A 55,384-nucleotide genomic window follows, 5' to 3' on the forward strand; every position below is an offset into this window, starting at 1 on the left:
TCAACTCTCCGGACATCCCGGGGCGGTTCAGGACGCCGAACAAGCCTGCGCCTCCAAGCAGCATGTGTTTTAAGTGGTTGCCACCCATCGTGCTCATCTCCTCAAATCACCAGCGCCCGTCTGTCCGGGGCTGTTATGACCAGCGTGAGCTTTGAAAATGGAGGTCGGGTGTTGCGAATGGTGAAGGTTCCCTGAAGCGTGCGGCGCCGCCCAGGTGGCAGATGCTGCGTGACGTGATCCGGGGATCCCGCACGACTCTTGCCAATGGGTCCGACGAGACGGCAGGGCAACCGCTGAGGGCGGGGTTCGCCGGAAAGGATGTGTAGTGGCGCCGTGGCCCAGAGAGCTGGGCGACCAATCACGGCAACGCATCGTCTGTGGCTTGGGAAAGCCCCACTACGCTGCCTAGTAACGGTCCAATCCGTCCTACCTGCAAGCCCTGAGAGAAGCAATCATGAGCGAGGATCAGCAGGGGCACCCCAGCTCCGTCTCGTCCGTCAATGAACTGCCGGCCTACACCGGCATGCCGGGCTGGGTGAAGTGGTTCGTTGTGGGCGCCGTCGTACTGGTGATCGTGCTGCTGGCCGGGCTGCTTCTCGGTAGCGGTGAACACGGGCCCGGAAGACACATGTCGCACGGTCTCTCGCCCGACGTGCACGTGTTGGCCGTTTCCCAACCATGAGCGCGACCCCCCTCGCGCGCAAGGCGGGTCTGACCGTGCACGTGGTGTCCTCAGTCGGTTGGCTCGGAGCCGTTCTCATGTACCTCGGTCTCGGCCTGACAGCGGTGACAAGCGATGACGTCGCCCTGCTCAGCGCCGTCTACCTCGCGATGGACGCGGCTTCCTGGACCGTGCTTGTTCCTCTTGCTCTGGCCTCTCTGGTCACTGGCATCACTCAGTCACTGGTCTCCTCGTGGGGCCTGTGGCGTCACTACTGGGTGATCGTGAAGCTCGCCCTCACTGGTATCGCGACTGCGGTGTTGCTTTTGTATACGCAGACCTTGGCTGTCTTCGCTGACGTCGCGGGACGCGACGCGCTTGGAGCTGCAGAGCTCTCCCTCCTGCGAGGGTCGTCCGTAGTTCTGCACTCGGGCGGTGCCCTGCTGTTGTTGCTCATCACGACGGCGTTGGCGATGTACAAACCAGCGGGCCTGACGCGGCGCGGGCAACGATACCGGCACGAGGCCGGCCTGGCGCGTCTGGCACAGAGCGCCGGGTCAACGACATGAACATGTTCCGAAGCGCCCCACTGCGACGTACTGCGGCTTGCTTGGCAGCACTCTCGGCGGTGGCCCTTGTGTCCGCCTGCAGTGACCCGGTTGAGGAGACTCCAACGATCGGGCGCCGAGACGTTCCTCAAGATGCCGGCCTGGCGCTCGGGCACATTCACGGACTCGGCGTCGACCCTGGCGACGGAACTCTTTATGTGGCTTCGCATGTCGGTGTCTTCCGGGTGAGCGACGACGGGACCAGCGAGCGTGTGGCTGACCGGTGGCAAGACACGATGGGCTTCGCCGTTGTCGGACCCAGCCACTTCCTCGGCTCCGGCCATCCAGACTTGGAAGAGGAGGACCTCCCGACCAGCCTCGGCCTCATCGAGTCCACCGACGCAGCCCAGACGTGGGAGCCAGTGTCCCTCCTCGGCGATGCCGACCTGCACGCCATCGAAGCAGTGGGGGACCGGATCTACGCCTACGACTCGACAGCAGGCGCCTTGGTCATGACGGACAACCGAACGGACTGGAGAACGATCACGCAGCAACCGTTGTACGACCTCGCCGCGGAGCCCAAGACCCCCGACGTCGTGTACGCCACTACCGACCGCGGGCTCTTGATTACCTCCACCAACGGTTCAGCCCCTCAACCAGTGACGGCAGCACCGGTTCTCACAGCGATCGACTGGCAGCCGGACGGACCACTCGTCGGAATCGCACCTGACGGCGCAGTCATGGCGAGCACCGATGGCGTCGACTGGACGAAAGTCGGTGAGGTCGACGGCCCGGCCGAAGCGCTCGATGTTGTCGATGGTCGTTGGCACGCGGCCACCAGCACCGGCGTGTACGAGTCAACCGACGATGGAAAGACCTGGAAAATCGTCGTTCGCCACAGGATGTGACTGACAGGCATTGGGGCCCATGATGACAGTCGCAGTACGCCAGCGGCGCCTGTGCTTTTAGGGTTGGGCCCCGCGTTGGACCAAGGCCGTGTAGGGGTCGACGGGGTCTCCGCCCTCGGGACGCACTTCGAGGTGAAGGTGTGGGCCGGTCACGTTCCCGGTGCTTCCGACGAGTCCGACGACCTGACCTCGGCTCACCGCGGAGCCAACTGTGACAGAAATGCTCGACTGGTGGCAGTACCAGATCTCGGTGCCGTCCGCGAGAGTCACGATCGTCCTGTAACCGTACGACCCGGCGTACCCAGCTTCGGTCACCGTGCCCGCACCGACGGAGTAGATGGGAGTGCCTTCCGGGGCTGCAAAGTCCAGACCGGTGTGGACGGTGCTCCACAGGTAGCTGCTCTGACCGAAGAGGCCCGTGAGTCGGTACGAGGACACTGGCAGCGTCCACTGTCGCGCTAGCTGCTCACGTCGTCGCTGCTCGGCGGCTGCCTGCAGTTGCTGGATCTGCTGCTCTCGTCGATCGGCTGCTACTTCAAGTTGCTGCATGGTCGCTTCGCGGCGTTTGACGGCGATCAGGGCTCTGGAAGTCAGCGGCGACGCTGTGCGTGGCGCGGAGCGGCTCACCACGGGTTGGCGTCGGTCATCGGACCACGCATCGCTAACGGACCCGCCGGTGGTGGCGAACTCCGCGCGCACGGGGACGGGATCTGTATCCAGGTCGCCAGACAGTGCTCCACCGGCCGCACCGATGAGCGCAAGGGCGCCTAGCAACGCGTTGGCGGGGGGCAGCCTCCGCGGATGCTTGGACAAAGAATCCTTGTCATGGCGGCCCGGCTTTACAGCGCGTCGCTTCCCCGCACCCTCGTAGTTGGGCTGTGCAGGCGCTGCCCTGCTGCTGTGTCGACTCATGCATTGGCCTTGTGTGCTCTGTGGGCACGACTGCCGCGTACGTCTTGAAGCGGCGGGTGCCCGGATAGGGGAAGCCGGGCACCCGCCCGGCAACTACTATGCACCATAGTTCACTGGCTGTCTGAGTGCCAACGGGGCGGGTCGCGGCGGTTCTGCTTGCCTTGGCCGGCGCGCGTCGCTGGAAAAACCACGGAACTACTATGCAACGTAGTAGTGTCGACGCATGTCATCCGCCGCCTCACCCAGCCCCAGGTCGCCCGGAGTACAAGCAGCCGCGACGCTCCGTCCCATGGTGAAGGCGGACATCCCCTTCGTCACTGAGGAGCACCTCAAGTGCTTCCCGGAGAACGTCATGGGCCGTCTCGGCCGCCCTTTCTTGCGCCGCTACTACGCAACGTTTCTTGACACGCCATACGGCGTTGCCACCCTCGCAGAGAGCGAAGGACGGCCGTGCGGCTTCCTCGTTGGCATCCTCGACACACGGGCGCACCGGAAACTACTCCTACAGCGACACGTCGTGCCGCTAGCCGGCACCGTCCTGCTTGGGACGCTGCGCCACCCCCGGTTGGCCTATCGGCTCTTCGCGCGTCGCCTCAGTCTCTGGTTCCAGCGACGATGTCGAGGCCACCATCAGACGGAGTCGCAGGCAGGGCCCAAGAAGGTCGCGGTGCTTTCGCATGTTGCGACGGTTGAGAACAGGCGAGGGGCCGGGGTCGGACGCGCGTTGGTGACTGACTTCGTACAAGCAGCGAAGGCGACCGGAGCTGATCGGGTCAGTCTGGCTACGCTCGACGGAGCGAACGGCGCAGGACCGTTCTATGACCGTCAAGGATGGCTGCTGAAAGCCCGCCGCCAGACGTTCGACGGTCGGTGGATCCGCCTTTACGACCTGGAGCTGCACGACGATGCTTGAGACTAGGGTCAAAAGGAGTCTCGCAAGGTGCTCCCACATCGTGGTTCATGCGGTGCCAGTCACCCTGCTGGCGCTGTTGTTCGCCTCGTGCAGCATCCCAGCTGACGACAGTCGCCCATCACGAACCGAGGTTGCGAGCATCGAAACCCCGACCGGCGCACCCACGCCGCGTCAGCCCCAGGACGCGGTCATCCGCCGAGTTCCGCAGCGTCAATGGGACGCGATGGTCCAGGCTGGCATGGTGCGAGAGGGCTGCCCGGTGACCGAACGTTCCCAGCTCCGACGGGTCGAGGTGGACCACGTCGACTTCGAGGGCGTCCTTCGCCGGGGTCACCTGGTGGTCAACGCGGACACGGCCGAGACGGCTGCGCGCATCTTCACGCGGCTCTACGAAGAAGGCTTTCCGATACGGCGAATGCGAGGGGTGGAGAAGTACGGCGGCGACACCCTGCGCAGCCTCCAAGCCGACAACACCTCTGCATACAACTGCCGCCGCCCGGACCAGATCAACGCCCCCGTGCTCGAGTCCCCGCACGCCAACGGGCGCGCGATCGACATCAACCCACGCGAGAACCCATGGATGGACCTACGCTGCAAATGCTGGTCACCAGGACCTGAGAACGCACCGCGCACACCCGGCCCGGGCAAGATCCTTCGCCGTGACGTGGTTTGGCAGACCTTCATCGACGAGGGTTGGATCTGGCAGAACATCCCTGTCCCGGATTACATGCACTTCGACACCGGTTATCCCTCGACGCCGTACACTCAGCCTGGTTCCTGACCCCTGTGCACCGGTGCGGCTACGTGTTCCCTCGGGCACGTCATCGCGACGGCTCACTCGTGACGGACTGCGTCCCAGCTAGCCGTGTCTGGCCGCGGCATGCAGGCGGCGTACGACGAACGTGCCGACCTGGGTGATTTCGGCTACCCGGAGCAGCCAGGCGAGGCCGAGAAAAACGATCCCGTCTGCGGTCGCTACTGCGGCCACCCATAGAGCCGCAGTCAGTTGAGTGGGCTCTTCCACGGTGGCGTGAAGGACGTGCGCGAGCAGGTAGGCCATACCGGTCGCGCCGACTGTTGGCACCAGCATCCTGGCCAAGAATGCGAGGAGTCGGCGGGTGTCCAGCCCGCCGAGAGCGCGTCGCAATATCAAGTAGGACAGTGCGGAACCCACGGCGTAGGAGGCGCCGTACGCCGCCGCCAGCGAGGGGGCCGTCAGTCGAGCCTCTGTGACGCCAACCAGAGCCATGGCGGCCGCGACGTTCACGCCGGCGATGATGCACTGCACCCAGAAGACCGTCTGGGTGCGCTCGAGGGCGAAGAAGCCCCGCAGCATCAAGTAGTGAACGGTGAAGAACAGGATTCCCGGTCCGAAGAGGGCGATCGTCGGCCCGTAGTTTTCGGAGGTCGATCGGGCGGCCCCGAACGAGATAGCGTTAGCGACGTCGGCGGCGATGACGGGAATCAGGAAGGCGAAAGGCACGATCAGCGTCAAGGACGCCCGTAAGGTCCCGGCCACGGAGATGGCCAGATCAGGAAGGTTCCGGTCGGCCGCGAGCCTAGACAACCGGGGCAGAACCGCTGTCGCGATAGACACTGTCACGATCGAGTGCGGCACCATCACGATCAGGAACGCCGTGGAGTAGACGGTGTAGCCCGTGCCCTCCGCCGTCATGCCGACGCCGCATCCGTCGGTGGCTGACTGAGCGGTACCGCCGGAGGCGAGACGAACCACGACTGTGTAGGCAATCTGGTTGACGGCCACCACCAGGATCGTCCACGTCCCGAGTCGAAGAGTATGACCCAACCCTGAGTCGCGGAAGTCGAACTGGGGCCGATAGCGGATTCCAGCGCGCCTCAAATAGGGGAGCAGGATGAGGCACTGGACCACGATGCCCAGAGTGGACCCAAGCCCCAGCAACAGTTCCTGCCCTGGCTCGAAGCCCTGGCACCGTTCATCGCCGCGCGCAGGTCCGTACACGAGCAGGTACGCCGCAAGCACCAACACCGAGACGGCATTGTTGGCAATCGGCGCCCACATCATCGGCCCGAAACGACCGTGGGCGTTGAGGATCTGCCCGACCAACACGAACATGCCGTAGAAGAACACCTGTGGCAGACAGTATCGAGCGAAGTCGACGACCGAGGCACGCTGGGTCGCGAGCTGCGGGTCGTCGAAGACGGGATCTAGGAACACGCCCATCACCCAAGGTGCGGCGACCACCAATAAGAGAGTGATGGTGCCGAGGAACAGCGCCGCCAGGGTGATCACCCGGTTGGTGAAGGCCTCGCCACCGTCGGCATCCGTCTTTGTCGCTCGTACCAGTTGGGGGACGAGAACTGCGTTGAAGATGCCCCCGGCCAGCAGGATGTACAACATGTTGGGGATGGTGTTCGCGATGGAGAACAGGTCGCCGCTCAACAGGTTCCCGAGCGCTGCCGCCAGCAGGAACGCCCTGACGAAACCGCTGATGCGCGAGAACAGGGTGCCGGCCGCCATGAGGGCACTCGAGGCAACGAAACGGTCCTGCTCGACGGCCGGGACCGGGGGCGTCCGACGGCCACTAGGCATGCCGCGCAGCCTCACGCAATGGGCCACGGAACACAAACCAACTGCCCAACCCCACCGCGCGCCATCCGTCGGTGTGTGGCCGCGCAACGCACACGGAGATGCTCTGACCGTGGAGACCTGCGCCCGCGATCTCTGGTGAGGCAAGTTCGTTTGTGGTCCTGCGGGTTAGAAGAAGAACGGACAAGCATCCACGAAAATGGCGGAGAGGCCCGGTGTCAGCGCGATGATCCCGGGCGCCAGGACCATCGTCAACAGGGACAGCAGGATGCCTCCGCGGGCAACTTGTGAGATCGGTTTGACCGGTGCAGTGAGGCGGCGCACGCGAGACAACGCTGACCCGCCCGCGCCGAGGGCGCCGGTGGGGTGAGCTCCGCCGGCAAGCGCGATCACTGCCTCGGCGAGGTCTCTCCTGTTGTGCCGGCCGGCGGCATCATCGGCGTGCATTTCTACAAGTTCCGCAATACGGATCCGTGCCTGGGCTGAGCCGAGACGCCCCCGCAGGACCACCGCAAACGCGTCCGCCCACCGCAAGATCAAGTGATGGCGCGAGGCGAGGTGCGCCCGCTCATGGGCGAGAACCTGCTGCAGCTGAGACTCCGAGAGGCAATCCAAAGCCCCTCGACTGACGACAACGCTGGCTCCTCGGCCCCCGGGAAGACAAAACACGGAAGGCACGTGGTGCTCCAGCACCATCACGTCCGGCTCCGAGTGAGGTGCGCACACGACCTCCAAGAGGTCTCTCTTGCGCCGCAACTGAGATCGCTCGCGACGGCGAGCAATCTGTACGGCGCCAAAGAGTGCGCCCACGGCACCAAAAGACAGGGCGGCACCCAAGGCTGGAATCACCGGGCTCTGCTTCCAGACCCCTTCTTCCGACAACAGCACCGAGCACGCGTGAACCGCACTGCCGAGCCACCCGCCATCGGGCATCGCATGAGCGGCAACTGTCACGCCCGCCCACACGAAGGACACGAAAACCGTCAACGACAGCGTCAGCCAAGCAAGGATGCCCAGCAGAGGCGACCGCGTGAGCCAGCTCGACCGTTCCAGGCGACGGGGCCCCAGCACGCCGAGCCCCACCCCGAAGAGCAACAGTCCCAGCGTTGTCGTCATAGTTGCCGAGCCGTCTCCGACGCAGGCGACTTACTGGTGACACTGGGGTCCGGGCCGGTGGGGTCCAGGAGCTGACGCAGTTGCATCAGTTCGTCAGCCGGTAGCTTCTCGACGAAGTGCAACAACGCCGCGCCCCGATCTGGATTGCCGGCCAACGCCTCCTCCATCAACTCGGCGGTGTAGCTGGAGCGAGAGCCCACCGGGATGTACACCCATGCGCGACCAGCCTTGCTTCGGGCGACCATTCCCTTGCGGTGCAGGTTGTCCAACACCGTCATGACCGTGGTGTACGCAAGTTCGCGACTACCGTTGAGCTCAGTGAGCACCTCGCGCACCGGCATGGCCTCATCGTGCGCCCACAGGCACTCCATGACCGCCGCTTCTAGTTGACCCAAGTGGCTCACGATGGCGGCCCCCTTCTCTACGAACATGTCATCCGGATTCGACCGGGCAAGCCAGCCGAAATGCTGACGTATGCAGCGAAGCCTACGGTCACCAGCCCTGCCGCACTTGTACTGCTGGCAACGAGTTCATGCCCGCGGCGCCAGACTCACCGACCCGGGATCTACTATCCTACATAGTCGCTTCGGATAGCATGCCAGTGTGACTGGTGTTAAAGATGTGACTGAGAAGCCAACCGGGCGTCGCGCGCTGTTGAAGATCGCCGCCGGCAGCGCGGGTCTCACCGCGGTGGCGGCTGTGACGAGACGGAGCCTCGCGCCAGCAGGCGACGATGGGTCGGCCGGCGCCTTGATGCTGTCCACGCACGCCGGGTCGGACGTGCAGTCGTTGCACCTGCCATTGGATGAGAGGCACCTCCTTCCACTTGGTCCACAGCGCTGGGAGACGCAGCGACTCCCCACATCCACCCACTCGATGGTCGCGTTCCTCTGGGACGCCGGACAGACGGCCCCACGTCTGCATATCCGATCCCGCACCGCTGCGGGCTGGGGGTCCTGGCTATCGGTTACGACGCTCCACGATGTGGCCGACGCAGGTTCAGTCGAAAAGTCGGGCCTCGCGGGCACCGACGTGACCTGGATCGGGCGGGCGGACGGGGTACAGATACGCGTGCAGGGCCGCCGCCCAGCGGGCCTCACCCTCGTACTTCTGTACCCCGAGCGCAGGCCGGGAGATACGTCAGTGGGCTCATCTGGAACCGGCTTGCTGGAGCCGCGCGCTCGCCAATCTGCCGCGTTGGGCGCGGCACGCCCTCGACTGATCGGCCGACGCGCCTGGGGTGCCGACGAGTCGCTTCGAGACACCGATCCGGCCTACATCCACACGATCAAGCAGGTACACGTCCATCACACCGTGAACTCCAACAGCTATGCGCGAGAAGATGTCCCAGCACTGCTGCGGGGCATGTACGCCTATCACACGAAAAGCCTCGGCTGGTCTGACATCGGCTACAACTTCCTCGTCGACCGCTTCGGCCGCTGCTGGGTCGGTCGCGCGGGTGGGGCCGGACGTCTTGTGCGCGGTAGCCATACCCTCGGCTTCAATGCCGAGTCCACTGGCATCTCAGCGATTGGCAATTACGACACCCAGCGGCCCAGCAGCGCCATGCTGGGGGCCATCGCGGCCATCGCCGCGTGGAAGGTCGCCCCTTTCGAGCGTGATCCTGTCGGGTCGATTCGCGTCGAGTCCGAAGGCAGCGACAAGTTCGCTCGTGGCCAGGACGTTGCCCTGCCAGTCATTGACGGTCACCGAGACACCAACGACACGGCCTGTCCTGGACGCTACCTATATGAAGCGCTACCGGAGGTGAGGCGCCGTACGCAGGAGCTCGTAGCGGCAGGTACGCCGGCGCCAATCATCGTCGTCGAGGAAGCGGCCTCCGTCACTGGTGAGCCCCGTGTGGGCAACACGCTGTCCGCGAGCCCAGGACGCTTCACTCCTAGCGACGTCTCAGTCACCTACCAGTGGTTGAGGGCAGGACAACCCATTGTTGGAGCCAGCGTCCAGAGCTATCCCGTCACGCCGCAGGATGTTGGCGCCGTGCTGTCATGCCTGGTCACGTTGAACCGCGCGGGGCTGAGCCCGGTCGTACAGACGCCGTCCGCAACGGGACCGACGATCGCGGCACCGACGCTCCGCGTGATCGCCAGCAACAACCAGAAGGGCATCGCCAAGATTCGCGTTAAACTTGCGGGTCCGCCAGGCGCGCCAGTGGTGCCGACCGGCGTCGTGGCGGTGACCCTTGGCAAGCGCACCACGAAGTTCGCGCTGCTTGATGGCGTAGTGGTGGCCAAGTTCGGTGGGCGCCGGCGCCTGCGCGCCGGCACCTATGCGGTAGGGGTCGTGTACGCCGGCGACGACATTTTCACGGAAGCCACACGCAACACCACGCTCAGAATCGCATGAGTGGAGCATCACCCGGCGCGCGCTGGGTTGGTCGACTGTGCCCGTGTTCGGCGCTTGGGAGCTTCGAGACCGGGTCGGCTTGTTGTACGGAAGTGCGCACGAGCAGGACGCCTGCGGTACGCCAGGGCGATCGGCAAGCTTCACCCGTCTGTACTATGCGACTTAGTATTTCCGAGTGCAAGGAACCGTCTTGCCATCTAGTTCACCAGCCGTAGGCATTCGGACGGCCCGACATGAAGACTTGCCATTCGTCGTAGCTCAGCACCAGTCGTTCTTCCCCGACGGCTTCTTCGTTCGCCTTGGCGGCAGTTTCCTCTCGGAGTACTACAGGTCCTTCATGACCGATCAGGCCAGCTGCGTGCTGGTTGCAGAGGAGTCGGGGCGCCCCGTCGGGTACTTGGTGGGAACTCCAAACCCGGGTCTACACCGGCATCATGTGATGAGCCAGCACGGAAGGCGGCTGTGCCTGCTGGGACTGGGTGCTCTCCTTCGGCAACCGAGCCTGATCCTCATGTTCCTTCGGACTCGCGGTTGGAGGTACCTGCGGGCGGTCATCCGAGACAGGCGTGGAGCCCGAGTCCGAGGCGTCGCGACACGCACGGACACCACGGGAGTCCTCAACCACGTCGCGGTGCTCCCTGAACATCAAGGAGAGGGGGTCGGTTCACTCCTGATCCAAGCTCTGGAGGATGCGGCTCGGACTGCAGGGTGCGACCGCTTGGTGCTTGTCACGCGGTCGGACGGACTCGCCCCCGCGTATTGCCGTCTAACAGGATGGAGCTACGTAGGCGAGCGCTGCACGCCCGAGGGCTACTGGCTCACCACCTTCAGCCGAGGTCTTGACGGTCCGCGCCGACTGTCGGGGGAGAGAGCACCTGACTACATGCATTTCGACACCGGCTACCCCTCGCGCAGATACCGCCCCGTCAGCGGATGACGGTCACCAGCGGTCCCCCCACCAGCCTGCGGATCGCGCTCGAGCCGCAGGACGCAGAACACACTGCGCGAGGTTCCGCCCCCTGGCGTAGCCAGCTCCTTGCTGCAGTCGGCGGAGCCGGGTTGGCGTTTTCCTTTGACCCGATTGGCCTGGCCTGGCTGGCTCCCTTCGCCCTGACCGCCTTTGTCACTGCGACCGGCCCGCGGCGCCAGTCCTGGCGGAGAGCCGGCATGGCCGGGTTCTCGTTCGGAGCCGTCTTCTTCGCTGTTCACATCTGGTGGCTTGCCACGTCCATCAGTCCCGCGGCCTGGATTGCGGTGAGCCTGACTCAAGGATTGTGGTTCGCCGGGTTGGGCGCGCTAGTACGGCTTCTGTGGCGCCAGCGGATGCGAGTCCTCAGCATCCCCGCGTGCTGGACGGCGATTGAGCTGGCGCGATCCCAGTGGCCCTTCGGTGGGTTCCCTTGGGGGCAACTCGGATTCACCAGCATTGGAGGGCCGTGGGCTGGGACTCTGCCGTACGTCGGGGTCGAGGGGACGAGCTTCCTGATCGCGCTGGCAGGAACCGCAGGAGCCGCCGCCTGGGCCGCGAGGACGACTCCGAAGTGGCCGCGCATGGGTCGCATTGCTGCCCTGGCCTCGATCGTCTGCGCGGCGCCTGTCGGCGCGGTGCTGTTCCCCTATTCGGTGAGTGCGGACGGCACCCTGCGCATCGCGGCAGTCCAGGGCGGTATACCGGGCGGAAGCACAGACGTCATGGCCAGGCACCGACAAATCACCCGCGCCCACGCCGCAGCAACCGTGAAGATGTCCGATCGCATTCGCGCGGGCGATCAGGAGGCCGTTGATCTGCTGGTGTGGCCGGAGAGTTCGGTGATCGTCGATCCGACAACCGACGAAGTTGCACGCAGGCAGGTGGAACGGGCCGTCGCCGCGAGTGATGCTCCCATCCTGCTTGGCGCCATCGTCGACGGACCCTCCGAAGGGACCGCTCTCAACCAAGGACTCGTGTGGAGCATCGACGGTCCTTCCGATGAGCGCTACACGAAACGACACCCTGTTCCCTTTGGCGAGTACATCCCGTTCCGACCCTGGCTTTCGGGCTTCTCGCCGCGCTTCGACGAGATCCCGCGCGACATGCTCCCAGGTGAGCCAACCCCTCCCTTGAATGTGACAACGGACCAGGGTCGCCTCCTCGTCGCGAGTGCCATCTGTTTCGACGTCGCATTCACCGATGTCCTCGTCGACCAGGTGCGTGCGGGTGCGCATCTGGCGGTAATACAAAGCAGCAACGCCGCCTTCACCGGGAGCAGTCAGCCGGAGCAGCAGTTCACCATCTCCCGGGCTCGAGCGCTGGAGACGGGCCGGGCGGTCGTCGTTGCGTCCCTCAACGGAGTCAGCGGCATCGTGTTCCCTGACGGAACGGTAAGAACGCGAAGTCAGAGTCCGGATACGCAAGCCCTGACGTCAACAGTCCCTCTTGTCACAGCACTCACGCCGGCCGTCCGTTTCGCCGGTGCCCGCAACTCGATGATTGCCGTGATTGCGGTAGCTGCCAGTTCCGCGGCCTTCGGACGGTCAGTCCGGAGGAGAACTCGGCGCTTCCTGATGGTGACTTCACCCGGTTGGGGTTCTTGCGGCGCAGACAGCGCGGAGCGCAACTCCTCCCAGGGCGCGCTGAACTCCGCATCCCGGACGGATACCATCTACTAGGCTGCATAAGAGATGGCCGGGTGTTGCGAGCTGGCACTGCCGTTCAAGAGGGACGCGAGGCTGCACATGAAAGTTCGAATCGTGGGGCTGGCATGTGCCATCCTCCTCATCGCTGCGGGCGCGCTCTTGACCTTCTACGGTCTTGGTGGGGCCGACAGTAGGCAGACTTCCCGCTCGTGGGCGACCCTGGGCCCGGTTCTAGGGGGCTTCGGCGTTGCGCTCGTCATTGTGACGGTCGGCAAGTCCAGATAGCGCCGGTTGCCAGCGGCCCCTAGATTCGCCACCTTCGTATGGAGACGTCTCGCAGCGGACAGTCCGAGGGCGGGCAGAGCGAACTTCGCGCGGTGATCAGTCGCCGTACACCACCTGCGCGGCACTGATGCCGTCGCGACCGCACACTGCCGATAGAGCTCTCTGGGGAACATCATCCTGCCGTCCCGCGAGCCCGCCAGCCTCGACAGGCTGCCACGCCTCGAGTCTGGCGACCAAGGTGAACGCATCGACACTAGGCAGTTGCGGGAAAGTTGCACGCGTGTAGTTCGCGTGGGTCAAGCGCGACACGCCGTAACGCACGAGATTTTTGGGCATTTTGGTTGCTTCTGTGGCTTGTGTGACCCAAGGTGCTCCTCATGGCTACTAAGAAAGGTCGTACATGGCGGCGCACCCTGACGCTCGCTTTCGTACTGACGCTTCTCACCTCAGTGACGTCGATGGCACCCGCTCCGCAGGCGTCCGCGGCGAGTTCCTACCTCTGCAAGGGCTACGCGGCGTGCGAGCTCGCCGGCTACTCGTCGGCGGGTTACGCAACGGCTGGACGGACGATGTACTGGGGGATGTATGCAGGGCACAACTGCACCAACTACGTCGCCTATCGACTGGTGCAGAACGGGATGGCCAACACGCGCCCGTGGTCAGGAAGCGGCACCGCCTACAAGTGGGGACTCGTCAACGCCAGCATCACCGACCAGGTCCCCGAGGTCGGAGCCATAGCTTGGTGGAACAGCGGCGCAGCAGGGGTCAGTTCGAGTGGCCATCTCGCGTACGTCGAGCAAGTCGTGTCACCCACCGAGATCGTGGTGTCGGAGGACAGCTGGGGCGGAGACTTCTCTTGGCGAAGCATCACCACCGACGGGCGGGGTTGGCCCACAGGTTTCATCCACTTCATCGCCGCGCCCGCCACCACCCCTCTCCCTCCGGCTGCCCCGAGCCTTGCCAGCGTCACGCCGCCATCTGTCGTCGGAGAGGCGCGCGTGGGACAACCGCTGGTAGGGGACGTCGGACAGTGGACGGGCAACCCGACGGAGTTCGCTTTCCAGTGGTACGCGAACGGTGTTGCACTACCGGCGGCGACGTCAAGCACCTACATCCCCTCGGTGCGCAAGCTCGACGCCACCATCTCCTTGACGGTCACCGCCATCAGCCCGGGGCTGGCGTCGGCAAGCGCCTCGTCTGCGCCCGTAGGTCCCACTGCCAAGGGCACCTTCACGGTGGTGACACCAACCACCGTGAAGGGCCAGCCCATCCTCGGCAAGACGCTCACTGCGGCACCCGCGACCTTCGCCCCCGCACCACGAAGGCTGAGATTCCAGTGGCGTGCGAACGGGAAGATCCTGCATGGCGCCCGAGGGGCGACGATCACCGTTGGACGGTCTCTAGTCGGGAAGTCGCTCGCCGTCTCCACCATCGCGCTGTCCGGAGGACGCCTCGAGACCAAGTCCACCTCTTTCCGGCTCGCCCCCGTACGGAGGGCGCGCTGAACCGCTCACCTCGCCGCCAAGTGCGCTCCCGGTAGCCACGCGACGGGATCTGCCTGGCGCTCTGAACCGGTCCACGCGACGGCACGCTCGTCCACCACAGCCCCTCGGATGCATTCTAGCAAGGAGTTCACCCCTCAACTCCTATGTCCTATAGTAGGCGCTCGCAGGCAGGACGCAGTGTTCGCGTCGCGCTCGGGCGACTCGAGGGTCCTGCCGTGTGATGGACGAGTCCGAACGTTGCCCCGACCTGAACCGGTTGCTGGCTTGCGATCGACCAGCATGGCCTTGGGGTCGTGCGCGAACCGCAAAGGATTGACGCCGTGGCCGAATCTCGCCACCGGCGGGAAACCCCCGCCCGCCCACGACTACGCGGCGCCTTTGCAGCCGTGTCCCTGGCCGGAGTGGTCACCGGCTCGGCCGTCGTACTCGGAATCGCCGGCGCAGACCCCCGCGCTGTGCCGGCCGCGAGTGAAGTCCAAGCGACGGTCACCGGTTCACAACTTGGGAGACGACCGGTACCTACGATCGCGCGTAAGCGAGTTGTCTCACGGTCGGAATCCCGCGTGAAGGCGCTACCCGCACGAAGGAACCGGCTGCTTACCGCAGCCGTAACCGCTCAAGCCGTACGCGAGGCCAACACCAAGCGCTGGACCTCCGAGCTACTCAACGTGTGGAGCCAACCGGGGGAAACTGGGCGCAAGGTCGGGCTGCTGGACCCGCTGACCAGGGTCTTGGTGACCGGACGTTCGGCCTTCGGTCGTGACGAAATTGTTCTGGATGGACGCTCCCGCTGGGTCACCAGTGGTTTCCTGGCGCGGCACAAACCTCGTGAGGAAGAAGTCGAGCCTCTAAACGAAGCAGCAGATGCGGAAGCCTCACCCACCTGCTCGAACGGCAGCTCGGTGCCCGCCGGTGTGAGCCCGAACATCGTCGCGGTTCACGAAGCTGTGTGCGCTGCGTTTCCCGAGATCACGTCCTACGGGACGTTGCGTAGCGACGGGGAACATGCCCAAGGCATTGCGATCGACATCATGGTGAGCGGAGCCCGCGGGTGGGAGGTCGCCGATTTCGTGCGGGCCAACTATGCGGAGCTCGGAGTGTCGTATGCGATCCACGCTCAGAACATCTGGTCGGTCGAGCGGGCGGGAGAGGGCTGGCGCGGCATGGAGGATCGAGGCTCTGTGACGGCCAACCATTTCGACCACGTTCACGTGACCACCTACTAACGGCCCGGGTCCGTCTCCTCGTCGTACGCCGCTCGCTCGCAGGTCGGCACGCGGGTCGGCTGGCGCGCAACAGCCCGACGCACTCTGGCCGCGGCAGGACGCGAACCACGCCGTAGCTACCACGACGAGCAAGAGCAGGCTCAGAACTACTTACGGCATCAGCTCTCCGAGCTCAGCTTGCGGTGTAACTCGAGAGACGTCACTGGCGGGTGAAGCACTCGGCGTCGTGCTGCGCCAAACAGGGCTTCCCGCCGGCCGCATCGCGTGGCCTCGGCGGATCGATGAAGTACGCCGGATCGCTCGGCGCCCAGGTCTCGACCTCGTCGTTTCCCGCACTGGCCTTCGTGACCACGAAGCCGCCGCCGCGGTTTGCCTCACGCTAGCCCGTCGGAGATTCAACACGTCATCAGAAGATCATCAGAAACGATGGGCAATCATTCCGAGACGTTCCGATACAGTTGGAGAAGTCCTAAGGGGAATCTCCTCAAAAAACCGAGGTTTTCCAAGGGGACCCGAGAGTTGCAGTAGTCCGGGACAGGCCCTCCGATCTTGCCCAGAGGTCGCAGGTTCAAATCCTGCCCCCGCTACAAAGTTTCAGGCCCGGGATCTTCGGATCCCGGGCCTGAAAGCATTTCTGGAGATGCGCCCAACTCACCGGTGCCGCGTGGGCACGACGGCGGGGGCGCCGTCGACCGTGATCACCTCGGCCCGCAGCCCGAAGACCTCGGCGAGCAGCGCGCTGGTGACCACCTCGTCGGGGCTGCCGGTCGCCACGATCTGCCCGGCCGAGAGGACGACCATGTGGTCGGCGAAGCGCGCCGCCAGGGTGAGGTCGTGGAGCACGCCGACGACCGTGCGAGAGGACTCGTGGGCGATGTCGCGCGCGAGCGACATCACCTCGACCGCGTGGGCCAGGTCGAGGTAGGTCGTCGGCTCGTCGAGCAGCAGGTGGTCGGTGTCCTGGGCGAGCACCATGGCCAACCAGGCGCGCTGTCGCTGGCCGCCGGAGAGCTCCGAGACCTGGTCCGCGGAGCGGTCGAGGAGGTCCACGCGCGTGAGTGCGCGGCGTACGGCGTCATCGTCGGCGTCGCTCCATCGCTGGTACCAGGCACGGTGCGGGAACCGCCCCCGGGCCACGAGGTCGCCGACGGTCAGCCCCTGGGGAGTCACCGGTGCCTGGGGGAGCAAGGCCAGGCGGCGGGCCAGGTCGGTGCTGCTGACGTCGGCGATGTCGACGCCGTCGAGGTGGACCGTGCCCGCGCGCGGACGCAGCAGGCGGGACATGCCGCGCAGGAGTGTCGACTTGCCGGACCCGTTGGGGCCGACGATGACGGTCAGGCTTCCCTGCCGGATCTCCAGGTCGACGGAATCGACGATGAGACGTTCGCCGTAGCCCAGGCTGAGGCCGGTGATCTTCATGGCCGCCTTCCTTCGAGAGAGGTCGATCGGGTCCGCGAGACCACGAACAGCAGGTAGGGAGCGCCGAGGACGGCGGTGAAGACACCGACGGGGAGCTCGACGGGGCCGAAGCCGACCCAGGACAACAACATGCGCGCCGCCAGGTCGGCCCAGGTGAGTAGCGCTGCCCCGACGACTGCACTCGCCAGCAGTGGCGGTCGCGAGGTGCGGGAGAGGGCACGAGCCAGCTGCGGCGCGCAGAGGGCGAGGAACACGACAGCGCCGGCGGCCGAGGTCGCGACGCCGGCCAGGGCGGTCGCGAGCAGCAGGAGCAGCACCCGGGTGCGGTGCACGTCGATGCCCAGGCCACCGGCGGCATCGTCACCCAGGACGAGCACGTCGAGCCGCCGGGTCCACGCCAGGAGGAACGGCAGGACGACCGCGATGGTGAGCCCCACGCCGGCGACCGCGGGCCACGTGACGGCGTGCAGCGAGCCGGACAGCCACGCCAGGGCCGGTCCTACCACCATCACGTCGCCCAGGGTGAGCAGCCAGCTGACCAGCGACGTGCCGGCGGCGGCGATGCCGACGCCGACCACCACCATGCGGATCGGGTCGAGCTGCCGGTTGCGGATCGCCAGCAGGTACAGCGCCAGCCCGGAGACCATCGCACCGAGGAGGGCGGCGATCGGCAGGCCGACGGAGGCTGCGAGGCCGGAGACGCCGCCGTTGCCGCCGGCGAGGATGACGACGGCGACCGCTGCGACCGAGGCGCCGGCGTTGATGCCGAGCAGGTCGGGGCTGGCCAACGGGTTGCGGGCGACGGACTGAAGGATCGTGCCGGAGCAGGCAAGACTGGCGCCGACCAGGACCGCCGCAGCCACGCGCGGCCCGCGGAAGTCGCGCACCACGAGCTCGGTGAACGGGTCGCCCTGTCCGGCCAGGGTCCTCAGCACCTCGACAGGGGACAGGCCGATCTCTCCCGTGCCGAGGGAGAGCAGGATGCCGACAGCCAGGAGGAGGGTGGCGACGACCGTCGTGATGACGAGCGGCAGCGTCGAGGACCGGGTGGGCACGAGCGAGGTCACAAGATCAGCTCCCGTCGCCGGATCACCCAGATCAACAGAGGCGCGCCCAGCACGCCGGAGACGACCCCGACCTGGAGCTCGCCGGGGCCGGCGACTAGCCGGCCGATGACGTCCGAACCGACCAGCAGCACCGCCCCGGCGAGCGCTCCGACCAGGACGCCGCGGATCCAGCTCGCGCCGACGAGGGCGCGTGCCAGGGTGCCGGCGAGGAGTCCGATGAAGGCGATCGGTCCACAGGCGGCGACGCTCGCTGCGGTGAGCAGGGTGACGGCCGCGAGGCCGACCAGTCGGGCGCGGGTCACCTTGAGGCCCATGGAGGCAGCTACGTCGTTTCCGAGCGCCAGGAGGTCGAGCGACCGGGCGTTCATGGCGGCGAGCAGTAGGCCGACGATGACGAAGGGTGCGATGACGGCGGGTGTGTCCTGTCCGCGCTCGGCGAGCGAGCCGACCGCCCAGAAGCGGTAGGAGTCAAGGGTCTTGGCGTCGAGCAGGACGACTGCTGAGGTGAGGGCGCCGAGGAAGGCGGTCAGCGCGGCGCCGGCCACGACCAGGGCCGGGCCGCCCTCGTGGACGCTGTGGCGGGCCAGCGCGTAGACGGCTGTGGCGGCCAGTGCCGCTCCGATGCCGGCCGCGGCGACCATGCCGAGCATGGTGTCGACCGCGGCGAAGCGCAGGCTGAGGACGACCGCGAAGGCCGCCCCCGCGCTCACCCCGAGCAGACCCGGCTCGGCCAGGGCATTGCGGGTGTGGCCCTGCATGAGCACACCGGCGGCGCCGAGGGCGGCACCCACCAGCAGGCCCAGCATCGTCCGCGGGAAACGGAGGGACCACACGATGACGTCGCCCTCCTGGCCGTCGGGCCGCAGGACCGCGTGGGTGAGCTCGCCGGGTGAGAGTGCATTCGCACCGAGTGCGAGGGAGGCGATGGTCGCCACCGGGACCAGCAGGGCGAGCAGGGTGACTCCCCGGGGAAGGAGCCGGCCCGACCCGTTCCGGGACGCTCGGGGCATGACGTGGTCCAACTCGATCAGGAGGGGGGATGGCAACTGCGAATGAGGTTAGCCTAACCTCATCTCAACAACCGGCCGTCCGGGCCGGACCCTGACTGAGGAGAACCGTGATTCGCACGATCATCCCCGGCGTGGTGGCCAGCCTGGCTCTCGCGCTCAGCGCCTGTGGCGCATCGGAGGCCGAGTCGACGGAGAAGGGCGCGGACGAGCGTACCGTCACCATCGAGCACGCCATGGGCAGCACGACCATCGTGGGCGAGCCCCAGCGGATCGTCGCCCTCGACTCCAGCCTGGCCGACGCGACGCTCATGCTCGACAAGGAGCTCGTCGGCATCGCGACGTACCGCGGCTACTCCACCGACCTGCCCGACTACCTGGGCGACGACCGCGAGAACGGCGCGGAGGTCATCTCCGTGGGCGACATCGCCGCTCCCAGCCTCGAGAAGATCGCCGCGCTGAAGCCCGACCTGATCCTCAGCATCAAGGTGCGCCACGAGGCGCTCTACGACCAGCTCTCGAAGATCGCCCCGACGGTCATGCCTGAGACCAGCGCCCACCTGTTCAAGGACAACCTGCGCCTGCTGGGCGAGGCCGTCGGCATGGAGGACAAGGCCGAGGAGGAGATCAGCGAGTTCGAGGAGGCCGCCGAGCAGGTCGGTGGAGCCATCAACGAGAAGGCCGGCAACCCGACCATCTCCGTGACCCGCTTCCTCGACGGCCCGACCCGCCTGTACCAGAAGCTGACCTATGCCGGCGTCATCCTGGACGACGCGGGCTTGGCCCGCCCGAAGTCCCAGGACGTCGACGACTTCGCCCTGGAGATCTCCGAGGAGAACATCAAGGCGGCCGACGCGGACAAGGTCTTCGTCACCACCTACGAGGACGACGAGGGCCTCGCCGCCAAGACCAAGGCGGCGTTCGAGCGCAACCCGCTGTGGGGCGGGATCGCGCCCAAGGTCACCGAGGTCTCCGACACCACCTGGATGACCGCAGTCAGCCTGCAGGGTGCCTGGTACGTCCTGGCCGACCTTGCCGAGGCCTTCGGCGTGGATGCCCCCGAGGGCCACGACGAGCACTGACCGCCCGCTGCACACCTTCAGGCCCGGGATCCTCGGATCCCGGGCCTGAAAGCATTTCAGGGCGACCCGTCAACTGAGGTCAGCGCCGGGCGGGGTCAGTGCCTAGTGCCCGGTTTCCACGACCGCGGTCCAGGTGGCGCCCTGGTCCTCGGAGCCGTAGATGCCTGACTCGGTCGCGATGTGCCAGCCGTCCTTGGTCGCGTCCAGCGCGCTCGGCTGGCCCGGGACGGTGCCGCGCTGGCCCCATTCGCCGGTGGCGTCGTCTGCGGCGTACACCTCACCCTGGGGCCCGACCCCGACGACCGTGCCGTCGGGGGCGGCGTCGATCCAGACGAGCGTGGGCGCGCCTTCGACGGCGGTGGTCCGGCCGTCCAGGGTGATCTCGACGAGCTCGCCCTCACCCGTGGTGGCGAGGATGCGGTCGGTCCTGCTGGGCACTGGCGCGAGGTCGATGAACTGCCCCGCCGTGACGGTCTCCCAGGACGTGCGGTCGGTCGTGGTGAGGATCTGGCCGCTGGTGGAGTCGTAGCCGACGACCTGGTCGCCGACGACCTCGAGGGCATGGAAGTCCGCCTCGCCCTGGAGCGACAGCGGCTGCCAGGTCTTCGCCGCGTCGGTGGACTCGATCAGCCCGAGGTGGGGCGGCAGGTCCTCCTCCCGCAGGTCGGGATGCCCGCTGCCGAGGAAGGTGTGCGGGCCGGTGACCGTGAACGCCATCGTGTCCTGCCAGCGGTCCGCGATCCGGATGGCGACGCCGTCCTCGTCGATGCGGAAGACGCCGTAGTGCCCGGCCGCGTAGAGCGTGCCGTCGGCCGGGTCGACTCCGAGTCCGTGCACGTGGCCGATGAGGTGCTCGTCGTCGGCGCCGGTCGCGGGGGGCTTCGGCTGCTCGGAGGCGCAGCCGCTGACGAGCAGGACAGCCGCGATCGCCGGCCAGCAGGCTCGTGGTGGCGTGGTGCTCATGTCGGGGCTCCTCGGGTGACGACGACCTTGCCGTTGGCCCTGCCCTGCTCGACGTGGGCCATCGCCGCCATGGTGTCGGCGAACGGGAACGTGCGGTCGAGCACCGGCCGTAGGGTCCCGTCAGCGTAGAGCCCGGCCAACGTCGTCAGCTGGGCGCCGCTCGCCCGCATGAAGAGGAACGAGTAGCGCACGCCGAGCCGCTTCGCCCGGCGGCGGATCTTCCGACTCAGCAGGGCCATCACCGGCTTGAGGAGCGGCTTGCCGAGCTGGGTCGCGAACGCGGGGTCGGGCGGGCCGACCGCGCTGATCGCCAGTCCGCCGGGCCGCAGCACGGTGAGCGAACGCTCCAGGCTGTCCGCGCCCAGCGAGTCGAGGACGACGTCGTAGCCGGACAGGACCTCGGTGAAGTCCTGCGCGGTGTAGTCGACCACCACGTCGGCGCCGAGGGCGCGGACCTTCTCGACGTCCTTGCTGCTCGCGGTGGTCGCGACGTGTGCGCCGAGGTGCTTGGCGACCTGGATGACCGTGGAGCCGAGCCCGCCCGCGCCTGCGTGGACCAGGACCTTCTGGCCGGGCTTGACGTCGGCGACCTCGACCAGGGCCTGCCAGGCGGCCAGCGCCACGAGGGGTACGGCGCCGGCCTCTGCGAACGACAGCGAGCCCGGCTTCAGCGCCACGTCGTCGGCGTCGATGGCGATCTGCTCGGCGAAGGTGCCGATGCGCAGGTCCCGCGGGCGTGCGTAGATCTCGTCGCCCACCTCGAAGTCCCGGACGTCGGCACCGACCTGGGTGATGACCCCGGCCACGTCGTGGCCCAGCACGAAGGGCCGCTCGTACTTGAGGAGCTGCTTGAACTCACCGTTGCGGACCATCACGTCGAGCGGGTTGATGCTCGCCGCGCGCACCTCGACCAGGACGTCGTGCGGACCGATCGCAGGCACCGGGACGTCGGCTGCCTCCAGTCCGTCGGGGCCGTGGTGGGTGACGACGAAGGCCTTCATGACGATTCCTGACTCGACGAGGGACGCAGCGGTGCGGTGACGATCGTCATGGCGACGGTGTGGGCGGAGGCGAGCATGCGGTCGGACAGCCCGGGATCGCTCACGGCGCGCGCGCCCTGCAGGGAGCCGACCAGCAGGTTGACGAGTCCGGTCGCGCGCGCGTGGGCGACCTCGTCGCCGGTGTCCTCGGGTGCCAGGAGCCGTGCGACGGCATCGATGAGCCGGCACACGCCCTCGGTGTAGGCCTGGCGCGTCCCGTCGTCGCGGCGGCCGATCTCGTCCAGGAGCGCAGCTGACGGGCACCCGCCGGCCACGTCGTCGCGATGGGCGGGGGAGAGGTAGTCGCGGACGACGGCCTCGACCGACGCCAGTCCGGGCGGAAGGGCCTCGACGCGAGCCGCTTGGTCGGCGAGCTGTTGCGCGACCACGGACGCGATCAGGTCGTTCTTGGACGCGAAGTGCCCGTAGAACGCGCCGTTCGTCAGGCTGGCGTCGGCGACCAGCGTCGAGATGCCCGTACCGTCGAAGCCGTCGCTCTTGAAGCGCCTGCCCGCGGCGTCGATCATCCGCCGTCGGGTCGTCTCCTTGTGCTCGGGGGCGTACCTCGCCATGTCGCAGCTCCTCGTGTCGACGGTGGTGCGACCGTAGCATTACGGGCGTACTGCAATGACTGGAGAGGTAGCTACCCCGTCACCACGACGACGTGGTGATCCCCGGGAGCTCGCCGCGGTGGGCGAGCGTGCGCAGGTTGATCCGCGACAAGCCGACCTTGCCGACGTAGCCGCGGGGGCGCCCGTCGACCTGGTCGCGGTTGCGGACCCGCACGGGACTGGCGTCGCGAGGCAGTCGCCCCAGGGCGCGGACGGCGGCGGCGCGCGCCTCCGGGGTCGCCGCGGTGCGGACGGCCTCCTTGAGGGAGGCCCGCCGGTCGGCGTACTGCAGGACGATGCGCCGGCGTCGCTCGTTGGCGACGACCTTCGACTTCTTGGCCATCAGCGTTCCTCTCGGAAGTCGACGTGCTGGCGGACGCGCGGGTCGTACTTGCGCAGCACCATGCGGTCGGGGGTGTTGCGACGGTTCTTGCGGGTGACGTAGGTGTGACCGGTGCCGGCGGTGGAGCGGAGCTTCACGATCGGGCGCAGGTCGTTGCCGCGCTTGGCCATCAGACCCTCACCCCGCGGGCGAGGATCTCGGCGACGACCGCCTCGATGCCGCGCTGGTCGATGGTCTTGATGCCTCGGGCGCTGACGGTGATGCTGACGTGCCGGCTGAGGCTGGGCACCCAGTAGCGCTTGGACTGGACGTTGACGTCGAAGCGCCGCTTGGTGCGGCGGTGGGAGTGGGAGACGTGGTGGCCGAAGCCGGGCTGGGCTCCGGTGACCTGGCAGGTGCGTGACATGGGCGTCCTCTCTGGTCGGTCGGCTCAGCCCTGGCGGGTCTTGAGCCGGGGGTTGCGCTTGTTGATGACGTAGGTGCGGCCGCGGCGACGCACGACCTGGGATCCGGGCTGGTCCTTGACCGAGCGGATGGAGTTGCGGACCTTCACGATGCGTTCCTTCGGGGTCGGTGCCGCGTCAGCGGCTGGTGGAGGGGAGGAGGGCCACCTCGCGGGCGTTCTTGACGGCCCGGGCGACGACGCGCTGCTGCTGCGGGGTGAGGCCGGTGACCCGGCGGGCGCGGATCCGGCCCCGGTCGGAGACGAAGGTGCGCAGCAGCGTGACGTCCTGGAGGTCGACGTGCGTGACGCCGGGCGCGAGCAGGGGCTTCTTGCGAGCTCCGGGGTTTCGCGCCGGCGTCGGCCGGCGGGCCGTCACCGGTCACCTCGGGGCGCCGGGTCGACGTAGCCGCGCTCGATGGCGCGGACCAGGGAGCGCGGGACCCGGTGGGTCTCGCCCTCGACGGTGATCGGGACCAGGTCGGGCGGGGTCGCCTTCCACTGGGCGCGGCGGTGCCGGGTGTTGCTGCGCGAGGTCTTTCGCTTGGGTACGGCCATGGGGTGCTCCTGTCGGGAAGTGGGGGGAGAGGCGGGTCAGGCGACGTCGCGGATGTCGCCGAGCCAGGGCTCGAGGCCGTCCTCGAGGACGCTCCAGCTGTGGTGGTCGAGCTGGGCCTCCTGCGGCGTCAGCAAGATGTCCTCGAAGGCCGGGCCGAGGGTGCTGGGCGGCTGCCCGAGCCCGGTGAAGATCAATCGGGTCAGCGGCGTACGACGACCCCACGCGCTGTAGCTCCCGATGCTGAGCTGGCCGCCGGCGCCGGACCACTCCAGGAGCGCGCCGGGACGGGTGGGGAGCCAGAACGAGCCGCGCGAGCGGTGGGCGCCGGTGCCGAGGAGCTCGATCCGGTCCAGCAGCCGCTCCGGATGGAAGGGGCGCGAGGAGGAGAGGTCCAGGCGCCAGGCACGGCTGCTGCCGAGCGCAGGCGCGGAGACGTTGGTCTCGGCGGCGCACCACTGGTGGGCCAGGGTGCTCTGGTGGCGCTGCGCCGTGAGGGCTGCTCCGTCGAGCTGGTCCGCTCCGGTGACCAGAGGGGCGTCGGGCCGTGCCATGGCCCGGACCAGGTCGGTCGCCTCCGCACCCGGATCGGTGTCGAGCACGACGACGTCGGCGAACTCGATCTGGGCGCAGGCCACCTCGCCGACACCGCGGTCGTCGTCGGGGTTGGTGTGCACGCACCGCTCCTCGAGCGTGTCGTCGCTGAGCAGGTCGCGCACGACGCCGCCGCCGCCCACGGCCGCCACCACGCTGCTCAGCTTGAGGTGCCGTGCCAGCCGACTGTTGGTGCCGAGGGTGTGCGCGAGCTGGCCGGCCTCGGTGGCGGTCGGGAGCCCGGAGACGATGGCGCTCCACCTGTCGTCGCGGGCGAGGCGTTCGAGGGTGGGCAGGATGTCCTCGCGCAGGGCACAGCTCACGCAGGCGTGCTCGAGCTGGATGTGCTCCTTCTCCACGATGCCGTCCGCGTCGCTGACGACCCGGGTGAGGACCTGCGAGTGCGGGTCGATGTGGTGTCGCACCGACACTGCTCGCGGCAGGTCCCACGCGAGGCTCATCAGGGTGCTGTCCATCGCCATCGTGTCCACCCCGGTGACGACGACCAGCGGCGTCCTCATGAGGTCCTGCCGTAGCGGCGCTGGAACTTCTCCACCCGGCCCTCGCTGTCGAGGGTGCGGGCTGTGCCCGTCCAGAACGGGTGGCTGTCGCTGGAGATGTCGACGTCGACGACGGGAAGGGTGGTGCCGTCGATCTCGACGACCTGGTGGTGCTCCCTGCCCGCGAGCGTGGACCGGGTGACGGTCACCCAGCCGGTGGAGCGGTCCCGGAATGCCACCGGGCCGTACGGGGGATGGATGTCGTGCTTCATGGCGCCTCCTGAAAATGAGAATCGTTATCAGTATGGCACGACGACGATGCAGCCGTCACCCGAGCTCGGAACCGAGGGTCAGCTCGAGGTGGTGCGGCAGGGAGTGCAGGTGCCGGTCAGCTCCACGGTGTGCTCGACGTCGCTGAAGCCGTTCGCTCCGGCTGTCTTCTCGGCCCAGCGCTCGACGGCGAGTCCCTGGACCTCGACCGTCCGGCCGCAGGAGCGACACACGAGGTGGTGGTGGTGCACCTGACCGCACACGCGGTAGACCGCTTGACCCGCAGGGCTGCGCAGGGAGTCGGCCGCGCCCGAGTCCGCGAGGGTCTGCAGCGCCCGGTAGACCGTGGCCAGCCCGACCGCCGTACCGCGTGCGCCGAGCGAGGCGTGGATGTCCTGCGCGCTGCGGAAGTCGTCGCCCCGCGCCAGCTCGTCCCGCACGGCCTCGAACTGCCGGGTCGAGCGCTCGCGCGCCCGCGGAGCGGCCGGAGCGCCGGGATCGGGGTCGGTGGCCACGCAACCTCACTCACGTCGGGTCTGCTCACCGTACAGCTGCCCGGGTCCTCTTTCTGGCCCTGTGAGGCGTCGCTAGGGTCGGCGCATGGACACCGACATGACGTCGATCACAGCCGGCGAGACCACCCCAGCGCTGCTGGAGGAGACGATCGGCGCGAACTTCGAGCGGACGGTGGCGACGTACGGCGAGAGGGAGGCGCTCGTCGAGGTCGCGACGGGCAGGCGCTGGACCTATGCCGAGCTGGACCGTGACGTGGACGTGCTCGCGATCGCGCTGCTCCGCTCCGGGATCACCAAGGGCGACCGGGTGGCGATCTGGGCGCCCAACTGCGCGGAGTGGACGCTGACGCAGTTCGCGACGGCCAAGATCGGCGCGATCCTGGTCAACGTCAACCCGGCCTACCGCACCCACGAGCTGGCCTTCGTGCTCAACCAGTCGGGCGCCAAGCTGCTGGTATCCGCCACCGAGTTCAAGGGCAGCGACTACCGCGCGATGGTCGAGGAGGTCAGGACCGAGACGGCGTTGCAGCAGGTGCTGTTCATCGGCACGCCCGAGTGGACCGACTTCAACGTCTCGGACCCGGGCGTGACGCTGCTGGACCTGCTCGACTACTCACTCGAGCCCGACGACGCCATCAACATCCAGTACACGAGCGGGACGACCGGCTTTCCCAAGGGTGCGACGCTGAGCCACCGCAACATCCTCAACAACGGCTTCTTCGTCACCGAGCTGATCAACTTCAGCGAGCAGGACCGGCTCTGCATCCCGGTGCCGTTCTACCACTGCTTCGGGATGGTGATGGGAAACCTCGGCTGCACCACCCACGGCGCGACGATGGTCATCCCGGCGCCCGGCTTCGACCCGGTGACGACGCTGCAGGCGATCCAGGACGAGCGCTGCACCGGGGTCTACGGCGTGCCGACGATGTTCATCGCGATGCAGAACGCGCCCGGCTTCGCCGACGTCGACCTCTCCACGCTGCGGACCGGGATCATGGCCGGCTCGCCGTGCCCGGTGGAGGTCATGAAGCGCTGCATCTCCGAGATGAACATGGCGGAGGTCTCGATCGCCTACGGCATGACCGAGACGTCGCCGGTGTCCACTCAGACCCGCAGCGACGACGACCTCGATCGCCGGACAGCCACGATCGGGCGGGTGCACCCGCACGTCGAGGTCAAGGTCGTCGACCCGCTGACCGGCGAGACCCTGCCGCGCGGCGAGACCGGTGAGTTCTGCACCCGCGGCTACTCCGTGATGCTCGGCTACTGGGACGACGAGGAGAAGACGCGCGAGGCGATCGACGAGGACGGCTGGATGCACACCGGCGACCTCGCGGTGATGCGCGAGGACGGCTACTGCGCGATCGTCGGGCGGATCAAGGACATGGTGATCCGCGGAGGCGAGAACATCTATCCCCGCGAGATCGAGGAGTTCCTCTTCACCCACCCCGACATCGAGGACGTGCAGGTCATCGGGGTCCCGGACGAGAAGTACGGCGAGGAGCTGTGCGCGTGGCTGCGGATGCGCGCCGGCACCGAGCCCCTCGACGCGGCCGCGGTCAAGGCGTTCGCCACGGGCAAGCTGGCCCACTACAAGATCCCGCGCTACATCGTCATCGCCGACGAGTTCCCGATGACCGTGACCGGCAAGATCCGCAAGGTCGAGATGCGTGAGGAGAGCGCGCGGCGCCTCGGCCTCAGCTGATCGTCGGGCCGACGGCGTACTGCAGGGCGACGAGCTCGGAGTCGTCCAGCCGCCGCGCGTCGAGCAACGAGAGCCGCTGCGACACGGGCTGGTTGAAGGTCGGCAGGCCGGCACCGATCGCGCCGGGGCCGACCATGACGTGCAGCTCGTCGACCAGGCCCTGGGCGAGCAGGTCGTTCCAGGCGGTCAGGCTGCCGAAGCAGACGATGTCGCCGCCGTCGCCGGACCTGAGCTCGGTGAGCCGGTCTGCGGCGTGGGCCCGACCCACGACCTCGGTGGTCCCGCTCCACGGCTCGGTGTCGGCCGGTGCGGTGCTGTCGGAGACGACGATCTTGTCCAGCGTGTTGTGCAGCCGCGAGATCTCACGCTCGACCGCAGGGGCGCTCTCGTCGTCGGCGAGCGGTGGCCAGTAGCCGCGCGCACCGTGGAACGAGGTGGCGCCGAAGACCATGGTCTCGGCGGCCTGCATCCGCTCGAGGTTGTAGCGGTCGAAGCCGAGGTCGATCGGCATCACGAAGACGTTGCCGCCCTCGCCTGCTGCATATCCGTCGAGGGTCGACAGGACGGTGACGATGAGCTTCCTCATGACTCCCGATCATCCAGCGTCGCGGGCGGTCTGTCGATGGGGTCGCGGGCCGCGATACCCTCGTCGCGCCAGTCGTACTCCAGCACGTGGAGTCAGGGAACCCGGTGAGACTCCGGGACTGACGCGCAGCGGTGAGGGTGACGGGCGGAGCACGCAGCCTCTGACGAGGCGGCAGCCACTGGAGCACGATTCCGGGAAGGCGCCCCGACCCGAAAGATCCCGAGTCCGAAGACCTGCTGGCCCTAGCGGCAATCGCCGCCAGGTCACACGGCCCCGCGCACGGGCCCGGACCCAGATTGGCCCCCATGTCCAGCACACGCAGCAGAGGCGACCTCTGCCCGGGCGCGCTGCGCCCGTGGTCGGCATCCGACGGGATGCTCGTGCGCCTGCGCCTGATCGGCGGGTGGGTGTCCGCGGAGTCGCTGCGCGCGCTGGCCGGCGTCGCGGGGGAGTACGGCGACGGGCGGGTGCACCTCACCTCGCGCGCCAACCTCCAGGTCCGCGCCCTGCCCAGCTCGGGCTGCGGCCTCGACCCGGCGGTGCTGGCCGCGATCGAGGCGACCGGGCTGCTGCCCACCCGCAGCCACGAGCTGGTCCGCAACGTCATGGTCTCCCCGCAGTCCGGGCTCGCCGAAGGGCGTGCCGACCTGCGGGTCGTGGCCGCGGACCTCGACGCGCGGCTGTGCGCCGATCCCGAGCTCGCGGCCCTGCCCGGGCGCTTCCTGTTCGTGCTCGACGACGGCCGGGGCGACCTGCTGACGCGCGGCTGCGACCTCGGCCTGGTGACGCTCGACTCCTCGTCGGCGCAGCTCCGGGTCGGGGACGGGTTCGGTCCGGTCGTCCCGCTGGCCGAGGCGGCGGCGCGGATCGCGGAGCTGGCCCACGCGTTCGCCGTACGCCGCGGCAACGGACCGTCGGCGCCCTGGCACGTGACGGAGCTGGACACACCGCTGCTCGACCCCGGCCCGCCCGACCCACGACTGCCTGCGCCTGCGCCTGCTCTGCCCTTCGGCGACGTGCCGGGCGGACGCCACGTCGAGGTCACCCGCGACGGGCTCGACCGCGCGGCCGTCGACGACCTGACTTCCCACACCGCCGCCCTCGTGGTCACCCCGTGGCGCGGCGTCCTGATCCCCGAGGAGACCCGATGACCGACCTGACCCAGCTGCCCGGCCTGCGCCGGCCGCAGCGGCACTACGACTACGTCGACGTCGGCCCGGACATCTATGTCGACTCGTTCGCGACCATCCGCCGCGAGTCGGACCTCAGCGGCGTGCCCGCCGACGCGGAGAAGCTCGCCGTCCGGATGATCCACGGCAGCGGGCAGGTCGACCTCGCCGCCGACCTGGTCATCCACCCCGGGCTGATCTCGGCCGCGCGGACGGCGCTGGAGGCCGGGGCGCCGATGCTGTGCGACGCCACGATGGTCGCGACCGGCGTGACCCGGGCGCGGCTGCCGCGCGACAACGAGGTGCTCTGCTTCCTCAACGACGAGCGCACGCCCGACCTGGCGCGGGAGTGGCGCACGACCCGCACCGCCGCCGCCGTCTCGCTGTGGGAGCCGCACCTCGAGGGCGCGGTCGTCGCGATCGGCAACGCGCCGACGGCGCTGTTCCACCTGCTCGAGATGGTCCTCGACGGAGGTCCGCGACCGGCCGCGATCGTCGGCTGCCCGGTCGGCTTCATCGGCGCCGCCGAGTCCAAGCAGGCCCTGGTCGACCTCAGCGGGGAGCACGGGATCGACATCCCGTTCGTCACCGTCCTGGGCCGCCGCGGTGGATCCGCGATGACCTCGTCCGCCCTCAACGCACTGGCCCAGGAGCAGGAATGACAGGCAGGTTCACGGTCGTGGGGATCGGCCCGGGTGACCCGGAGCTGATGACGATCAAGGCGGCCCGGCTCATCGCCGCCGCCGACGTCGTGGCCTACCACGCAGGTGTCCGCAAGCAGTCGCACGCTCGCCGCATCGCTGCCGACGTCATCCCGGCCGGCGCTGTCGAGGAGGAGCTCCGCTACCCGGTCACGACCGGGACCACCAACCACCCCGGCGGCTACGTCGGGGCGATGGCCGACTTCTACGAGTCCTGCGCCGTCCGACTGGCGCGGCACCTCGACGCCGGCCGCGACGTGGTCCTGCTCGCCGAGGGCGACCCGCTCTTCTACGGCTCGTCCATGTACCTCCACGACCGCTTCGGCGAGGTCTACGACACCGAGGTGGTGCCGGGGGTCCCTGCCTTCGCAGCGGCCACCGCCACGATCTCGACGCCGCTGGTGCGCCAGTCCGACGTGCTCACGGTCCTGCCCGGGACGCTGCCCGAGCCCGAGCTCGCGCGTCGGCTGGCCGACACGGACGCGGCCATCATCATGAAGCTCGGCCGCACCTTCCCGGCGGTGCGCTCGGCGCTCGAGCAGGCTGGTCGTCTCGACGGTGCGTGGTACGTCGAGCGGGCGTCCCAGCCGGAGGAACGATGGCTGCCCGTCGCGGACGTCGATCCGGAGTCCGTCCCCTACTTCTCGCTCGTGGTCGTGCCCGGCGACACGGCTCACGCCACGAGCCGCGTTCGCCTCCGGCACGGTCTCGACGAGGCCGTCGAGGTGGCCCCCGAGCCCGCCGCCGAGCTCCTCGTCGTCGGCCTCGGGCCCGGCCCGGACGGCTGGCTGACGCCCGAGGTCTCCGCGGCGCTCGCGGAGGTCGACCACGTCGTCGGCTACGGGCCCTACGTCGAGCGGGTCCCTCAGCGTCTTGGCTTGACGCGTCATGCGTCGGGCAACACGGTCGAGGTCGACCGCGCCCGCATCGCGCTCGACCTCGCCCGCGCGGGGGAGCGGGTCGCGGTCGTGTCCGGCGGCGACGCCGGGGTCTTCGGGATGGCGGCTGCGGTCTTCGAGGCGGCCGACGACGCGGCGTACGCCGATGTGTCGATCCGCGTCCTGCCCGGACTCAGCGCCGTGCAGGCCGTGGCGGCGCGGGCCGGTGCCCCGATCGGCGGCGACTTCGCGGTCGTCTCGCTCTCCGACCGGCTCAAGCCGTGGGCGGTGGTCGAGCGCCGGTTGCGCGCGATCGCCGAGGCCGACCTGGTGCTGGCGATCTACAACCCCGCGTCGCGCTCGCGCACCTCCCAGGTCGCGACGGCCCAGGAGGTGCTGCTCGAGCACCGCAAGCCCGACACCGTCGTGGTCGTCGGTCGTGACGTCGGCCGGGCCGAGGAGTCGTTGACGGTGACCACGCTCGCCGAGCTCGACCCGGCGAGCATCGACATGAAGTGCCTGCTGATCATCGGGGCCTCGGGGACGCGGGTCAGTCCGGCCGGCGTCTGGACGCCGCGCTTCGTGGACGCCTGATGACCGTCCACTTCGTCGGGGCCGGCCCGGGGGTCGCCGACCTGCTGACCGTGCGCGCGACCCGGCTGCTGGGGGCCGCCGACGTCGTGCTGTTCCCGGGGTCCTACCTCGATCCCGAGGTGCTCGGCCACGTGAGCCCGGAGGCGACCCTGGTCGACACCCAGGACCTCGACCTCGACGAGATCGTCGAGCGCCTCGTCTCGGCCCACCACGAGGGCAAGGACGTCGTGCGGCTCGCCTCGGGCGACCTGTCGGTCTACTCAGCGCTCGCCGAGCAGACCCGCCGCCTCGACGCTGCCGGGGTGCCGTGGGACGTCACGCCCGGCGTGCCCGCCTACGCCGCGGCCGCCGCGCTCCTCGGCCGCGAGCTGACCGTGCCGCTCGTCGCGCAGTCGGTCGTGCTCACCCGGGTGCAGGCGCGCTCGACCGCGATGCCGTCGGGGGAGTCGCTCGCGGCCTTCGCCGCGACCGGCGCCACGCTGGTCCTGCACCTCGCGATCACCCGCACCCGTTCACTCATGGAGGAGCTCGAGGAGGAGTACGGCGCCGACTGCCCGGTCGCCGTCGTGCACCGCGCGAGCCAGCCGGACGAGCTGGTGCTGCGCGGCACGGTCGCCACCATCGCCGACCTGGTCGAGGAGGCCGGGCTGAGGATGGCGGCGGTGATCCTCGTCGGTCGCGCGCTGGCGCCGGCCGACGGCGGGGAGTCCTACCTCTACGCCCCCACGCGTGACCGGAGCTCCAAGCGGTGAACGACCTCTACGACGTCATCAACCGCCGCCGCGACACCCGCCGGGAGTTCACCGGCGAGCCGGTCGCGCCCGAGGTGCTCCAGCGGGTGCTGGCCGCGGCCCACTGCGCGCCGAGCGTCGGGATGAGCCAGCCGTGGGACTTCGTGCTGGTGCGCGCTGCATCGACGCTGGCGTCGTTCCGCTCCCATGTCGACGCCGAGCGATCGACGTACGCCGCAACGCTGGACGGTGAGCGGTCCGAGACCTTCGACAAGATCAAGGTCGAGGGGATCGTCGAGTCCGGGCTGGGGATCGTCGTCGGCTACGACCCGTCGCGCGGCGGGCCCAACGTGCTGGGCCGGCACGCCATCGCCGACGCGGGGCTCTACTCCGTCGTCTGCGCCATCCAGAACCTCTGGCTCGCCGCGACCGCCGAGGGCCTAGGCGTCGGCTGGGTCAGCTTCTACCGCGAGGAGTTCCTCCGCGACCTCGTCGGCTTCCCGGCCCACGTCCGCCCGGTCGCGTGGCTGTGCGTCGGCGCCGTCTCCGAGCTACCGGACGTGCCGGACCTCGAGCGGTTCGGGTGGCGGCACCGCTCGCCGCTCGAGGGCGTCGTGCACGCGGAGCGCTACTCGGCTCGGGAGTAGGCCTCAACGGCGCGTGGCCCGGACGACCACGTCGTGCAGCACCTTGTCGCTGCCGGGCACGGTCCGCTGCGACTCCTGAGCGGTCACGACCTCCCACGCGGCCGGGTCCAGCCGCGCCGTGATGGTGGCTGCGGTCGCCGACGCGGCGGCGGGAGGCTCGTGGCCGTGACCATGGCCGTGACCATGACCGTGGCCTCCGTGGTGGAGGTGGCCGACGATCAGCAGCGTGCCGCCGGGCGCCACCCACGTTGCGATCCGGTCGTAGAACTCCAGCTGCGGGATCGAGGGGTGCGCATAGTGCGTGGTCACCAGGTCGTACGGCGCCTCCGGCTCCCACACGGACAGGTCTGCCTCGACCCACTCCACCTGCACGCCGTTCGCGTCGGCACGTTCGGCTGCGCGTGCGAGTGCATCGGTGGCGATGTCGGCCGCGGTGACCTGCCAGCCGCACGAGGCGAGCCAGATCGCCTCGGCCCCGGCCCCGCAGCCGGCGTCGAGGGCGGTCCCGGGCGTGAGGTCAGCGACCTCCGTCAGCAAGTGCGGGTTGGGCTGGCTGGTGGCCATGGCCTGGGCGCGATCGCCCTGCCAGATCTGGTCCCAGTACTCGTTGTCGAACGTGTGCGTCACGCGGTCTCCTCGATCAAGGTGTGCTCGTCTCTTCGACAGTGACCGCCGGATGGCGGATTTGCAAACGTTGTTGCTGAACTGGCAAATTACGAGACATGTATGAGACGGACCGCACCCTCGACGGCGTGGGCCCGCGGCTGAAGCTGCTGCGTCAGCGCCGCGACAGCACGCTCAGTGAGGTGGCTCACGAGACCGGCATCTCGACCAGCACTCTGTCCCGGCTCGAGGCGGGTCTTCGTCGGCCCACCCTGGAGCAGCTGCTGCCGCTGGCACGCGCGTACGGCGTCACGCTGGACGAGCTCGTCGGCGCACCGCCCACGGGCGACCCGCGGGTGAACCTGCGCCCGATCGCCGGCAGCGGCGGCGCGACGATCCTGCCGCTGACCAACCGGCCCGGAGGCGTCCAGGCCTACAAGTTCGTGCTGCCCGCCGGTCGCGACGACGCCGAGCCCGAGCTGCGCACCCACGAGGGCTACGACTGGGCGTTCGTCCTCAACGGCCAGCTCCGCCTGGTGCTCGGCGAGCACGACCTGATCCTCGGACCGGGCGAGGCCGCCGAGTTCGACACCCGCACCCCGCACTGGTTCGGAGCCACCAGCTCAGGGCCGGTGGAGTTCCTCAGCCTCGTCGGCAAGCAGGGCGAGCGTGCGCACGTCCGGGCCGCGCCGCGAGGGAAGGGTTAGCCCGAGAACGCCCACTGGGTGACGCTGCGCGCAGGCGTCCAGCCCGTGAAGGTGCCGACGGGCGCGGCGGTCTCGACGCCGATGCGCGTCAGCTCGCCGCCGTGCTCGGTGTAGGCCTGGGCCAGGCGTTGCTCGGTCTCGAGCGTCACGCCGTGGACGACGAGCCGGCCGCCGGGCGACAGTGCGGCCAGGCAGGTGTCGAGGACACCCGGAGCGGTCGCGCCGCCGCCGATGAAGATCGCGTCGGGCCGGCGTAGGCCGGCGAGGGCGTCGGGCGCGCGGCCGGTCACCACGGACAGGCCGGGTACGCCGAGGCGCGAGGCGTTCCTCGCGATGCGGGCCGCTCGGTCGGGGTTGCCCTCGATCGCGGTGGTCGTGCAGGTCGGGTGGGCGCGCATCCACTCGATCCCGATCGAGCCGGCGCCGGCGCCGACGTCCCAGAGGTGCTCGCCGGGGACGGGCGCGAGCCGGGCCAGGGCGGAGGCGCGCAGGTCGCGCTTGGTCAGCTGGCCGTCGTGCTCGAAGGCGTCGTCGGGCAGCCCGGCTGTCCAGCCGAAGCGGGGCGGACCGACCAGCTCGAGGGCGAGGACGTGCAGCCGCGGCGACGTCTCGCGCCAGTCCTGTGCCACGCCGGTCGCGTGCGACTCCGACGGAGCGCCGAGCTCGCCGAGGACGTGCAGGGTGCTGGCGCCGTACCCCACGTCGGTCAGCAGGGCGGCGACCTGGCCGGGCGTGTGCTCGTCGGACGACAGCACGAGGACGCGCCGTCCGGGGGCGAGCTCGCGCAGCACCAGGGCGGGGTCGCGACCGACGAGGCTGACGACGGCGCACGACTCGGCCGGCCAGCCGAGCCGGGCCCGGGCGAGCGCCACCGAGGAGACAGCGGGGTGCAGGACGACGTGCTCGGCGCCGAGCACGTCGATCAGGGTCGTGCCGATGCCGGAGACGAGCGGGTCACCGGAGGCGAGGGCGACGAGGCCGGGGGACTCCGCGACCAGCTCGGCGAGCCCGGCGCGCAGTGGGGACGGCCAGGCCAGGCGCTGCTGACCGGGGACGTCCGGCAGCAGGTCGAGGTGGCGGGCGCCGCCGACGACGACGGGCGCGGCCAGGACCAGGTCGCGGAGATGGGCAGGCACCCCGGACCAGCCGTCGGCGCCGATCCCGACGACGGTCACGGCTGGCAGGGATGGACGGGGGGAGGGGGCCACGGGCCCGCACGCTATCGTCTCGGCAGGCACGAGGTGCCCTGACGGCCGGCTCATCGGAAACGTTGAGCATGCGTCGGAGGGGAGAATCTGGGAAGCCGGTGAAAGTCCGGCACAGGCCCGCTGCGGTGAATCAGGCCCCTCTCGAGGGGACCTGACAAGTCCGAAGACCGGCCTCGCGTCCGACCATTTTCTTGGCGAAGCGAGCGGGAGCCTCACATGCCACAGCACTACCCATTTTCTGCCGTCCTCGGTTGCGAGGCCGACGCGCTCGACGACATGGGCCTCGCCCTCGTCCTCACCACCATCGCGCCCGAGATCGGTGGGGTGCTGGTGCGCGGCGAGAAGGGCACGGCCAAGTCGACCACCGTCCGCGCGCTGGCGGCGGTGCTGCCGCCGGTCGACGTCTATGCCGACGACCGCTTCTCGATCGATCCGACCAACCCGTCCGCGACCTCGCCCGACGGCCCCTTCGCCGCCGACGCGTCGGTGCTCACGCGCCCGGTCCGCCTCGTCGAGCTGCCGGTGGGTGCCACCGAGGACCGCGTGCTCGGGTCGCTGCACCTCGAGCGGGCCCTGTCGCACGGCAAGGTCGAGTACGAGCCCGGACTCCTCGCCCGCGCCCACCGCGGCATCCTCTACGTCGACGAGGTCAACCTGCTCCACGACCACCTCGTCGACCTGCTGCTCGACGCTGCCGCGATGGGCCAGGTCACCATCGAGCGTGACGGTGTCTCGGTCGAGCACGCCGCCCGCTTCGTGCTGATCGGCACCATGAACCCCGAGGAGGGCGAGCTCCGCCCGCAGCTCCTCGACCGCTTCGGGCTGACCGTCGAGGTCGCCGCGCCGCGCGAGCCCACGCTGCGCGCCGAGGTCGTACGGCGACGGATGGCCTTCGACCTCGACGCGACCGCCTTCACCGAGCGCTACCGCGACCGCGACCGCTCCCTGACCGAGCGGATCTCGTCCGCTCGCGACCACCTGCCCAAGGTGCGGCTCACGGACGCCGCCCTGCTCAAGATCGCCGAGATCTGCGCCGCCTTCGAGGTCGACGGGCTGCGGGCCGACATCGTCACCGCCCGCACCGCCGTCGCGCACGCCGCCTGGGAGGGCCGCGACGAGGTCACCCGCGCCGACATCCGCCGGGCCGCGCTGCTGTCGCTGCCGCACCGCCGTCGCCGCAACCCGTTCGACGCCCCCGGCCTCGACGAGGACCTGCTCGACCAGCTGCTCGGCGACGACGAGCTGCCGCCCGAGCCGCCGGAGGGGCCGGAGGGGCCGGAGGGGCCCGACTCGCCGGAGGGCCCCGACTCGCCCGGCTCGCCCGACGACGATCCGGGACGTCATGAGGACGGGTCGTCCGAACAGCCAGATCCCATGACGTCCGAGGGGGACAGCGAGCCGCCCCTTGGACCTGAGTCTTCTCAAGACTCAGGTCCGAGCGCGGAGTCGGTGGTCGGTGCCGCGGCGGCCTACCGCCCCAAGCTCTTCACCGTCCAGGGCCTCGGTGACGGCGCCGCCGGCCGCCGCAGCCGTGCTCTCTCGCGCACCGGTCGGCGCGTGGGCGCCACGGCCGGCACGAGCGGTTCGCTGCACCTGGTCGAGACACTGCTGGCTGCAGCCGGCAAGCAACCCGCGCGGGGTCGCACGAGCGGTCGCGTCGACGTCCGGTCCGAAGACTTGAGGGTCGCCGTCCGCGAGGGCCGCGAGGCCAACCTCGTCCTCTTCTGCGTCGACGCCTCCGGCTCGATGGCCGCGCGCAAGCGGATGACCCAGGTCAAGACCGCCGTGCTGTCGCTGCTGATGGACGCCTACCGCCGCCGCGACAAGGTCGGGCTGATCACCTTCCGCGCCCAGGACGCCGAGCTCGCGCTGCCGCCGACCCACTCGGTCGAGATCGCCGCGCAGCGCCTGGACGAGCTTCCGGCCGGGGGGCGTACGCCGCTGGCCGCAGGTCTCCTCGAGGCCGCGACCGTGCTGCGGCGCGAGCGGCTGCGTGACCCGCGGCTCCGGCCGTTGCTGGTGGTGGTGACCGACGGTCGCGCCACCGACGGACCCGACGCCGTGGCCCGTTCCCTGCAGGCCGCGGAGCACCTCGCCGGCCTGCGTGTCACCACGATCGTCATCGACTCCGAGTCCGGCCCGCTGCGGCTCGGGCTCGCCGCCCGGCTGGCCGACGTGCTCGGCGCCGAGCACCTCCCGGTCGCCGAGGTCAGCGCCGAGTCGCTGGCCGGCACCGTCCGGACGCACACCGAGAGAGGGGTGGCCTGATGCCGAAGGGCCAGCCGATCGCCGTACCGGACGACGGGCTCACCACCCGGCAGCGCCGCAACCGCCCGCTGGTGATGGTGCACACGGGCGACGGGAAGGGGAAGTCGACTGCCGCTTTCGGGGTCGGCATCCGCGGCTGGAACCAGGGCTGGAAGGTCGGCGTCTTCCAGTTCGTGAAGTCCGCCAAGTGGCGCATCGGCGAGCAGACCGTGCTCGAGCGCCTGGGCAGCCTGCACGAGGAGACCGGCGAGGGCGGTCCCGTCGAGTGGCACAAGATGGGCTCGGGCTGGTCCTGGACCCGCAAGCACGGCGACGACGTCGACCACGCGGCCGCGGCCGTCGAGGGCTGGCAGGAGATCAAGCGCCGCCTCGCCGAGGAGACCCACGACCTGCTGATCCTCGACGAGTTCACCTATCCGATGAAGTGGGGCTGGGTCGATGTCGACGACGTCGTCGAGACGCTCCGCGACCGGCCGGGCTTCCAGCACGTCGTCATCACCGGCCGCAACGCGGACCCCAGGCTCGTCGAGGTCGCCGACCTGGTCACCGAGATGACCAAGGTCAAGCACCCGATGGACGCCGGCCAGAAGGGACAGAAGGGCATCGAGTGGTGACCCTGCCCGTGACCCTGCCGAGGCTGGTGATTGCCGCTCCCAGCACCGGGCAGGGCAAGACCACCATCGCGACGGGCCTCCTCGCGGCGCTTCGAAACGCCGGGCAGAGCGTCAGCGGGCACAAGGTCGGCCCCGACTACATCGATCCCGGCTACCACGCGCTCGCCTCCGGTCGTCCCGGTCGCAACCTCGACCCGCACCTCGTCGGCGAGGAGCGGGTCGTGCCGCTGCTGCTGCACGGCGCGCGGGGTGCCGATGTCGCGGTGATCGAGGGCGTGATGGGCCTGCACGACGGGCGGATCGGGACCGACGGCTTCGCCTCGACGGCCCACGTCGCCGCCCTCACGCAGTCACCGGTCGTGCTCGTCCTCGACATCGCCCGCCAGTCGCGCACGGTCGCGGCGATCGCGGCGGGTATGGCGACGTACGACCCGACCATCGAGATCGCCGGCGTCGTCCTCAACAACGCGGGCTCCGAGCGCAACATCGAGGAGATCCGGCGCGCCCTCTCGCTGCCCGTGCTCGGCGTGCTGCCGCGCGACGAGGACCTCGCCACCCCGTCGCGACACCTCGGGCTGGTGCCCGCGGCCGAGCGCGACGAATCGGTCGCGATGGTCGCGCGGCTGGGGGAGCAGGTCGCCAAGCACCTCGACCTCGACGCACTCCTCGACGTCGCGCGCTCGGCGCCCGACCTCGACGCAACGCCCTGGGACCCGGCGCTCCACATCAGCCCTGCGGGAGCCGGTCGTCCCGTCGTCGCCGTCGCCGGCGGACGCGCCTTCACGTTCCGCTACCCCGAGACCGAGGAGCTGCTAAGCGCGGCCGGGTGCGAGGTCGTCGCCTTCGACCCGCTGCGCGACCGCCGCCTGCCTGCGGGCACGCAGGCGATCTACCTCGGTGGCGGCTTCCCCGAGGTGTACGCCGCCGAGCTGGCCGCCAACCGGAGCCTGCTCGACGACCTGGGCGACGCGGTCCGGGCGGGCGTCCCCACGGTCGCGGAGTGTGCGGGGCTGCTCTACCTCGCCGCGACCCTCGACGGCGTGGCGATGGCAGGCGTCGTGCCGACCGACGCCGCGATGGGCAGCCGCCTGACGCTGCGCTACCCGACCGCGACCGCGCTCACCGACTCGCTGCTGACGCGGGTGGGAGAGCAGGTGACGGGGCACGAGTTCCACAAGACGTCGGTCACCTCGGACGGTGACGCGTGGGGGATCGACGGTGCCCCGACCGGGTTCGCGACCGACACCTGGCACGCGTCCTACCTGCACGTGCACTGGGCCGGGCACCCCGCGCTCGCGCAGCGGTTCGCGGACGCGGCGCACGCAGCCGTGCCGCACGTCTCCTCGCCCGTGGTCGAGCCCGACCCGGTCGACCCCTTGCGCCACCACGGCGACGTCGAGGCGGCTCCCGGCCTGCTCGACCTCGCCGTCAACGTCTTCGTGGGCGAGCGCCCGGTGTGGCTCGACGACGCCCTGCACGCCGCCATCGGTGACACCGCCTATCCCGACGCGGCGCCGGCGCTGGCTGCCCTCGCGCGGTTCGTGGAGCGGCCCGCCGATGAGGTGCTGCCCACCGCGGGAGCCGCGGAGGCGTTCACCCTGATCGCCCGCCAGCCGTGGCGGCACCCGGTCGTGGTGCACCCGCAGTTCACCGAGCCGCACGCCGCCCTGGAGCAGGCGGGCCACACGGTCGAGACCGTGCTCTGCCGGTCCGACTCCACCCTCGATCCGTCGACCGTCCCGGACGCGGCCGACCTGGTCGTGATCGGCAACCCGACCAACCCGACCGGGGTGCTGCATCCCGCGTCGCTGATCCGGGCGCTCCGGAGGCCGGGCCGGCTCGTCGTCGTCGACGAGGCGTTCATGGACGCCGTGCCCGGCGAGGTCGAGTCGCTGGTGCGCGAGCGCCTCGACGGTGTGGTGGTCATCCGCAGCCTCACCAAGCACTGGTCGATCCCCGGCATCCGCGCCGGCTACCTCACCGGCGACCCTGCGTTCGTCCGCGACCTCGCCCGCGCCCAGACCCCGTGGTCGGTCGCCGGGCCGGCGGTCGCCGCGCTCGTCGCGTGCAGCAACGATCGCGCCGCCGCCGAGTCGGCCGACCGTGCCCTGACGCTGGGCCGGTGGCGCGACCACCTCGTCGCGGGACTCACCGAGCGCGGCATCGAGCACGTGCCCTCGTCGGCCCCGTTCGTGCTGGCCCGCCTCGGAGGCGCCCGGCTGTCCCTGCGCGATGTCGGCATCGCCGTACGCCGATGCGACACGTTCCCCGGACTCGACCCCACCTGGGCGCGCATCGCCGTGCGCCCCGAACCCCTCACCGACCGCTTCCTCGTCGCGCTCGACCACCTCGACCCATGAAGGACCCCGCCATGGCCTACGTCGCCGCCCCCTCCGGCATCGCCCGCACCCACGCCACCAAGCGGCTGGCCGCGCTCGCCACCCCGCCCGGTGCACTCGGCCGGCTCGGCGACCTCGCCGTGTGGGTCGCGGCCTGCCAGGGCCAGGTGCCGCCGGTGCCGGTCGACAACGTCCGGCTCGTCATCTTCGCCGGTGACCACGGCGTCGCCGGCCACGGTGTGTCGGCGTTCCCGCCGGCGATCACCGGGGCGATGGTGCGGACCTTCCTGCACGGCAAGGCGGGCGTCAACGCGCTGGCCGGCGCCCACGGCGTCGCCGTCCGCGTTCTCGACCTCGGCGTGGACGAGGACTTCGAGGACCTCGCGCCGGAGGTGCGCGACGCCCTGACCGCGCACAAGGTCCGTCGCGGCAGCGGCGCCATCCACCTCGAGGACGCCCTGACCCTCGAGGAGACCCGGGCCGCCCTGGCCGCTGGTGCGGCGGTCGCGCGCGAGGAGATCGCCGCCGGCGCGCAGCTGCTGATCAGCGGTGACATGGGCATCGGCAACACCACCCCCGCCGCGGCCCTGGTCGCGGCCGGGCTCGGCCTGCCCGCCTCGGAGGTCGTGGGTCGCGGCACCGGCATCGACGACGCCGCCCTGCTGCACAAGACCGCGGTGATCGACGCCGCACTGGCCCGGGCCGGCGCCCGCACCGACGACCCGGTCGAGACCCTCGCCGCCCTCGGCAGCGCCGACCTCGCTGCGAGCACCGGCTTCCTGCTCGCTGCCGCCCAGGAGGGTCGCCCGGTGCTGCTCGACGGCCTGATGAGCGTCGCCTGCGCGCTCACCGCCGATCGCATCGAGCCCGGCGCTGCGGGGTGGTACGCCGCCGGCCACCGCTCCACCGAGCCGGCCCAGTCGCTCGCGCTGGCGAAGATGGGGCTCGAGCCGCTCCTCGACCTCGGGCTGCGCCTCGGCGAGGGCTCGGGCGCCGTCGCCGCCGTGCCGGTCGTGCGCAGCGCCGCCGCCCTGCTGCGCGACGTCGCGCTGCTCTCGGAGCTCATGCCCTGATGCTCATCGATGCGTGGCGGCTCGCGGTCGGGACGCTGACCGCGATCCCGGTGCGTCCGCCGTCGGCCGTCGACCGCCGACGGGCCGCGGCCGCGATGCTGCTCGCGCCGCTCGCGGTCCTGCCCCTCGGACTCGTGGTCGTCGGTGTCGTGCTGGTCGGCCAGTGGCTGGGGCTGCCGCCCCTCGTCACCGCGCTGCTCGCGGTCGGCGCCGTCGTCCTCGGCAACCGCGCCTTTCACCTCGACGGGCTCTCCGACACCGTCGACGGGCTGGCCGCTTCCTACGACCGCTCACGGTCGCTCGAGGTGATGAAGTCGGGCACGTCCGGCCCGGCCGGCGTGGTGGCGGTGGTGCTGGTGCTCGGGCTCCAGGTCGCTGCGCTGGCCTCGGTGCTCTCCCTGTCGTGGCGCGGCGCCGTCCTCGCCGGCGTCGCCGTCTGCCTGTCGCGTGCGGCGCTGGTGGTGTGCTGCGCGCGCGGGGTCCAGGCTGCTCGTGCCGACGGGCTGGGGCTGACCTACACCCGGACCGTGCCGCGTCCGGTCGTCCTCCTCGTGTGGCTCGTCGTCGGCCTCCTGCTCGCGCTGACCGGCGCCTGGGCCGGCCTGCCGTGGTGGCGTGGCGCGCTCGCGGCGGCCCTCGCGCTGGGGGTCGTGGTCGCGGTCATCGCCCGCACCACCCGTCGCTTCGGCGGGGTCACCGGTGACGTCTTCGGGGCTTCGATCGAGCTCGCCCTCGCCGCCCTCCTGGTGGGGCTCTCATGAGGGCCCGCGCCGCCGGCCTGCTGCTCGGCTGGGCCGCCGACCGGGCCTTAGGCGACCCGCAGCGCTTCCACCCCGTCGCCGGCTTCGGCACGACGGCGTCGTCCCACGAGCGCGTCCTGTACGCCGACTCGCGGGCGCGCGGAGCCGTGCACACCGGCGTCCTCGTCGGTGGGGTTGTCGTGCTCGGCCTGCTCGCCGAGCGTCCCCGGGCAGCTCGTGTCCTCACCACGGCCGTCGCGACGTGGGCCGTGCTCGGCGGGCGGTCACTGGAACGCGAAGCGCTCGCCGTACACACCCATCTCGTCGCCTCAGACCTGCCCGCGGCGCGGCAGCGGCTCACCCACCTCGTCGGTCGCGACACGGCCGCGCTCGACGAGTCGCAGGTCGCGCGGGCGGTCGTCGAGTCGGTCGCGGAGAACACCTCCGACGCGGTCGTCGCCCCGCTGGTGTGGGGAGCGGTGTGCGGAGTCCCGGGTCTCCTCGGCTACCGCGCGGTCAACACCCTCGACGCGATGGTGGGCCACCACAACGCCCGCTACGAGAACTTCGGCTGGGCCTCGGCTCGCCTCGATGACGTCGCCAACCTGCCCGGTTCGCGGCTGTCGGGACTGCTGGTGATGGTCGCCGCACCCGGGCGAGCGAAGGTCGCCCTGCAGACCTGGCGCCGCGACGCGGCCGACCACCCGAGCCCCAACGGCGGCGTCGTCGAGTCGGCGTTCGCGGGTGCCCTGGGCATCCGGCTGGGCGGCACGAACACCTACTACGGCGAGCGGGTCGAGCACCGCGCGGTGATGGGGGACGGCCGCGACGCGCGGCCCGACGACATCACCCGATCCACAGTGCTGGCGCGGCGCGTGGGCCTTCTCGCGGCCCTGACGACGGCCGCGATTTCGGTCCGTGGCGGGTGGACCAAGCGGGTCCGCGGTCCGCTAGGGTGAGCGTCAACGACCACATGGAAGCCGGTGGAATTCCGGCACAGTCGCGCTACTGTGACATCGCCTCAGCCTTCGGGCCGGGTGGTGGAGTCAGACCCGCGTGGTCGTCCAACCCCAACAACCAGGGACGCACGCATCCCTGAGGAGGACACATGTCGCATTCTGTCGCGGCCCCGGTCACCGGTGCCCCCGCTCTCCCCACCGTCGAGCTCCGGGAGCTGGCCCCCTGGGCGCTCTTCTTCGGACTGCTCGGGTCGCTGGTCATCTTCTTCATCAGCGCCGACCAGGGCGCCGTCTCGATCCCCGCGGGCACCGCGATCCACGAGTGGGTCCACGACGCGCGGCACCTCATGGGCTACCCCTGCCACTGATCAGTCACTGATCACCCGGTAGCACCACTTCTCCTCTCTTCTCGCCGCCCGGGCGAGCGCGCGCTGACGCGCGCCCCGGTGTCTGTCGGCGACCCCTGGAAACGGAAAACTCAATGAACGCACGCGCATTTCTTGTCCGCGGCCTGCTGGCCGGCCTGATCGCCGGCCTGGCCGCCTTCCTCGTGGCCAACGTGGTCGGCGAGCCCCACGTCGAGTCGGCGATCGCGCTGGAGGAAGCGGGAGCAGCGACCGCCTCCGACGGGCACAGCCACTCACACGACGAGGACGAGGTCTTCGAGGTCTCCCGCACCAACCAGTCGACCTGGGGACTGCTGACCGGCTCGCTCGCGATCGGCGTCGCCCTGGGCGGCCTGGTCTCGTTGGTCGCCGCTGGAACCCTCGGTCGCCTCGGCCGGCTGCTGCCCGGGCAGTCGACGGCTCTCGTCGCGCTGATCGGCTTCGTGTCGGTCGCGCTGGTGCCGTTCCTGAAGTACCCCGCGACCCCGCCCGCCGTCGGCAGTGGCGACACCATCGGGGACCGGACCGCTCTCTACTTCGGCTTCCTGCTGCTCTCGGTCGCCGCGGCGGCGCTGGCGACGTACGCCGCCTGCCGGTTGCGCTCCAGGATCGGGACGTTCGGCGGCGTGGTCCTCGGTGCCGCCGCCTACCTCGTCGTGGTCGTCGTCGCCGCGCTGGTGTTCGCCCCCGTCAACGAGCTGGGCGACTTCCCGGCCGACACCCTGTGGTCCTTCCGGCTGTCGTCGGTGCTGACGCTGGCGACGCTCTGGGGCGTCCTCGGGGTGGCGCTGACCGGGCTGGTGATCCGGCTCTACGCGCAGGAGAGCGCCGTCGCCCAGCGGCGAGAGCTCGCCGCCAGCCTCTAGGGGTGTCCCGCGAAGTTCATTTACGTAAATGAACTTCGCGGGGGAGCCGGTGGCTCTCGACGGGAGTGCCCTCGACCAGGTGCGAGCGCACGATCGAGCGCGCGGCGGCAGGGTCGACGGCGCCGTACCAGACGTCGTCGGGCTGGACGCTGACGACGGGAGCCTGGTTGCAGGGGAACTGGCAGCCGGTGTGGGTGACGAGCACGTCGTCGTCGCCCAGCCCGGCCTGCGCCAGCCCGAGGACCAGCGCGCGCATGGACTCCTCCGACCCGACAGCGGTGCAGCGCGGCCCGCGGCAGATAAGCACCTGCCGCACATGGCCAGGGACGGACTCCCAGGCGGCGGACGTGACGCCGGCTTCGGCCCCGGTGATCGGCTTCAGGTCGAGCAGCACGTCGTCGACGGACGACAGTGACGTGACCAGCCGGGTCGCGACGGTGACGACCGGGCGGGCGCCCGCGCGCTCACGCCACCAGTGGCCGGCGATCCGCCGCAGCCACGAGTGCGCGGGGGCGAGCGGCCCGAGGTTGACCCCGACGAGCGTGATCGACGATGCGCCCGAGTCAGCCAGCCGGGTCAGCTCCAGCGACAACGACGGGTCGCCCATCTGCAGGAAGGCCACGGAGGCTCGGCGAGATGCGGCCTCAGCCTGCAACGACGAGCGGCGGTCCACGTCGGTGACCGACATCCCGACCAGCACCAGCGCGCTCACAGCCGCAGCACCCGTCCGGCGACCACGAGGTGCACCTCGTCGCAGGCCGTCGCGAGCCGCTGGTTGACCAGCCCGAGCAGGTCGCGAAAGAGCCGTCCGGAGCGGTGGGAGGGGATGACGCCGAGCCCGACCTCGTTGGTCACCAGCACGACGTCGTGCCGCGTGGCCAGCACCGCGACGACCTCGTCGAGCACGCCGTCGACGACCGCGGTCGCGGAGTCGGAGGGCGCCTCCCACAACGAGCGCGCGTCCAGCACGGCGGTCAGCCAGGTGCCGAGGCAGTCGACGAGGACCGGCCCGTCGACGGCCAGGGCGTCGCTCAGGTCGGACGTCTCGAGCGTCACCCACGATGAGGGCCGGCGCACCCGATGCGCGGCGATCCGCGCGACCCAGTCGGGATCGGTGTCGTCGCTCGGTCCGGGCGCGACGTAGGTGACCGTCGTGCACGACGACAGCAGCGACTCCGCGTGCCGCGACTTGCCCGAGCGCACGCCGCCGGTGACGAGGACCTTCATGCCAGCTCCCTGCGTGACAACGACTTCGCCCAGGCGACCGCGTCGGCCACGTCGTGCACGGTCCGCACCCCTGGCGGAGGTGGCGGTCGGCGTACGACGACGACGGCGACGCCGAGCTCGGCCGCCGCGTCCAGCTTGGGCCGGGTGTAGGACCCGCCGGAGTCCTTGGTGACGAGCACGTCGGTGCGGTGCTCGCGCAGCACGGTCAGCTCGTCGGCCAGCGTGTAGGGCCCGCGGTCGGTGACCAGCTGCCAGGCAGGGGGGAGCGGGATCGTGGGTACGTCGACGACGCGCGCCAGCGCCGGGAGGTGCCCGAGCGCAGGGACGAAGCGGGCCAGCTCCTGCCGCCCGACGGTGAGGAACGGACGCGATCCCAGCGAGGCCGCCGTGGTCGCGGCCGCAGCGTGGGTGTCGACGTGGTGCCAGGCCGGGTCGGGCGCCCAGCCGGGACGTTCGAGCCGCAGCAGCGGGACGTCCGTGCACGCGGCGGCGGCGTTGGTGCTCATCCCGAGCGCGAACGGGTGGGTCGCGTCGACGACTGCGTCGTAGTCGGCCAGCGCCGCCCGCAGTCCGGGGACGCCGCCGAAGCCGCCGATGCGGACCTTCCCGACGGGCAGGCGCGGCCGGGCGACTCGTCCCGCGAGCGAGGAGGTGACGTCGATGCCGGCCTCGACGAGATCGGCGGCGAGCGCGCGGGCCTCGCTCGTGCCGCCGAGCAGCAGCAACCTCATGCGGCACCTCCGGGAGGCAGGACCGGCAGCCCCGAGGGGGCGCCGGAGCGGGCGAGCGCGAGCAGGGCGTCCACGTCGAGGTGCTCCTCGACGAGGTCGCCGAGCCGGTCGAGCCGGGCCGACCGGGCAGCGGGGAAGGACACAGCGGACGGCTCCAGGCCGAGCGCGGAAGACAGGAACGCGCGCCGGAGCTCATCGCCCTCCAAGCTGCCGTGCCACATCGTGCCGAAGACCGAGCCGGACCGCACTCCGCCGAGGAACGCCTCGCCGGAGCCGACCGTGATCCGCCCGTGGTGGATCTCGTAGCCCGACGCGTCGACGCCCAGCGCCGTACCGGACGGAAGGCGCAGGACCTTCTCGGGCGAGAACGACGTGGTGACGTCGAGCAGCCCGAGCCCGTCGACCGTGACACCGGGAGCGCCCTCGACGCCGGACGGATCGCTGACCGACGCACCGAGCATCTGGAAGCCGCCGCAGATGCCGAGCACGGGCCGGCCGCGAGCCGCGTGGGCGCGGATCGCGACGTCGAGCCCGCGCGAGCGGAGCCAAGCGAGGTCGCTGATCGTCGCGCGGGTGCCGGGCAGCACGACCAGGTCGGCGTCGGCGAGGTCGCGCGGGTCGGCGGCGAACACGACGTCGAGACCGGGCTCGAGCCCGAGCGCGTCGACATCGGTGAAGTTGCTGATCCGGGGCAGTCGAACGACCGCCACGCGGCAGCGTGCGCCGGAGTCACTGCGCCGCCCGTCGAGGTCGAGCGCGTCCTCCGAGTCCAGCCACAGCGTCGGGTCCCACGGCAGCACGCCGTAGACCCGTCGCCCGGTCAGCGACGACAGCGAGTCGAGCCCGGGGGAGAGCAGGTCGAGGTCACCCCTGAACTTGTTGACGACGAACCCCGCGACCAGCGCCTGGTCCGCCGCGTCCAGCAGTGCGACCGTCCCGAACATCGCCGCGAAGACCCCGCCCCGGTCGATGTCGCCGACCACCACGGTCGGGGTCGACGCGTGCCGCGCGAGGCCCATGTTGACGTAGTCGCTGGCGCGCAGGTTGATCTCGGTCGGGCTTCCGGCCCCCTCGGCGACGACGACCTCGAAGCGCGCGGACAGGTCGTCATAGGCCGCGTACGCGGCCTGCGCGAGGTGCCGCCGGCCGGTCTGCCAGTCGCTCGAGGAGACGTCGCCCGCGGGCTGCCCCATCAGCACGACGTGGCTGCGGCGGTCGGAGCCGGGCTTGAGCAGGACGGGGTTCATCGCGGGCTCCGGCGTCACCTTCGCGGCGAGCGCCTGCACCCACTGCGCGCGCCCGATCTCCGCGGTCGTGCCGTCGGCGGCCACGCAGACCATCGAGTTGTTCGACATGTTCTGGGCCTTGTACGGCGCCACGCTGACCCCGCGCCGCGCGAAGGCGCGGCACAGCCCGGTCGTCACGACGCTCTTGCCGGCGTCGGACGTGGTGCCGGCGACAAGCAGCCCGCTCATGAAGGTGCCCGCAGGAGGTAGACGTCCATCACCCAGCCAGCCGCCTCGCGGGCGCGGTCCCGGGCGGCGAGGACGTCGTCGTGCACGTCACCGACCCGGCCGGCGACCAGCTCCTCGGACGGCGTGCCCAGGTTGGCGCCCCACCAGATCGACCAGTCGTCGAGCCCGGTCAGGTCGAGGCTGCCGGTCAGCATCACGACGAGGTTGGCCTGCCCCGCCGCGATGTCGTCGTGCAACCGCCGGGCGGTGGTGACGTGCACCGGCTGGCCGACCTCGTGCAGCACCACCCGGTGCCGTGCGGCCAAGAGCTGCGGAGCGCTGATGCCGGGGAGCACGTCCCACTCGAGGGGGAGCCGGGCGGCGAGCTGCTCGACGATGCGGATGGTCGAGTCGTAGAACGACGGGTCGCCCCACACCAGGAACGCCGCGTCGCCGCCGCGCTCGCGCAGCACCTGCTCGTAGGCAGCCACCCTCGCCTCGTGCCAGTCGCGGACGGCGGCGGGGTAGTCCGCCGGGTCGGCCCGGTCACGAGGGGGATCCGGGACCGCGACCACCTCGACGCCGTACGCCGATGCGATGGCGCGGCGAGCGACGAGCAGGTCGTCGGCAGGGCCCTTGTCGGCGGCGACGACGTAGTCGCACGACCGCAGCGCGTCCGCGACCTCGAGGGTCACGTGCTGCGGTCCCATGCCCACGCCCAGGACCCGGAGCCTCACGCGCGGGAGTCCGCTCCGTCATCCTCGAGGTCACCCTCGACCTCGAGGTAGACCTGCTGCATCGCGGCCATGACGTCGGGATCCGGCGCCTCCCACAGCCCCCGCTCGGCGGCCTCGTGGAGCCGCTCGACGATCCCGCGCAGTGCCCACGGGTTCGACGTCCGCAGGAAGGCCTGGTTGGTCTCGTCGAGGACGTATTCAGTCGCGAGCTTCTCGTACATCCAGTCGTGCACGACCCCGGCGGTGGCGTCGAAGCCGTAGAGGTAGTCGACGGTGGCGGCCAGCTCGAAGGCGCCCTTGTAGCCGTGGCGCTGCATCGCGGCGATCCAGCGCGGGTTGACCACGCGGGAGCGGAAGACGCGCGCGGTCTCCTCGGCGAGGGTGCGGGTGCGGACCGCGTCGGGCGTGGTCGAGTCACCGACGTAGGCCTTCGGGTCGGATCCGGTCAGCGCACGGACCGTGGCGATCATGCCGCCGTGGTACTGGAAGTAGTCGTCGGAGTCGGCGATGTCGTGCTCGAGGCTGTCGACGTTCTTGGCCGCGACCTTGATCCGGCGGTAGTTGGCGCGCATGTCGTCGGCCGCCGGGGCGCCGTCGAGGCCGCGGCCGTAGGCGAAGCCGCCCCACGCGGTGTAGACCTCGGCGAGGTCCTTGTCGTCGCGCCAGGAGCCGGACTCGACGACCTGCAGGATGCCGGCGCCGTAGGACCCCGGCTTGGAACCGAAGATGCGCGTCGTCGCCCGCCGCTCGTCGCCGTGCGACGCCAGGTCGGCCTGCGCGTGCGCCCGCACGTAGTTGTCCTCGTCCGACTCCTCCAACGAAGCCACCATCTGCACGGCGTCGTCGAGCATCGCCACGACGTGCGGGAAGGCGTCCCGGAAGAAGCCCGAGATGCGCACCGTGACGTCGATCCGGGGGCGACCCAGCTCCGCGAGCGGCACCACGATGAGCTCGCGCACGCGGCGCGACTCGGCATCCCACTCGGGGCGTACGCCGAGGAGCGCGAGCACCTCGGCGATGTCGTCGCCGGAGGTGCGCATCGCGGAGGTGCCCCACACCGAGAGCCCCACCGACGCGGGGTAGGACCCGGTCTCGTCGAGGTAGCGCTGCAGCAGCGAGTCGGCCATCGACTGGCCGGTCTGCCACGCCAGCCGCGACGGCACCGCGCGCGGGTCGACGGTGTAGAAGTTGCGCCCGGTCGGCAGCACGTTGACCAGCCCGCGCAACGGCGAGCCGCTGGGGCCGGCCGGCACGAAGCCGCCGTCGAGGGCGTGCAGCACGGCGGTCAGCTCGTCGGCCGTGCCGGCGAGGCGGGGCACGACCTCGGTGGCCGCGAAGGCCAGCACCCGCTGGACCTCCGCGTCCTCGTGGAGATCAACGGCAGCCGCAGGGTCCCAGCCGGCCTTCTCCATCTGCTCGACCAGACCACGGGCCTGGGCCTCGAAGACGTCGACAGCCGCCCCCGTGGCGGCGTCGACGTCGACGAGGCCCAGGGCCGCTCGCAGGCCGGGGACGGCGTTGCCGACCCCGCCCCACACCTGGGCGGCGCGCAGGATCGCGAGCACCAGGTTGACCCGGGGCTCACCGACCGGTGCCTCGCCGAGGATGTGCAGCCCGTCGCGGATCTGCGCGTCCTTGATCTCGCACAGCCAGCCGTCGACGTGCAGGATGAAGTCGTCGAAGTCGTCGTCGTCGGGGCGTTCCTCGAGACCGAGGTCCTTGTGCAGCTGGGCTGCCTGCATCAGGGTCCAGATCTCCCCGCGCACGGCCGGGAGCTTGGCCGGGTCCATCGCCGCGATGTTGCCGTACTCGTCGAGCAGCTGCTCGAGGCGCGCGATGTCGCCGTAGGCCTCGGCGCGGGCCATCGGCGGCACGAGGTGGTCGACGATCGTCGCGTGGGCGCGGCGCTTGGCCTGCGCTCCCTCGCCCGGGTCGTTGACGAGGAAGGGATAGATCAGCGGCAGGTCGCCGAGCGCGGCGTCGGTGCCGCACGACGCGGAGAGTGCGGCGTTCTTGCCCGGCAGCCACTCCAGCGAGCCGTGCTTGCCGAGGTGGACCACGGCGTCGGCCCCGAATCCCCGCTCGATCCAGCGATAGGCGCCGAGGTAGTGGTGGCTGGGTGCGAGGTCGGGGTCGTGGTAGATCGCGACCGGGTTCTCCCCGAAGCCGCGCGGCGGCTGGATCAGCAGCACGACGTTGCCGGCCTGCAGGGTGGCGAGCACCAGCTCGCCCGAGTCGTTGACGAACAGCTTGCCCGGGGCCGGGCCCCACGCCTCGACCATCGCGTCGCGCAGGTCGGCGGGCAGGTCACGAGTCCACTCGTCGTACGCCGCTGGGCTGATGCGCACGTGGGCGTCGGTCAGCTGCCCCGACGTCAGCCACTCCTCGTCCTGGCCGCCGGCGGCGATCAGGGCGTGGATGAGGGCGTCGCCGGACTCGGTGTCGGTGCCGCTGCCGTCGAGGATGTCGAGGATCGCGTTGTCGGAGCCGAGGTCGTAGCCCGCGTCCCGCAGGCGCCGCAGCAGCCGGACGGCCGACACCGGGGTGTCGAGGCCGACCGCGTTGCCGATCCGGGAGTGCTTGGTCGGGTAGGCCGAGAGCACCAGCGCCAGCTTCTTCTCGGCGTTGGGGACGGTGCGCAGCCGCGCGTGCCGCACGGCGATGCCGGCGACCCGGGCGCAGCGCTCGGGGTCGGCGACGTAGGACGGCAGTCCGTCGGCGTCGATCTCCTTGAAGGAGAACGGCGCGGTGATGATGCGGCCGTCGAACTCCGGGATCGCGATCTGGGTCGCGGAGTCGAGCGGGGTCACGCCGTCGTCGGAGGCCTCCCAGTCCGCCCGGCTGCTGGTCAGGCACAGCCCCTGCAGCACCGGGATGTCCAGCGCGGCGATCCGGGCGACGTCCCAGGCCTCGTCGTCGCCACCCGCGCTGGCGGTCGACGGCACGCTGCCGCCGGCGGCGAGCACGGTCACGACCAGTGCGTCGAGGGTGCCCAGCTCGGTGAAGAGCTCGTCGGGTGCGGCGCGCAGGGAGCCGGCGAAGATGGGGACGCCGACGGCCTGGCCGGTCGCGTCCACGGCGTCGGCGAGGGCGTGCGCGAAGGCGGTGTTGCCGCTCGCCTCGTGGGCGCGGTAGTAGAGCACCCCGATGCGCGGGAGCGTGTCCGAGACCGTCGGGCGGGCGCCGTACCCCCAGGACGGCAGGACGGCGGGCGGGTCGAAGCCCTCGCCGGTCAGCAGCACCGTGTCGGAGAGGAAGGCGTGCAGCTGGCGCAGGTTGTCCGGGCCGCCCTCGGCGAGGTAGCGGTGGGCCTCGGCGGCGACACCGATCGGCACCGACGAGAGCTCCATCAGCTCGGCGTTGGGCTGCTGCTCGCCGCCGAGCACGACGACCGGCGTCGTGGTCGCGGCGACCCGGGTGAAGCCCGAGCAGAGGTCCTGCGGGGAGCCGAGCAGCCGGCCGACGACCAGGTCGCAGCCCTCGATCACCTCGGCCATCGACTGGTGGCCCGGACGCGCCGGGTTGGCGACGACGTAGTCGGCCCCCGAGGCCCGCGCGGAGAGCAAGTCGGTGTCGGACGTGGAGAGCAGGGCGATGCGCACAGCCGGAGTTCCTCCTCCGGGGTTCTCGCCCCGGCTAACGGTCGGATGTGCCCGAGGTGAGTGTCTGGCTGAATCCCCTACGGGATTTCACAGTGGCGGAACCGCCCCGGAGTCTCACCGGGTTCCTCATGCCTAGGGCGCTGCCAGCGTACGGGAGACTGTCCGTCGTGCAGCAGCCGGTCTACCTCGTCAGGCACGGTCAGTCGGAGTGGAATGTCCTCCGCCTGACCCAGGGACAGACGACTCATCCGCCGTTGACGGCGCTGGGACGCGAGCAGGCGGCCGCAGCGGCCGAGGACCTCGCCGACGAGCTGACCGGGGGAGTGCGCCTGCTCACCAGCGACCTCGTGCGCGCCGTCGAGACCGCCCGCATCATCGGCGACCGGCTCGGTGTCGCTCCGGTGCTCGACGAGCGGCTCCGGGAGCAGCACCTCGGGTCCCTGGAGGGGCGCGGCTACGAGGAGACCTGGGCCGAGGCCGAGCGGCACGACTGGTCCGACCCCGAGCTCCCGCTCGCGGGCGGCGAGTCCGTCGCGGACGTACGGCGACGGATGGCCGCGGTCCTGGCCGACCTCGACCCGGCCATCCCTACGATCCTCGTCAGCCACGGCGACGCGATCCGCTCCGCCCTGGCCCACCTCCGCGGGCACTCGCTGACCGACGCGCCGTGGGTCGACGTGCCCAACGGATCGATCACCCGCCTCGAAGGAGTCCTGGCATGAACCGCCTGCGCCATCGGACGGGCGACGTCATCCCCCTCGGCGAGGCGACGCGGACCTGGTTCGCGATCTCGCTGCAGACCTTCGGCGGCCCGGCCGGCCAGATCGCCGTCATGCAGTACAAGCTCGTCGACGAGAAGCGCTGGATCGGCCAGCAGCGCTTCCTGCACGCCCTCAACTACTGCATGCTGCTGCCCGGCCCCGAGGCCCAGCAGCTCGCGATCTACACCGGCTGGCTGCTCAACGGCAGCCTCGGCGGCCTGATCGCCGGCATCCTGTTCGTGCTGCCCGGGGTGCTGGCGATGCTCGCCCTCTCCGCGGTCTACATCGGCGCCGGCGACACCTCGGTCGTGACCGGCCTGTTCGTCGGCCTTGCGCCCGCGGTGATCGCGATCGTCGTGCACGCGGTCCGGCGGGTGAGCGGTCGCGCCCTGCACCACCCCCTGCTGGTCGTGATGGCGGTGGCGTCGTTCGTCGCGCTGACCGCCTTCGGCGTCCCCTTCCCGGTGGTGATCGTCGTGGCGGGCGTGGTCGGGTGGCTGCTGCGGGGCCTCATCGGCACGGCACCGTCCGGGCACGGGGCGGCGGGCGACGTACCCCCACCGCTGATCAGCGACGAGGCGCTCCACCACGACCCGCCGTCGCGCCGTCGCTCGCTGACGATCCTGGGACTCGGCGTCGTGCTGTGGTTCACCCCGGTCGCCGCAGCGGCCCTCGTCTTCTCCCGCGACAGCGTCTTCGTGGACCAGGGGCTGTTCTTCTCCGGCGCCGCGGTCGTCACCTTCGGCGGCGCCTACGCCGTCCTGTCCTACGTCGCCCAGCAGGCCGTCACGGTCTACGGCTGGCTGGCGCCGGGGGAGATGGTCAAGGGCCTCGCGCTCGCCGAGACCACGCCGGGACCGCTGATCATGGTCGTGCAGTTCGTCGCTTTCGTCGGCGCCTACCGCAACCCCGCGTCGCTCGATCCGTGGGTCGCGGCCGTCCTCGCCTCGCTGCTCGTGACGTGGGTGACGTTCGTGCCGTGCTTCCTGTTCATCTTCCTGGGGGCGCCGTACGTCGAGCGCCTCCGCAGCAACACCCACCTCGGCGCCGCGCTCACCGGGGTCACCGCGGCCGTCGTCGGGGTGATCGCCAACCTCGCGGTGTTCTTCGCGCTGCACACCCTCTTCGAGCTGCAGCGCCGGATCGGCTGGGGCCCGGTCGACCTGTCGGTGCCGGTCCTGTCGTCGTGGGACCCGGTCGCGTTCGCGCTGACCGGCCTCGCGCTGGCGATGGTCTTCTGGCTCAAGTGGTCGACGCTGCGGGTCCTCGGGGTGTGCGCCGCGCTGGGGCTGCTGGTCACCCTCCTGTCCTGACCCTCAGTCCTCCGAGAGGTGTGGGTCAGCCAGGAGATATTGCGTGACCTTGCCCTGGTGCTCGCGGTCGTGGTGGCGGACCGGCTCGGGCACCATCCGCCCCTCCGCGCTGTCCCAGAACTGGTCGATGCGGCGAGCGACCATCCGTGCGACCCGACCCGGCACGCCCCGGTGGGGGATGAATGGGTGCGGCCGGGTCGGCGCCTTCACGGTGGCATGGTGGAGGCGGGTCGCGAGGTCCTCCTCCGCAGGCTCGTCGACCAGGGCGGCGACGAGCTGGTGCTCCAGGTCGACGACGGTGTCGAACTCGCGGCGCACGTCGGTCCAGATGGACGGCCAGCTGCGCCGTACGGCGTAGGTCGAGCCGTAGAGCTTGGCCTTCACCTGGGCGAGCGTCTCCTCGTAGCGGCGGCTCGCGTGCACGAAGTCGACGGCGAGGTCGTGGCCACCGGGGAGCCGGTGCACGAGCGGCGCGATCGCGTCGACCATCCCGGCGTTGTGCCGGCTGGCGACCGCCAGGAACGTGTCGATGGCGCCGTAGTGGTCACGAGGATGTCGCACGTCGGGCCGGGCCGCGGAAGCTTGGTCGAGCCGGTGCTCGAGGTCGCGGTGGATGCTGTCCAGGTCGTGCCCGAGAGTGATCACGGCGCTCATCTCCTTCGGCGGACCGTGTGCCTCCAGTGTCCTCCGATCTGGCAGAGAAACAAGGCGTCAGGCGGGCCAGGTCTTCGCGACCAGTGTCAGCACGTC

Annotated in this window: 58 protein-coding genes and 3 riboswitches (1 of these 61 running past the window's edge); of the genes, 28 read left to right on the forward strand and 30 right to left on the reverse strand. The window is 70.3% G+C overall.

Annotated features, from left to right (window positions below):
- Window positions 1-454 precede the first annotated feature (454 nt).
- Genes CF8_RS06165 through CF8_RS06175 form a run of 3 tightly spaced genes read left to right on the forward strand, consistent with a single transcriptional unit; the run spans window position 455 to window position 2,117 of the window.
- Complete coding sequence (locus CF8_RS06165) at window positions 455-682, forward strand: hypothetical protein (protein WP_036490395.1); 228 nt, start codon at window positions 455-457, stop codon at window positions 680-682.
- Window positions 679-1,230: a hypothetical protein gene (locus CF8_RS06170; protein ID WP_010832271.1), complete on the forward strand. Its 552-nt coding sequence runs from the start codon at window positions 679-681 to the stop codon at window positions 1,228-1,230. The genes CF8_RS06165 and CF8_RS06170 overlap by 4 nt, the downstream gene beginning before the upstream one ends.
- Before the next feature lie 59 nt (window positions 1,231-1,289).
- Window positions 1,290-2,117, forward strand: a complete 828-nt coding sequence (locus CF8_RS06175) for a F510_1955 family glycosylhydrolase (RefSeq protein ID WP_198016957.1) — start codon at window positions 1,290-1,292, stop codon at window positions 2,115-2,117.
- Between the two features lie 57 nt (window positions 2,118-2,174).
- On the opposite strand, the gene CF8_RS23655 is transcribed toward CF8_RS06175, so the two are convergent.
- Window positions 2,175-3,029, reverse strand: a complete 855-nt coding sequence (locus CF8_RS23655; protein ID WP_084622800.1) for a M23 family metallopeptidase — start codon at window positions 3,027-3,029, stop codon at window positions 2,175-2,177.
- 289 nt (window positions 3,030-3,318) lie between these two features.
- Between CF8_RS23655 and CF8_RS20760 the strand changes: the two genes are divergently transcribed.
- Together CF8_RS20760 and CF8_RS06190 are read left to right on the forward strand one after the other, a co-directional pair.
- Window positions 3,319-3,942: a GNAT family N-acetyltransferase gene (locus CF8_RS20760; RefSeq protein ID WP_051204131.1), complete on the forward strand. Its 624-nt coding sequence runs from the start codon at window positions 3,319-3,321 to the stop codon at window positions 3,940-3,942.
- A 52-nt stretch (window positions 3,943-3,994) separates the two neighbouring features.
- Window positions 3,995-4,723 (forward strand): M15 family metallopeptidase, encoded by a 729-nt coding sequence (locus tag CF8_RS06190; RefSeq protein WP_232211584.1) that lies wholly within the window; start codon window positions 3,995-3,997, stop codon window positions 4,721-4,723.
- 78 nt (window positions 4,724-4,801) lie between these two features.
- Here CF8_RS06190 and murJ read toward each other — a convergent pair whose 3' ends face one another.
- The 3 genes from murJ to CF8_RS06205 all read right to left on the reverse strand — a co-directional run bounded on the left by murJ (window position 4,802) and on the right by CF8_RS06205 (window position 8,058).
- Window positions 4,802-6,514 (reverse strand): murein biosynthesis integral membrane protein MurJ, encoded by a 1,713-nt coding sequence (gene murJ, locus CF8_RS06195; RefSeq protein WP_051204133.1) that lies wholly within the window; start codon window positions 6,512-6,514, stop codon window positions 4,802-4,804.
- Between the two features lie 165 nt (window positions 6,515-6,679).
- Complete coding sequence (locus tag CF8_RS06200; protein WP_051204134.1) at window positions 6,680-7,627, reverse strand: M56 family metallopeptidase; 948 nt, start codon at window positions 7,625-7,627, stop codon at window positions 6,680-6,682.
- Window positions 7,624-8,058, reverse strand: coding sequence for a BlaI/MecI/CopY family transcriptional regulator (locus tag CF8_RS06205; protein WP_051204135.1), 435 nt, complete (start codon window positions 8,056-8,058; stop codon window positions 7,624-7,626). Before CF8_RS06205 ends, CF8_RS06200 begins: the two co-directional genes overlap by 4 nt.
- A gap of 190 nt (window positions 8,059-8,248) precedes the next feature.
- Between CF8_RS06205 and CF8_RS20765 the strand changes: the two genes are divergently transcribed.
- From CF8_RS20765 to CF8_RS21900, 5 genes are all read left to right on the forward strand, one after another.
- Entirely contained in the window at window positions 8,249-9,994 is a 1,746-nt protein-coding gene (locus CF8_RS20765; protein ID WP_051204136.1) for an N-acetylmuramoyl-L-alanine amidase, read from the forward strand.
- A 511-nt stretch (window positions 9,995-10,505) separates the two neighbouring features.
- Entirely contained in the window at window positions 10,506-10,931 is a 426-nt protein-coding gene (locus CF8_RS23660; RefSeq protein ID WP_442937100.1) for a GNAT family N-acetyltransferase, read from the forward strand.
- Complete coding sequence (gene lnt, locus CF8_RS06215) at window positions 10,928-12,643, forward strand: apolipoprotein N-acyltransferase (RefSeq protein ID WP_010832279.1); 1,716 nt, start codon at window positions 10,928-10,930, stop codon at window positions 12,641-12,643. The genes CF8_RS23660 and lnt overlap by 4 nt, the downstream gene beginning before the upstream one ends.
- Before the next feature lie 629 nt (window positions 12,644-13,272).
- A complete protein-coding gene (locus tag CF8_RS21425) occupies window positions 13,273-14,400 on the forward strand; it encodes a CHAP domain-containing protein (protein WP_084622804.1) in 1,128 nt (375 codons plus the stop codon).
- A gap of 563 nt (window positions 14,401-14,963) precedes the next feature.
- Window positions 14,964-15,626: a hypothetical protein gene (locus tag CF8_RS21900; protein ID WP_010832281.1), complete on the forward strand. Its 663-nt coding sequence runs from the start codon at window positions 14,964-14,966 to the stop codon at window positions 15,624-15,626.
- Window positions 15,627-16,277: 651 nt separating this feature from the next.
- Here the strand turns inward: CF8_RS21900 and CF8_RS06240 are convergent.
- From CF8_RS06240 to CF8_RS06250, 3 genes are read right to left on the reverse strand one after another with little or no spacing between them, the layout of a single operon-like run.
- Complete coding sequence (locus CF8_RS06240) at window positions 16,278-17,045, reverse strand: ABC transporter ATP-binding protein (protein ID WP_010832282.1); 768 nt, start codon at window positions 17,043-17,045, stop codon at window positions 16,278-16,280.
- On the reverse strand, window positions 17,042-18,112 hold the full coding sequence (locus tag CF8_RS06245; protein ID WP_010832283.1) for a FecCD family ABC transporter permease: 1,071 nt from the start codon (window positions 18,110-18,112) through the stop codon (window positions 17,042-17,044). Before CF8_RS06245 ends, CF8_RS06240 begins: the two co-directional genes overlap by 4 nt.
- A complete protein-coding gene (locus CF8_RS06250; RefSeq protein WP_036490405.1) occupies window positions 18,109-19,122 on the reverse strand; it encodes a FecCD family ABC transporter permease in 1,014 nt (337 codons plus the stop codon). The genes CF8_RS06245 and CF8_RS06250 overlap by 4 nt, the downstream gene beginning before the upstream one ends.
- A gap of 107 nt (window positions 19,123-19,229) precedes the next feature.
- Here CF8_RS06250 and CF8_RS06255 point away from each other — a divergent pair, with 107 nt between their 5' ends.
- The gene (locus tag CF8_RS06255; protein WP_010832285.1) at window positions 19,230-20,201 is read left to right on the forward strand and encodes an ABC transporter substrate-binding protein; all 972 of its coding nucleotides are present in this window, start codon (window positions 19,230-19,232) and stop codon (window positions 20,199-20,201) included.
- A gap of 102 nt (window positions 20,202-20,303) precedes the next feature.
- On the opposite strand, the gene CF8_RS06260 is transcribed toward CF8_RS06255, so the two are convergent.
- The 12 genes from CF8_RS06260 to CF8_RS06315 form a co-directional block, all read right to left on the reverse strand.
- Window positions 20,304-21,164: a F510_1955 family glycosylhydrolase gene (locus tag CF8_RS06260; RefSeq protein WP_010832286.1), complete on the reverse strand. Its 861-nt coding sequence runs from the start codon at window positions 21,162-21,164 to the stop codon at window positions 20,304-20,306.
- Window positions 21,161-22,165, reverse strand: a complete 1,005-nt coding sequence (locus tag CF8_RS06265) for an NADP-dependent oxidoreductase (RefSeq protein ID WP_010832287.1) — start codon at window positions 22,163-22,165, stop codon at window positions 21,161-21,163. Before CF8_RS06265 ends, CF8_RS06260 begins: the two co-directional genes overlap by 4 nt.
- Window positions 22,162-22,776: a TetR/AcrR family transcriptional regulator gene (locus CF8_RS06270; RefSeq protein WP_010832288.1), complete on the reverse strand. Its 615-nt coding sequence runs from the start codon at window positions 22,774-22,776 to the stop codon at window positions 22,162-22,164. The genes CF8_RS06265 and CF8_RS06270 overlap by 4 nt, the downstream gene beginning before the upstream one ends.
- 79 nt (window positions 22,777-22,855) lie before the next feature.
- Window positions 22,856-23,158 (reverse strand): 30S ribosomal protein S14, encoded by a 303-nt coding sequence (gene rpsN / locus CF8_RS06275; RefSeq protein WP_010832289.1) that lies wholly within the window; start codon window positions 23,156-23,158, stop codon window positions 22,856-22,858.
- Window positions 23,158-23,328: a 50S ribosomal protein L33 gene (rpmG, locus tag CF8_RS06280; protein ID WP_010832290.1), complete on the reverse strand. Its 171-nt coding sequence runs from the start codon at window positions 23,326-23,328 to the stop codon at window positions 23,158-23,160. The genes rpsN and rpmG overlap by 1 nt, the downstream gene beginning before the upstream one ends.
- The gene (gene rpmB, locus CF8_RS06285) at window positions 23,328-23,564 is read right to left on the reverse strand and encodes a 50S ribosomal protein L28 (protein ID WP_010832291.1); all 237 of its coding nucleotides are present in this window, start codon (window positions 23,562-23,564) and stop codon (window positions 23,328-23,330) included. Before rpmB ends, rpmG begins: the two co-directional genes overlap by 1 nt.
- Before the next feature lie 24 nt (window positions 23,565-23,588).
- Window positions 23,589-23,711, reverse strand: coding sequence for a type B 50S ribosomal protein L36 (gene ykgO / locus CF8_RS06290; RefSeq protein WP_010832292.1), 123 nt, complete (start codon window positions 23,709-23,711; stop codon window positions 23,589-23,591).
- Between the two features lie 28 nt (window positions 23,712-23,739).
- Window positions 23,740-23,925, reverse strand: coding sequence for a 30S ribosomal protein S18 (rpsR, locus tag CF8_RS06295; RefSeq protein WP_269634815.1), 186 nt, complete (start codon window positions 23,923-23,925; stop codon window positions 23,740-23,742).
- A gap of 50 nt (window positions 23,926-23,975) precedes the next feature.
- Entirely contained in the window at window positions 23,976-24,158 is a 183-nt protein-coding gene (gene rpmF, locus CF8_RS06300; RefSeq protein WP_010832294.1) for a 50S ribosomal protein L32, read from the reverse strand.
- A gap of 36 nt (window positions 24,159-24,194) precedes the next feature.
- The gene (locus CF8_RS06305; protein ID WP_010832295.1) at window positions 24,195-25,271 is read right to left on the reverse strand and encodes a CobW family GTP-binding protein; all 1,077 of its coding nucleotides are present in this window, start codon (window positions 25,269-25,271) and stop codon (window positions 24,195-24,197) included.
- Window positions 25,268-25,522: a type B 50S ribosomal protein L31 gene (locus CF8_RS06310; protein ID WP_010832296.1), complete on the reverse strand. Its 255-nt coding sequence runs from the start codon at window positions 25,520-25,522 to the stop codon at window positions 25,268-25,270. Before CF8_RS06310 ends, CF8_RS06305 begins: the two co-directional genes overlap by 4 nt.
- A gap of 78 nt (window positions 25,523-25,600) precedes the next feature.
- Window positions 25,601-26,035: a Fur family transcriptional regulator gene (locus tag CF8_RS06315; RefSeq protein WP_010832297.1), complete on the reverse strand. Its 435-nt coding sequence runs from the start codon at window positions 26,033-26,035 to the stop codon at window positions 25,601-25,603.
- A gap of 85 nt (window positions 26,036-26,120) precedes the next feature.
- Here CF8_RS06315 and CF8_RS06320 point away from each other — a divergent pair, with 85 nt between their 5' ends.
- Entirely contained in the window at window positions 26,121-27,740 is a 1,620-nt protein-coding gene (locus CF8_RS06320) for an AMP-binding protein (RefSeq protein ID WP_010832298.1), read from the forward strand.
- On the opposite strand, the gene CF8_RS06325 is transcribed toward CF8_RS06320, so the two are convergent.
- The gene (locus CF8_RS06325; protein WP_010832299.1) at window positions 27,733-28,326 is read right to left on the reverse strand and encodes a dihydrofolate reductase family protein; all 594 of its coding nucleotides are present in this window, start codon (window positions 28,324-28,326) and stop codon (window positions 27,733-27,735) included. The genes CF8_RS06320 and CF8_RS06325 overlap by 8 nt on opposite strands.
- 52 nt (window positions 28,327-28,378) lie before the next feature.
- Window positions 28,379-28,581, forward strand: a riboswitch (cobalamin riboswitch).
- A gap of 50 nt (window positions 28,582-28,631) precedes the next feature.
- Here CF8_RS06325 and CF8_RS06330 point away from each other — a divergent pair.
- Genes CF8_RS06330 through bluB form a run of 5 tightly spaced genes read left to right on the forward strand, consistent with a single transcriptional unit; the run spans window position 28,632 to window position 33,046 of the window.
- Window positions 28,632-29,477: a nitrite reductase gene (locus tag CF8_RS06330; RefSeq protein ID WP_198016958.1), complete on the forward strand. Its 846-nt coding sequence runs from the start codon at window positions 28,632-28,634 to the stop codon at window positions 29,475-29,477.
- A complete protein-coding gene (locus CF8_RS06335) occupies window positions 29,474-30,157 on the forward strand; it encodes a precorrin-8X methylmutase (protein ID WP_010832301.1) in 684 nt (227 codons plus the stop codon). Before CF8_RS06330 ends, CF8_RS06335 begins: the two co-directional genes overlap by 4 nt.
- A complete protein-coding gene (gene cobJ, locus CF8_RS06340) occupies window positions 30,154-31,668 on the forward strand; it encodes a precorrin-3B C(17)-methyltransferase (protein WP_010832302.1) in 1,515 nt (504 codons plus the stop codon). The genes CF8_RS06335 and cobJ overlap by 4 nt, the downstream gene beginning before the upstream one ends.
- Window positions 31,668-32,420 carry a precorrin-4 C(11)-methyltransferase gene (gene cobM, locus CF8_RS06345; protein WP_010832303.1) on the forward strand — a complete coding sequence of 251 codons (753 nt, stop codon included), beginning with the start codon at window positions 31,668-31,670 and terminating at the stop codon, window positions 32,418-32,420. The genes cobJ and cobM overlap by 1 nt, the downstream gene beginning before the upstream one ends.
- Window positions 32,417-33,046 carry a 5,6-dimethylbenzimidazole synthase gene (bluB, locus tag CF8_RS06350; protein WP_010832304.1) on the forward strand — a complete coding sequence of 210 codons (630 nt, stop codon included), beginning with the start codon at window positions 32,417-32,419 and terminating at the stop codon, window positions 33,044-33,046. The genes cobM and bluB overlap by 4 nt, the downstream gene beginning before the upstream one ends.
- Window positions 33,047-33,049: 3 nt before the next feature.
- Here the strand turns inward: bluB and CF8_RS06355 are convergent, their stop codons facing one another.
- Window positions 33,050-33,760, reverse strand: coding sequence for a class I SAM-dependent methyltransferase (locus CF8_RS06355; protein WP_332248908.1), 711 nt, complete (start codon window positions 33,758-33,760; stop codon window positions 33,050-33,052).
- 8 nt (window positions 33,761-33,768) lie between these two features.
- On the opposite strand from CF8_RS06355, the gene CF8_RS06360 reads away from it, so the two are divergent.
- Window positions 33,769-34,356, forward strand: coding sequence for a helix-turn-helix domain-containing protein (locus CF8_RS06360; protein WP_010832306.1), 588 nt, complete (start codon window positions 33,769-33,771; stop codon window positions 34,354-34,356).
- Here CF8_RS06360 and CF8_RS06365 read toward each other — a convergent pair.
- Window positions 34,353-35,531, reverse strand: coding sequence for a bifunctional cobalt-precorrin-7 (C(5))-methyltransferase/cobalt-precorrin-6B (C(15))-methyltransferase (locus CF8_RS06365; protein WP_010832307.1), 1,179 nt, complete (start codon window positions 35,529-35,531; stop codon window positions 34,353-34,355). The two genes, CF8_RS06360 and CF8_RS06365, sit on opposite strands and share 4 nt — an antisense overlap.
- 47 nt (window positions 35,532-35,578) lie before the next feature.
- A riboswitch (cobalamin riboswitch) is annotated at window positions 35,579-35,754 on the forward strand.
- 26 nt (window positions 35,755-35,780) lie between these two features.
- Between CF8_RS06365 and CF8_RS06370 the strand changes: the two genes are divergently transcribed.
- The 8 genes from CF8_RS06370 (at window position 35,781) to CF8_RS06405 (ending at window position 44,809) form a co-directional block, all read left to right on the forward strand.
- On the forward strand, window positions 35,781-37,832 hold the full coding sequence (locus CF8_RS06370) for a VWA domain-containing protein (protein WP_010832308.1): 2,052 nt from the start codon (window positions 35,781-35,783) through the stop codon (window positions 37,830-37,832).
- Window positions 37,832-38,446, forward strand: a complete 615-nt coding sequence (gene cobO / locus CF8_RS06375; protein ID WP_010832309.1) for a cob(I)yrinic acid a,c-diamide adenosyltransferase — start codon at window positions 37,832-37,834, stop codon at window positions 38,444-38,446. The genes CF8_RS06370 and cobO overlap by 1 nt, the downstream gene beginning before the upstream one ends.
- A gap of 8 nt (window positions 38,447-38,454) precedes the next feature.
- Window positions 38,455-40,806 carry a cobyrinate a,c-diamide synthase gene (locus tag CF8_RS06380; protein ID WP_408635550.1) on the forward strand — a complete coding sequence of 784 codons (2,352 nt, stop codon included), beginning with the start codon at window positions 38,455-38,457 and terminating at the stop codon, window positions 40,804-40,806.
- Complete coding sequence (gene cobT / locus CF8_RS06385) at window positions 40,803-41,858, forward strand: nicotinate-nucleotide--dimethylbenzimidazole phosphoribosyltransferase (protein ID WP_010832311.1); 1,056 nt, start codon at window positions 40,803-40,805, stop codon at window positions 41,856-41,858. Before CF8_RS06380 ends, cobT begins: the two co-directional genes overlap by 4 nt.
- Complete coding sequence (locus CF8_RS06390) at window positions 41,858-42,619, forward strand: adenosylcobinamide-GDP ribazoletransferase (RefSeq protein WP_010832312.1); 762 nt, start codon at window positions 41,858-41,860, stop codon at window positions 42,617-42,619. The genes cobT and CF8_RS06390 overlap by 1 nt, the downstream gene beginning before the upstream one ends.
- Window positions 42,616-43,557 carry a cobalamin biosynthesis protein gene (locus tag CF8_RS06395; RefSeq protein ID WP_010832313.1) on the forward strand — a complete coding sequence of 314 codons (942 nt, stop codon included), beginning with the start codon at window positions 42,616-42,618 and terminating at the stop codon, window positions 43,555-43,557. Before CF8_RS06390 ends, CF8_RS06395 begins: the two co-directional genes overlap by 4 nt.
- A gap of 149 nt (window positions 43,558-43,706) precedes the next feature.
- Window positions 43,707-43,925 (forward strand): CbtB domain-containing protein, encoded by a 219-nt coding sequence (locus CF8_RS06400; protein ID WP_036490415.1) that lies wholly within the window; start codon window positions 43,707-43,709, stop codon window positions 43,923-43,925.
- A gap of 113 nt (window positions 43,926-44,038) precedes the next feature.
- Window positions 44,039-44,809 carry a CbtA family protein gene (locus CF8_RS06405; protein ID WP_010832314.1) on the forward strand — a complete coding sequence of 257 codons (771 nt, stop codon included), beginning with the start codon at window positions 44,039-44,041 and terminating at the stop codon, window positions 44,807-44,809.
- A gap of 16 nt (window positions 44,810-44,825) precedes the next feature.
- Here the strand turns inward: CF8_RS06405 and CF8_RS06410 are convergent, their stop codons facing one another.
- The 6 genes from CF8_RS06410 to cobN are packed head-to-tail and all read right to left on the reverse strand — an operon-like array spanning window position 44,826 to window position 52,560.
- A complete protein-coding gene (locus tag CF8_RS06410) occupies window positions 44,826-45,521 on the reverse strand; it encodes a (2Fe-2S) ferredoxin domain-containing protein (protein WP_010832315.1) in 696 nt (231 codons plus the stop codon).
- A complete protein-coding gene (locus CF8_RS06415; protein WP_010832316.1) occupies window positions 45,518-46,036 on the reverse strand; it encodes a bifunctional adenosylcobinamide kinase/adenosylcobinamide-phosphate guanylyltransferase in 519 nt (172 codons plus the stop codon). The genes CF8_RS06410 and CF8_RS06415 overlap by 4 nt, the downstream gene beginning before the upstream one ends.
- Complete coding sequence (locus CF8_RS06420) at window positions 46,033-46,767, reverse strand: cobalt-precorrin-6A reductase (RefSeq protein ID WP_010832317.1); 735 nt, start codon at window positions 46,765-46,767, stop codon at window positions 46,033-46,035. The genes CF8_RS06415 and CF8_RS06420 overlap by 4 nt, the downstream gene beginning before the upstream one ends.
- Window positions 46,764-48,242, reverse strand: coding sequence for a cobyric acid synthase (locus CF8_RS06425; RefSeq protein WP_010832318.1), 1,479 nt, complete (start codon window positions 48,240-48,242; stop codon window positions 46,764-46,766). The genes CF8_RS06420 and CF8_RS06425 overlap by 4 nt, the downstream gene beginning before the upstream one ends.
- A complete protein-coding gene (cobF, locus tag CF8_RS06430) occupies window positions 48,239-48,958 on the reverse strand; it encodes a precorrin-6A synthase (deacetylating) (protein WP_036490417.1) in 720 nt (239 codons plus the stop codon). The genes CF8_RS06425 and cobF overlap by 4 nt, the downstream gene beginning before the upstream one ends.
- Window positions 48,955-52,560, reverse strand: coding sequence for a cobaltochelatase subunit CobN (gene cobN / locus CF8_RS06435; protein WP_010832320.1), 3,606 nt, complete (start codon window positions 52,558-52,560; stop codon window positions 48,955-48,957). The genes cobF and cobN overlap by 4 nt, the downstream gene beginning before the upstream one ends.
- 38 nt (window positions 52,561-52,598) lie before the next feature.
- Window positions 52,599-52,711: riboswitch (cobalamin riboswitch) on the reverse strand.
- A gap of 16 nt (window positions 52,712-52,727) precedes the next feature.
- On the opposite strand from cobN, the gene CF8_RS06440 reads away from it, so the two are divergent.
- Both CF8_RS06440 and chrA read left to right on the forward strand, forming a co-directional pair.
- On the forward strand, window positions 52,728-53,282 hold the full coding sequence (locus CF8_RS06440) for a histidine phosphatase family protein (RefSeq protein ID WP_010832321.1): 555 nt from the start codon (window positions 52,728-52,730) through the stop codon (window positions 53,280-53,282).
- Window positions 53,279-54,634 carry a chromate efflux transporter gene (gene chrA, locus CF8_RS06445; protein ID WP_010832322.1) on the forward strand — a complete coding sequence of 452 codons (1,356 nt, stop codon included), beginning with the start codon at window positions 53,279-53,281 and terminating at the stop codon, window positions 54,632-54,634. The genes CF8_RS06440 and chrA overlap by 4 nt, the downstream gene beginning before the upstream one ends.
- A 3-nt stretch (window positions 54,635-54,637) precedes the next feature.
- On the opposite strand, the gene CF8_RS06450 is transcribed toward chrA, so the two are convergent.
- Window positions 54,638-55,279: a hypothetical protein gene (locus CF8_RS06450; RefSeq protein WP_156887165.1), complete on the reverse strand. Its 642-nt coding sequence runs from the start codon at window positions 55,277-55,279 to the stop codon at window positions 54,638-54,640.
- Window positions 55,280-55,345: 66 nt separating this feature from the next.
- Window positions 55,346-55,384, reverse strand: partial view of a phenylacetic acid degradation bifunctional protein PaaZ gene (paaZ, locus tag CF8_RS06455; protein WP_010832324.1) — the end only. 2,007 nt of this gene lie beyond the right edge of the window; 39 of the gene's 2,046 nt are visible here — the last part of the coding sequence; the start codon falls outside the window, past its right edge — the gene reads right to left on this strand; it ends in the stop codon at window positions 55,346-55,348.

It is taken from the genome of Nocardioides sp. CF8 (assembly GCF_000389985.1).
Taxonomy (GTDB): Bacteria; Actinomycetota; Actinomycetes; order Propionibacteriales; family Nocardioidaceae; genus Nocardioides; species Nocardioides allogilvus.

Coding starts and splice junctions, on each gene's coding strand:
- CF8_RS06165 (WP_036490395.1), top strand. CDS start 455: ATGAGCGAGGATCAGCAGGGGCACCCCAGCTCCGTCTCGTCCGTCAAT.
- CF8_RS06170 (WP_010832271.1), top strand. CDS start 679: ATGAGCGCGACCCCCCTCGCGCGCAAGGCGGGTCTGACCGTGCACGTG.
- CF8_RS23655 (WP_084622800.1), bottom strand. CDS start 3,029: ATGAGTCGACACAGCAGCAGGGCAGCGCCTGCACAGCCCAACTACGAG.
- CF8_RS20760 (WP_051204131.1), top strand. CDS start 3,319: ATGGTGAAGGCGGACATCCCCTTCGTCACTGAGGAGCACCTCAAGTGC.
- murJ (WP_051204133.1), bottom strand. CDS start 6,514: ATGCCTAGTGGCCGTCGGACGCCCCCGGTCCCGGCCGTCGAGCAGGAC.
- CF8_RS06200 (WP_051204134.1), bottom strand. CDS start 7,627: ATGACGACAACGCTGGGACTGTTGCTCTTCGGGGTGGGGCTCGGCGTG.
- CF8_RS06205 (WP_051204135.1), bottom strand. CDS start 8,058: ATGTTCGTAGAGAAGGGGGCCGCCATCGTGAGCCACTTGGGTCAACTA.
- CF8_RS23660 (WP_442937100.1), top strand. CDS start 10,506: ATGTTCCTTCGGACTCGCGGTTGGAGGTACCTGCGGGCGGTCATCCGA.
- lnt (WP_010832279.1), top strand. CDS start 10,928: ATGACGGTCACCAGCGGTCCCCCCACCAGCCTGCGGATCGCGCTCGAG.
- CF8_RS21425 (WP_084622804.1), top strand. CDS start 13,273: ATGGCTACTAAGAAAGGTCGTACATGGCGGCGCACCCTGACGCTCGCT.
- CF8_RS06240 (WP_010832282.1), bottom strand. CDS start 17,045: ATGAAGATCACCGGCCTCAGCCTGGGCTACGGCGAACGTCTCATCGTC.
- CF8_RS06250 (WP_036490405.1), bottom strand. CDS start 19,122: ATGCCCCGAGCGTCCCGGAACGGGTCGGGCCGGCTCCTTCCCCGGGGA.
- CF8_RS06260 (WP_010832286.1), bottom strand. CDS start 21,164: ATGAGCACCACGCCACCACGAGCCTGCTGGCCGGCGATCGCGGCTGTC.
- CF8_RS06265 (WP_010832287.1), bottom strand. CDS start 22,165: ATGAAGGCCTTCGTCGTCACCCACCACGGCCCCGACGGACTGGAGGCA.
- CF8_RS06270 (WP_010832288.1), bottom strand. CDS start 22,776: ATGGCGAGGTACGCCCCCGAGCACAAGGAGACGACCCGACGGCGGATG.
- rpsN (WP_010832289.1), bottom strand. CDS start 23,158: ATGGCCAAGAAGTCGAAGGTCGTCGCCAACGAGCGACGCCGGCGCATC.
- rpmG (WP_010832290.1), bottom strand. CDS start 23,328: ATGGCCAAGCGCGGCAACGACCTGCGCCCGATCGTGAAGCTCCGCTCC.
- rpmB (WP_010832291.1), bottom strand. CDS start 23,564: ATGTCACGCACCTGCCAGGTCACCGGAGCCCAGCCCGGCTTCGGCCAC.
- rpmF (WP_010832294.1), bottom strand. CDS start 24,158: ATGGCCGTACCCAAGCGAAAGACCTCGCGCAGCAACACCCGGCACCGC.
- CF8_RS06305 (WP_010832295.1), bottom strand. CDS start 25,271: ATGAGGACGCCGCTGGTCGTCGTCACCGGGGTGGACACGATGGCGATG.
- CF8_RS06310 (WP_010832296.1), bottom strand. CDS start 25,522: ATGAAGCACGACATCCATCCCCCGTACGGCCCGGTGGCATTCCGGGAC.
- CF8_RS06320 (WP_010832298.1), top strand. CDS start 26,121: ATGGACACCGACATGACGTCGATCACAGCCGGCGAGACCACCCCAGCG.
- CF8_RS06325 (WP_010832299.1), bottom strand. CDS start 28,326: ATGAGGAAGCTCATCGTCACCGTCCTGTCGACCCTCGACGGATATGCA.
- CF8_RS06330 (WP_198016958.1), top strand. CDS start 28,632: ATGTCCAGCACACGCAGCAGAGGCGACCTCTGCCCGGGCGCGCTGCGC.
- CF8_RS06335 (WP_010832301.1), top strand. CDS start 29,474: ATGACCGACCTGACCCAGCTGCCCGGCCTGCGCCGGCCGCAGCGGCAC.
- cobJ (WP_010832302.1), top strand. CDS start 30,154: ATGACAGGCAGGTTCACGGTCGTGGGGATCGGCCCGGGTGACCCGGAG.
- cobM (WP_010832303.1), top strand. CDS start 31,668: ATGACCGTCCACTTCGTCGGGGCCGGCCCGGGGGTCGCCGACCTGCTG.
- CF8_RS06360 (WP_010832306.1), top strand. CDS start 33,769: ATGTATGAGACGGACCGCACCCTCGACGGCGTGGGCCCGCGGCTGAAG.
- CF8_RS06370 (WP_010832308.1), top strand. CDS start 35,781: ATGCCACAGCACTACCCATTTTCTGCCGTCCTCGGTTGCGAGGCCGAC.
- cobO (WP_010832309.1), top strand. CDS start 37,832: ATGCCGAAGGGCCAGCCGATCGCCGTACCGGACGACGGGCTCACCACC.
- cobT (WP_010832311.1), top strand. CDS start 40,803: ATGAAGGACCCCGCCATGGCCTACGTCGCCGCCCCCTCCGGCATCGCC.
- CF8_RS06390 (WP_010832312.1), top strand. CDS start 41,858: ATGCTCATCGATGCGTGGCGGCTCGCGGTCGGGACGCTGACCGCGATC.
- CF8_RS06395 (WP_010832313.1), top strand. CDS start 42,616: ATGAGGGCCCGCGCCGCCGGCCTGCTGCTCGGCTGGGCCGCCGACCGG.
- CF8_RS06400 (WP_036490415.1), top strand. CDS start 43,707: ATGTCGCATTCTGTCGCGGCCCCGGTCACCGGTGCCCCCGCTCTCCCC.
- CF8_RS06405 (WP_010832314.1), top strand. CDS start 44,039: ATGAACGCACGCGCATTTCTTGTCCGCGGCCTGCTGGCCGGCCTGATC.
- CF8_RS06415 (WP_010832316.1), bottom strand. CDS start 46,036: ATGAAGGTCCTCGTCACCGGCGGCGTGCGCTCGGGCAAGTCGCGGCAC.
- CF8_RS06420 (WP_010832317.1), bottom strand. CDS start 46,767: ATGAGGTTGCTGCTGCTCGGCGGCACGAGCGAGGCCCGCGCGCTCGCC.
- CF8_RS06425 (WP_010832318.1), bottom strand. CDS start 48,242: ATGAGCGGGCTGCTTGTCGCCGGCACCACGTCCGACGCCGGCAAGAGC.
- chrA (WP_010832322.1), top strand. CDS start 53,279: ATGAACCGCCTGCGCCATCGGACGGGCGACGTCATCCCCCTCGGCGAG.